This is a genomic window from Mesorhizobium newzealandense, assembly GCF_042682145.1.
GTDB lineage: Bacteria > Pseudomonadota > Alphaproteobacteria > Rhizobiales > Rhizobiaceae > Mesorhizobium > Mesorhizobium newzealandense.
In genome coordinates this window covers 1-56,462 of record NZ_JBHUGZ010000032.1, presented here as the reverse complement: position 1 = coordinate 56,462, position 56,462 = coordinate 1, and the positions used below count along the sequence as shown (strand labels likewise).

The following is a 56,462-nucleotide window of genomic DNA, read 5'->3' as shown; positions in this document are numbered from 1 at the left end:
CGCGCAGCGATCAACAAGAACCGCCGCTCGCGCGTCCGCACCTATATCCGTCAGGTCGAAGAGGCGCTTGCCTCCGGTGACAAGGCTGCCGCTCAGGCTGCCTTCAAGATCGCGGAGCCGGAATTGATGCGCGCAGCAACCAAGGGCGTGATCCACAAGAACACAGCGTCCCGCAAGGTGTCGCGACTGGCCCAGCGGGTTAAGGTACTGTCTGCCTGACATCCCTTTCCTAGACTGACGTTCTTCGAACCCGGCCGATTGTGCCGGGTTTTTTCGTTTGCCGGCAAGTACTTAAAAAGAATACTCGGAAACGAGTGTCCAACGCGGATTTCACGGTTCGAAATGCTTTGCCGGCACAGCCATGCTGGTTGATCGCCGGTATCCCTGAAAAGGGTTCCCTGGAAAAAACTCGACACTCACAAATAATCTTTATTTTTCAGATAGTTACAGACAGTCATCCACAGCTTGTTCACATCGAGCCGGAGCGATGGGGGACAAGTGGCTGTCAAGCGAATTATTTCATAAAATTTCACGCCGTGCCGGCTTTTTCATATTCGCCGGAAAAGAGTTTGAATCACAATGGCTTTGTTAAAATGTGCCGTTGCGGCACGCCACCCGAACCGGCCTCCACTAACCAGATTCCTTAAAAATCAGTTAGTCCCGGCCTTGCCCTATCCACAGCGATTTCGGTAATGTCGATCTATCGAAAGGGACGGGCTCCGGCCCTTAACCCAGCCTGAAACGGCCAGCTTAAATTGGCGGGATTTGCGACGCGGATCAAGTCCGTGGACGGGTTTGGTTTTTCTTTTTCGATACGGTAGGGGACGGGCGTAACTAGACATGGCAGGTAGACGGCGCGCCGGCGCTTTTTTCGCCGGACGGTGTTGTATTGCCCTGACATACCCAACGCGGACTGGCTTCGATGGGCCGGTACCGGTTTCCCCCTAATATTGGCGATGTCATCTGCCGGCGGCGGCAGCAGGCATCGTAGCGAAGACGCAGTTGCCGGAACCGGATGCAGGAGGCGCATCCCCGGTGGAAACAGGTACGGAAGGACAAGGAAAAGATCATGCAGAGCGGCATCGAACGGGAGCTTACGGGCGACCTCCCATTTCCTGGAACTTTGATCGGAGCAAACGACATGGTGGTCTCCAGCGACGCGGAACAGAGATTCGACAGGGTCAAGACCCAGTTGAAGGCGCGCCTGGGAACCGAAGTCTATTCGAGCTGGTTCGGCCGCATGAAGGTCGCGGAGGCTTCCAAGGGCATCATCCGCATCTCGGTGCCCACAGCTTTCCTGCGCTCATGGATCAACGGTCACTATCTCGACCTCATCTCCGAGCTGTGGAAGCAGGAGGATCCCGATCTCCTCAAGATCGAGATCGTCGTGCGCACGGCGACGCGCCAGGGGCGCAGCCAGGCCGAGCCGGAAGTGATCCCTGCGCGAGCCAAGATGACGCGGCAGACGCAGACGGCGCTCGCCGCCGGCACCGTCAGCCCCGGCCGGACAGAGCGTGCCCCGGCTCCGCGTCCGGGCACACCGGTCGAGAGCGAATTCCGGCACAATGTGCTCGGCTCGCCGCTTGATCCGCGCTACACATTCGGCTCCTTCATCGAGGGACCGTCGAACCGAGTGGCCTTCGCCGCCGCCAGGGCAGTGGCGGAATCGCAATCGAGCGCAGTGCGCTTCAATCCGCTTTTCCTTCATGCAACCGTCGGGCTCGGCAAGACACACCTGTTGCAGGCAATCGCCGCGGAATCGCTGAAGCAGAACCCCAAGTCGCGCGTCGTCTATCTCACGGCCGAGTATTTCATGTGGCGCTTTGCCACCGCGATCCGTGACAACAATGCGCTGACGCTCAAGGAACAGTTGCGCGACATCGACCTGCTCATCATCGACGACATGCAGTTCCTGCAGGGCAAGTCGATCCAGCATGAATTCTGCCATCTGATCAACATGTTGCTCGACAGCGCCAAGCAAGTCGTCGTTGCTGCCGACCGGCCGCCTTCGGAACTGGAATCGCTCGAACCACGGGTCCGCTCGCGGCTCAATGGCGGGGTCGCGCTTGAAATGTCGGCGCCCGATTTCGTCATGCGCCTTGGCATGCTCAAACTGCGCCTTGCCACTGCCAGGGTCGATGACGCATCGCTCAACATTTCGGAGGAGATCCTCAATCACGTCGCCCGCACCGTGACCGGCAGCGGACGCGAGCTGGAAGGCGCCTTCAATCAGCTGCTGTTTCGCCAGTCCTTCGAACCGCAGATCACCATCGACCGGATCGACGAGATCCTCGGCCACATCTATCGCACCGGCGAGCCGAAACGGGTCCGCATCGAGGACATCCAGCGCATCGTCGCGCGCCACTACAACGTGTCGAAAACCGAGTTGCTGTCCAACCGGCGCACGCGCACCATCGTCAAGCCGCGGCAGGTCGCCATGTACCTGTCGAAAGTGATGACGCCGCGCTCGCTGCCCGAGATTGGACGCCGTTTCGGCGGCCGCGATCACACCACGGTTCTGCACGCCGTGCGCAAGATCGAGGACCTTTCCGGCAACGACAACACGCTGGCACAGGAACTCGAGCTCTTGAGGCGGTTGATCAACGACCAGGCCTGACCGACCTGGGGAAGACCGAACCGGAACAGCACCGGAATTCAAGGACTTGCCGGCGCGACCCTGGATCTGGAATGGGCTCGTGGCGGCGCCTTGGAGCGATCCGAATTTCGGTTTTACGACACCGGCTCGCGGACTTCATGGCCTTTATCCCCAGAAAGCCCGCGTAGCCGGACCGAACGGGTGGCGCGGGCTTGCGTTTGCTGGTTTTTTCCTGTCAGTTTACGCAGATTCTGAGCCTGTTCAGACCTTTCGCGGGGCGCCGCTTACTGGTGACCCGTCATTCATTCAAGCGAGCCTGTTTCGTCATGCGTGTTATCCTGGAACGGTCAAATCTCCTGAAGTCGCTCAACCACGTCCACCGTGTGGTCGAGCGGCGCAACACCATACCGATCCTGTCCAACGTGCTGCTCAGCGCCGAGGGCGCCAGCCTCGAAATGAAGGCGACCGACCTCGACCTCGAGGTGACGGAAGCAACGCCGGCCAAGGTGGAGCGCGGCGGGGCGACGACGGTTCCCGCACATCTGCTCTACGACATCGTGCGCAAGCTCGCCGATGGCGCCGAGGTGATGCTGAAGACCGACGAGGACGGCAACGCCATGACGGTGACGTCCGGCCGTTCGAGCTTCCGCCTCCAGTGCCTGCCGCAATCCGACTTCCCCGAGCTTTCGGCCGGATCCTTCTCGCATATCTTCCGTCTCGACTCGGTTGCCCTGAAAGGCCTGATCGAGAAGACCCAGTTCGCCATCTCCACCGAAGAGACGCGCTATTATCTGAACGGAATCTACCTGCACACGCATGAGGTCGGCGGCAAGCTGAAGCTGCGCTCGGTGGCGACCGACGGCCACCGTCTGGCGCGCGCCGAGATCGACGCGCCAGCGGGTTCCGAGGGCATGCCCGGCATCATCATTCCGCGCAAGACGGTGAGCGAGCTGCAGAAGCTGGTCGACGATCCGGATGTCGCAGTAACAACAGAACTGTCGGACACCAAGATCCGCTTCACCATCGGCAGCGTCGTTTTGACCTCGAAGCTGATCGACGGCACCTTCCCGGACTATCAGCGGGTCATTCCGACCGGCAACGACAAGCGGCTGATCATCGACCGCCAGAGTTTCGCTGCCGCCGTCGATCGCGTCTCGACCATCTCTTCCGAACGCGGCCGCGCGGTGAAGCTTTCGATCAGCGAGGGTCAGGTGACGCTTGCAGTCAACAATCCGGATTCAGGCAGCGCCACCGAGGAACTGGCCGCCGACTATTCGTCCGATCCGATCGAGATCGGCTTCAACGCCAAGTACCTGCTCGACGTTGCCGCGCAGCTGACCGGCACGGAAGCCAAATTCATGCTCGCCGACGCCGGCTCGCCGACGCTGATCCACGACATGGCCGACGAGACCGCGCTCTACGTTCTGATGCCGATGCGGGTGTAGCCGACGCGCTGCGTCATCAATCCGGCTGCGCGGCAGGATCGGCGGAAGGATGGTTACGGCGACTTCCAGAGCAATTCCAGGAAAGCGTGAAACGGTTTCCGCCCGGAATTGCGTCAAAACAAGGAGATAGAGCGGTTCTGCGTTTCCGTGAAACGACGAGCCGCCCTATAGGCGGGTAGCGGTTGCCGGCACAGACTCACATAAGTAAGCTTACGCTTACTAATTTCCGCAACTACGCGGGGCTGGCGATCGACCTGGCGCCGGGTGCCGTGGTCTTTTCCGGCGACAACGGCGCCGGCAAGACCAATCTCCTCGAAGCGATCTCCTTGCTGACGCCGGGGCGAGGCTTGCGCCGCGCGCCTTATGCGGATGTCGCGCGCGAGGGCGGCGACGGCGGCTTTGCCCTGCACGCGCGGCTCGACGGTCCCGACGGCCAGGTCGAGATCGGTACGGGCATTTCAGGTGGCGACAATGTCGGCGAAGGCGGCAGACGCGTGCGGATCAACGGGGCTTCGGCGCGTTCGGCCGAGGACATGCTGGAATGGCTGCGCGTGGTGTGGCTGACACCGGCGATGGACGCGCTGTTCACCGGGCCGGCGGCGGATCGCCGGCGCTTTCTCGACCGGCTGGTGCTGGCGATCGATCCCGGCCACGGCCAGCGTGCGATCGACTACGAGAAGGCTATGCGTGGCCGTAACCGATTGCTTACTGAAGGCTCCCGGGACGACCGCTGGTTCGACGCGATCGAGACACAAATGGCCGAAACCGGTGTGGCGATTGCCGCCGCACGCGCCGAGATGGTGCGCCTGCTGGCCGCGATGATCGACAAGCTGCCCGATACCGGACCGTTTCCGCAGGCCGATATCGGCCTTTCGGGTGACCTGGAGGCCGAGATCGCCAGCGCGCCGGCAGTCGATGTCGAGGAGCGGTTCCGCCGGACGCTTGCCGACGGCCGTGACCGCGACCGCGCCGCTGGACGCACGCTCGATGGCCCGCACCGTTCGGACCTGGTGGTTCGGCACCGTCCCAAGGCGATGCCGGCCGAGCTCTGTTCGACAGGCGAGCAGAAGGCGCTGCTGGTCGGCATCGTGCTGTCGCACGCCCGGCTGACCGGCGAGATGTCCGGCATGACACCGATCCTGCTGCTTGACGAAATCGCCGCGCATCTCGACGGCGGTAGGCGCGCCGCCCTGTTTTCCATCCTCGAGGACTTGAACTGCCAGGCGTTCATGACCGGAACCGATGCGGCGCTGTTTTCCAGCCTCAAGGGGCGTGCGCAATTCCTGACTGTCGACCACGGCACGGTTGGGCCAACGGACTGATCTTTGTCTATGCATGTCGTTGTCCCAAAACCGCTTCACACTTTGGGCGACATGCATTGGCTCCTGACAAGGTTTTTCAGCCACTATATGGTCCGGCAATGACCGTAGCCGCCCTGACCGCCGACGAGATCGAACGCTATGCCCGCCACATCGTGCTGCCCGAGGTCGGCGGCGCCGGCCAGCAGAGGCTGAAGCAGGCGCGGGTTCTGGTCATCGGCGCCGGCGGGCTGGGTGCGCCGGTGCTCGAATATCTTGCCGCCGCCGGCGTCGGCACGCTCGGCGTGGTCGACGATGACACCGTTTCGCTTTCCAATCTGCAGCGCCAGGTCATTCACGCCACCGACACTGTCGGCATGCTGAAAACCGATAGTGCCAAGGCGGCAATCGCGCGCATCAACCCCAACACCATTGTCGAGACGCATACATTCCGGCTGACCACGGACAACGCTCCTGCCCTCGTCGCCCGTTATGACATCGTCGTCGACGGTTCCGACAATTTCGAAACCCGCTATGCCGTTGCCGACGCCTGCGCGAGCGAAAGGAGACCGCTGGTGCATGCCGCCGTCGGACGCTTCGACGGCTCGGTGACCGTGCTGAAGCCATTCGAAGACGGCAAGGACGGCAGGCCCAATCCGGGCTATCGCGATCTGTTTCCGGAATCGCCGCCGCCTGGCCTGGTGCCATCCTGTGCCGAGGCCGGGGTGCTTGGAGCCCTGACCGGCGTCGTCGGCACGCTGCAGGCGATGGAGGCGATCAAGCTGATCACCGGCATTGGCGAGCCGCTGGTCGGCCGGCTGCTGCTCTATGACGCGCTGGCCGCGCGCTTCGACACCATCCGCTACAAGAGAAACTGACCGTGGACCGGACCGAAGCTGTCTCCATCACGCGGATCCCGGCCGATTTCGACCGCTGGAACGATGTGCTCGCACTGATCATGGATGCCTTCGCCGCCATGGACGGCGTCATCGATCCTCCATCGTCAGCACACCTGCTGACCGCCGACACTCTGCGGGACAAGGCGCGGCGAGAGACCGGCTTCGTGGCGCTCAACGGCGACAGGATCGTCGGCTGCGTTTTTGCCCTTGAGAGGGGGACGGAATTTTATATCGGCAAGCTCGCCGTCGCGCCGGATTGTCAGGGACAAGGCGTTGGCCGGCGCCTGATGCAGGCGGTCGAAGATCTTGCCCGCAGCCGCGGCAAGGCTGCGGTCGAGCTTCAGACGCGGATCGAGCTGACCGGGAACCATGCGGCCTTTGCCCGCTTCGGCTTTCACGAGACCGAACGGACGGCGCATGAGGGCTACCTCCGGCCGACCTCGATCACTCTGCGCAAGGTGCTTGCGTAAGGCGCAAGGTGCTTGCGTAAGCCTGGTGGTTCATTCGAAAAGCCACGAAACGCCGCGCTTCGATCGCGTCAGGTTCTGGAGCCTGTTCCATCCCGATGGAAGCGGGACGGGGCTCTATCTCTTTGTTTGAGCATGATCTCTAGACAAACGGTTTCCGTTTGTCCGAGAAAACCGGTCTGCACTTTTCGGGATCATACTCTAAACGGCAGCACGCGATCCGGCGGGCGGTGGCCGTCGACGAATGCGCGGATGTTGATGATGACCTTTTCGCCCATGTCGATGCGGCCTTCGAGCGTCGCCGAGCCCATATGCGGCAGAAGCACGACCTTGCCCTTGGCGGCGAGCTTCAGCAGCTTGCCGTTCAGTGCCGGCTCGTGCTCGTAGACGTCGAGGCCGGCCCCGGCAAGCTTGCCGTCCTGGATCAACTTGACCAGTGCTTCTTCGTCGATGATGTCGCCGCGTGCGGTGTTGACGACATAGGCCGTGGGCTGCAGCAGCGCCAGCCGCCGCGCCGAAAGCAGATGGAAGGTCGCCGGCGTCGAGGGGCAATTGACCGAAATGATATCCATGCGGGCCAGCATCTGGTCGAGGCTTTCCCAATAGGTCGCCTCCAACCCGTCTTCCACGGCCGGCAGCACGCGATGGCGGTTGTGGTAGTGGATCGACAGGCCGAAGGCCTTGGCCCGCCTGGCGACCGCGGTGCCGATGCGGCCCATCCCGACAATGCCGAGCCGCTTGCCCCAGATGCGCCGGCCAAGCATCCAGGTCGGCGACCAGCCGGCCCATTTCTTGTCACCGGTGAGCACGTTGGCGCCTTCCACCAGCCGCCGCGGCACCGCCAGCATGAGCGCCATGGTCATGTCGGCGGTGTCCTCGGTCAGCACATTGGGCGTGTTGGTGACGGTGATGCCCTTCTTGGCCGCCGCCGAGACATCGATCTTGTCGACGCCATTGCCGAAATTGGCGATCAGTTTGAGATTGTCGCCGGCCTGGGCGATCAGCGCCGCGTCGATCTGGTCGGTCACCGTCGGCACCAGCACGTCGGCTTCCTTGACCGCCGCAACCAGTTCCGGCTGCGTCATCGGCCTGTCTTCGACATTCAGCCGGGCATCGAACAGTTCGCGCATGCGGGTCTCGACCGGGTCGGGCAGCTTTCGTGTGATGACGACGAGAGGCTTCTTTTTGCCTGCCATTGTTTCCTCGTACCCCGATCTCGTTGAGACCTCTTTAACCAAGACCGGCGAAACTGAAAGCCGGTCGCGGTGCCGATTACCCCATGTAACAAGCGGTGCCGCCGAAGACAAAGAAAAAGGGGCGCCACGGCAAGCGCCGAAAGGAATGAAAGTGTCTGGTTTCGCGTCGCTTCGCCTGACCCTCAGCGCAGCATTTCTCGGCGCTCTGCTTTTTTCTCCGCTTGCCGCGGCGCAGAGTGCGGCGGCACCTGCCCAGAGCGTCATCACGCTCGGCCCGAGCGGTCTGCCGCTGCCGCGATTCGTCAGCCTGAAATCCGGCCGCGTCAACTCGCGCGTCGGCCCCGGCGCCAACTACTCGGTCGACTGGATGTATATGAAGGCCGGCCTGCCGATGGAGATCATCCAGGAATTCGATACATGGCGCCGCGTGCGCGATGCCGACGGTTCGGAGGGCTGGATCAACCAGTCGCTGCTTTCCGGTCGGCGCACGGCAATCGTCGCCCCATGGCAGCGCGGCAAGGACGCCCAGGTCAACCTTCTCAACAGCCCTGAGAAGGATGCAAGGGTGGTCGCGATGGTCGAGCCGGGCGTCATGGGCACGATCAAGTCCTGCGACGGCCAGTGGTGCGAAATGACGTTCGACGGCCACACCGGCTGGCTCGCCCAGTCGCTTGTCTGGGGCGCCTATCCCGGCGAACGGGTCAAGGACTGATTTTTAGACCCTTTGACCACGATCGTTCCGGACCAAAGATCGCGGTCGTGGTTCAGCGCCTGGTGTGGCCGAGATGGGTGTCCTGAAAGCCGCATCGAGGGATTTCATCCCTCGCCGGTCATTCGCGGCGTTTTGGGCGCAGCCTCACCACGATATCGACATTGGCGATCTCCATCCCCTCCGGCGGCTCCGGCAGGTTGGCAACCGTCACCGGACCGCTGTCGATGTCGAATATGCGGTTTTCGCCTTCGATGTAGAAATGGTGGTGGTCGGAGGTGTTGGTGTCGAAATAGGTCTTCGCACCCTCGACGGCGAGGATGCGCAACAGGCCCGCCTGGGTGAACTGGTGAAGGGCATTGTAGACGGTGGCCAACGACACCGGCACGCCGGCGGCGACCGCCTCCTCGTGCAGTTCCTCGGCCGACAAATGACGGTCGCCCTTGGCGAAAAGCAGGTCGGCCAGCGCAATACGCTGGCGTGTCGGCCTCAGGCCGGCTTCACGGACCCGCTTGTCCACAGCGACATTTTCCTTCCGACCGTCCAGGTCCATCTTCCCGTCGAACCCCACAGTTCCGCCCCAAGACACGCCCAGAATGGCAAAAAAATGAACGTCTGCCGAAACCGGACCTCTGCTGACATATATTCTGTCGTCCGAAAGCGATCAATAGCGCGCATTGACCCGGACAAACGAGCAGGTTAAGCGCAAACGCCGGTTTCCGGCCTGAAACAGATTGTGTTAGGAAACCAACGACAAGGGCACCCGATAGCCCGGAACGATATGGGGACGAGATTGATGGCGGGTTCGAAATCCAGCTACGACTACGACGAATTGCTGGCCTGCGCCCGCGGCGAACTGTTCGGACCGGGCAACGCCCAGCTTCCCTATCCGCCCATGCTGATGTTCGACCGCATCACCGAGATCAGCGAGACGGGCGGTGCCTTCGACAAGGGCTTCATCCGCGCGGAATTCGACATCAATCCGGACCTGTGGTTCTTTGCCTGCCATTTCATCGGCAATCCGATCATGCCGGGGTGCCTCGGCCTCGACGCCATGTGGCAATTGACGGGCTTCTATCTCGGTTGGCTCGGCGAACCCGGCAAGGGAATGGCGCTGTCGACCGGTGAGGTCAAATTCAAGGGCATGGTGACGCCTTCGGTGAAGAAGGTCGAGTATGGGATCGATTTCAAGCGCGTGATGCGTGGCCGGCTGGTGCTCGGCATCGCCGATGGCTGGCTGAAGGCGGATGGCGAACCCATATACGCGGCTACAGATTTGAAGGTCGGTCTGTCCAAGCAGTCGGCGGTTGGCTGACCGGCATCCCTGCCGGCCCCCTGGAAGGAGTTGCGAATGAGACGTGTCGTAGTCACAGGCCTCGGCATCGTGTCGTCGATCGGCAACAATGCCAACGAGGTGCAGGCCTCGCTGCATGACGCCAGATCCGGCATCAGCTTCTCCGATTCCTTCGCCGAACATGGCTTCCGCTGCCAGGTTTGGGGAGCGCCGACGCTCGATCCATCCGCGATGATCGATCGCCGTGCGATGCGCTTCCTGTCGAAAGGCGCCGCCTGGAACCACGTCGCCATGGATCAGGCGATCGCGGATGCGGGTCTCGACGAGAGCGACGTCACCAATGAGCGCACCGGCATCGTCATGGGATCGGGCGGACCCTCCACCCGCACCATCGTCGAAGCGGCCGAAATCACGCTGAAGAACGGCAGCCCCAAGCGCATCGGTCCGTTCGCGGTGCCGAAGGCGATGTCGTCGACCGCATCGGCAACGCTTGCCACCTGGTTCAAGATCCACGGCGTCAACTACTCGATCTCGTCGGCCTGCTCCACCTCGGCGCATTGCATCGGCAATGGCTACGAACTGATCCAGTGGGGCAAGCAGGACATGGTCTTTGCCGGCGGTCACGAGGATCTCGACTGGACGATGTCAGACCTGTTCGACGCCATGGGCGCCATGTCATCGAAATTCAACGAGCGGGCATCCGCCGCCTCGCGCGCCTATGACGCCGATCGCGATGGCTTCGTCATCGCCGGCGGCGCCGGCGTGCTGGTGCTGGAAGAGCTGGAGCATGCCAAGGCGCGCGGCGCCAAGATCTACGCCGAGATCGTCGGCTACGGCGCGACCTCGGACGGCTTCGACATGGTGGCGCCATCCGGCGAAGGCGCGGTCCGTTGCATGCGCCAAGCAATGGCGACGGTTTCCGCGCCGGTCGACTACATCAACACCCACGGCACGTCGACGCCGGTGGGCGATTCCAAGGAAATGGGCGCTATCCGCGAGGTGTTCGGCGAAAAGATGCCGTACATCACGTCGACGAAATCGCTGACCGGCCATTCACTGGGTGCTGCCGGTGTGCAGGAATCCATCTACTCGATCCTGATGATGCAGGGCGGTTTCATCGGTGAAAGCGCCCACATCGAAACCCTCGACCCCGAATTCGAGGGCATGCCGATCGTGCGAAAGCGCATCGACAACGCCAAGATCGACACTGTTTTGTCAAATTCGTTCGGCTTCGGTGGCACCAACGCAACGCTCGTTTTCCAGCGCTATTCCGCATAAGGCCAGCGTTTTTTTATAAGGATTGGGGGCCATGGACGGATTGATGAAGGGCAAGCGCGGGCTTGTCATGGGTGTCGCCAACGATCATTCGATCGCCTGGGGTATCGCCCGGAAATTGTCCGAACATGGGGCGGAACTCGCCTTCACCTATCAGGGCGACGCCTTCGGGCGCCGGGTCAAACCGCTCGCCGACAAGCTCGGCGCCTCGCTGGTCGTGCCATGCGACGTCGAGGACAGCGCCTCGGTCGCGGCCACGTTCGAGACCCTGGGCAACGCCTGGGGCGGGCTTGATTTCGTCGTCCACGCCATCGGCTTTTCCGACAAGAACGAACTGAAGGGCCTCTACGCCGAGACCAGCCGGGACAATTTCGTCCGCACCATGGTGATCTCCTGTTACTCCTTCACCGAGATCGCCCGCCATGCCGCCGCTTTGATGCAGGACGGCGGATCGATGATCACGCTCACCTATGCGGGTTCGGTCCGTGTCATGCCGAACTACAATGTCATGGGTGTCGCCAAGGCCGGACTGGAGGCCAGTGTGCGCTACCTCGCCAACGACTACGGTCCGCGCGGCATCCGGGTGAACGGCATATCGGCTGGACCGGTGCGTACGCTCGCCGGTGCCGGGATTTCCGATGCGCGCCACATGTTCTCCTACCAGCAGCGCAACTCGCCGCTGCGCCGCACCGTGACCATCGACGAGGTCGGCGGTTCCGCGCTCTATCTGTTGTCCGACCTGTCTTCCGGCGTCACCGGCGAAATCCATTATGTCGATTCCGGCTATCACATTGTTTCCATGCCGACGCTCGATGAATTGAAGCAGACCGATGGCGGGCGAGACTAATGCACGTCGCCCAAAAGTGCGCAGCGGTTTTGGGACCACGACACGCATAAAACAAAAGCTTAAATTGCGTCGACCGAATCCGTTTCAACGCGACGCGCTTTAGTCCGCTCAAGAAATACTTCAGGTCCAATAAAATTGGACGCTTTCGCGGAAACTCATTTTAAGGACATATCCGCTAGAAAGGCCTGTACTCTGGGGACCTTTCAATGCCCGCCGTCAGCAACCCAAAGCGAACACCGGTGTTCCGGCTGCTCACCATAGCAAGCTCGGGTATTGGCAGTTTCGTCCTCGGACTCTGGGGCCTGAAGCACGGTCTCGGCGATGGTTTCGCCGGCATACCGGCCGACATGATGGTCGCGATGATGGCCGCCCTTTGCGCCCTGGCGGCGTCGGTAGCCGCGATGTCCTTCTTCGCCGGCGTCGATGAATCGGCGGATTTCGTCTTCGAGGAAACCCATTTCGACAAGCTGACCGGCCTGCTGGCGCGTCCGGCGATGGTCGGCAAGATTGCCGAGGCGGCCTGCGCGACAAGCCGGACCGGCGAGCCGATGTTCCTCATCGACATCGACATCGATCGTTTCAAGCAGATCAACGATGCCATCGGCTACAGCCAGGGCGACGAATTGATCCGCGCCTTCACCAAGCGATTGAAGACCTGCGTGCCGCAACGCGCGATAATCGGACGCATCGGCGCCGGTGAATTCGCAGTTCTGCTCCCCGACAATCAGGTGCAAGGGTCGCTGGAAAGCGCCGTCGAGAGGCTCATCGACGAGATGATGGAGCCCTATGAGCTCAGCACGCACCTGCAATCGGTCAGCCTGTCGGTGGGCATCGTGGCGATGCCAAAGGACGGCGTCGATCCGGTCCTCATCCTGCGCCGGTCCAATCTGGCGCTGCAGAATGCGCGCGCCAGCGGCGTCGGCAACTGGTCGGTCTTCCATGCCGAAATGGGCAAGGTCGCCGACCACCGCCACTGGGTCGAGTCCGAGCTGCACATTGCCTTCGAGCGCGGCGACTTCGATCTTCACTACCAGCCGCAGCTCGATCTCCCCACCGGCCGCATCATCGGTTATGAAGCGCTGATCCGCTGGCGGCATCCCGAACGCGGCATGATCCCGCCGATGGAGTTCATTCCGATCGCCGAGGAAACCGGCATGATCGGTCCGATCGGCGAATGGGTGCTGCGCAAGGCCTGCAGCGACGCCCGTCACCTGCCCGACGACTGCTTCGTCGCCGTCAACATCTCGCCCGTGCAGTTCATGACCAAGGACTTCGTCGGTATCGTGCGCGACACCATGACGAGCACCGGCATCAAGCCGTCGCGGCTGGAACTGGAAGTCACCGAGACGGCGATGATGCAGGACCGCGACCGCGCCGCCACCATCCTGAAGCAGCTGGCGGACATGGGTATCTCGGTTGCCGTCGATGATTTCGGCACCGGCTATTCCAATCTGAGCTACCTGATCGACTTCTCGTTCGGTAAATTGAAGATCGACCGCTCCTTCGTCAGTCGCCTCGATACCGATTCCAGCTCCGGCGCGGTTGTTTCGACCATCGTCGGGCTTTCGCGCGCGCTCGGGGTCAGCATCATCGCCGAAGGCGTCGAGACCGAAAGCCAGGCGACGCTGCTCAGGGCAGCCGGCTGCGAAGTGGTGCAGGGCTACCTGTTCGGCAGGCCGGCGCCACTCAGGTTCCGGGTTGGCGACGCGTATGCCACCGACGAGGTCCGACGCGTCGCCAATCTGCATTGAACGCGGCGCCGAGTGGTTTAGCGGCGCGCGACAAGCACCTTGAACATGCCGTCGCGGGCCAGTTCGGCATGGCTCGAAAAAGCAGCCGACAGCACCGCCTCGTAGGGAAGCTGACGGTTGGCGACCATGAACAGCCGCCCGCCGGGCTTCAGGGCCTTGGCTGCCGCGCGGATCATGCCGGCGCCGATCTCCGGTTCGGCGGCACGGCTGCGATGAAAGGGCGGGTTCATGGCGATCGCGTCGTAGCGCTTCTCGACCGGTTCCTTCAGCAGATCGATCCAGAAGAAATCCCTGACGATCGACTGGCTAGCCCCTGCCAGATTGAGCTTCGCCGCTTCCAGTGCGTCGAATTCGGCCTCGTAGAGATCGAGCGCCGACAGGCCCGGTGAGCGGGCGGCTATCTCGGCAGCCACATAACCCCAGCCGGCGCAGAGATCGGCAACGCTGCCACGCAGGTCGCCAGGCAAGTTCTCGACCAGCAATTTCGAGCCGGTATCGACCCGGTCGAAGGAAAACATGCCGGGCGCGGTGCGGAACCGGCCCTCGACCAGCAGAGCGGGATTGGCGGCGCGCAGGTCTTGCGCAGCGGCCAGATCGGCAGGCCGGCGAAACCAGAAGGCGATGCCGTGATATTTCGGCAGGTGGCCCTCAAGCGACACAAGTTCGTCAACGCGCTTGCGCAGGCTGGCGATGCCATCGTCCTTGCCGCCGGCAACGACGACCAATCCGCCCGGTGCCACGCGCCCGAGCGTCTCTGCGAGGCGCAATTCGTTCAGGCCGCGATGCCGGCCGGCAAGCACAAGTGCCATGTCGAAGCCACCGCCTTCCGCTTGCGCGGTGACAAGGAAGCCAGACGCCTGCAGCGCTCGAAAATGCGGCCGGAAGCCTTGTACGAGGTGCAGCGCGGCGTCGAAGCCTTCGGGTAGGCGAAAGCCCGGCTCGGCGCCGAGAAACAGGGCGCGATCACCCTTTCCCGGCAAAGCAACAGCCTCAGCCTCAAAGGGATGGAAAAGCGTCTTCAGCGGCTCGGCGGACATTGTTCGATCTCGAAACGAGGCCTGTCTTGGCAATCTGAAAATGAAAATCGGGCCGAAAATAAAAACGGGCGCGACCTAAGCCGCGCCCGCTTCGATTTATGATCCCGGACCGATCAGGCAGCGTTTTCTTCTTCGGTCTTCTTGTCGCGGGCGAGTTCCTTGCCGGTGGCCTGGTCGACGACCTTCATCGACAGGCGGACCTTGCCGCGCTCGTCGAAGCCCATCAGCTTGACCCAGACCTTGTCGCCTTCCTTGACGACGTCCGAGGTCTTGGCGACCCTGTCGTTGGCAAGCTGCGAGATGTGGACGAGGCCGTCACGCGGACCGAAGAAGTTGACGAAAGCGCCGAAGTCGGCGGTCTTGACGACCGTGCCTTCGTAGATCTCGCCGACTTCCGGCTCGGCGACGATGGTGTGAATCCACTTCTTCGCCGCCTCGATCTCCTTGGCGTTGGACGAAGCGATCTTGACCGTGCCGTCGTCCTCGATGTTGATCTTGGCGCCGGTCTTTTCGACGATCTCGCGGATGACCTTGCCGCCCGAGCCGATGACGTCACGGATCTTGTCGGTCGGGATGTGCATGACCTCGATGCGCGGCGCGAACTCACCGAGCTCCGAACGCGCGCCGGAGAGCGCGTGACCCATTTCGCCGAGGATATGCAGACGGCCGTCCTTGGCCTGGCCAAGCGCGATCTGCATGATCTCCTCGGTGATGCCATCGATCTTGATGTCCATCTGCAGCGAGGTGATGCCGTTGGCGGTGCCGGCGACCTTGAAGTCCATGTCGCCGAGGTGATCCTCGTCGCCAAGGATGTCGGAGAGAACGGCGAAGCGCTCGCCTTCCTTGATCAGGCCCATGGCGATACCGGCGACGGGCTTGGCCAGCGGCACGCCGGCATCCATCAGCGCCAGCGAGGTGCCGCAGACGGTCGCCATCGACGACGAGCCGTTGGACTCGGTGATCTCCGAGACGACGCGCAGCGTGTAGGGGAACTGATCAGCGCTCGGCAGCATCGGGCGGATAGCGCGCCAGGCGAGCTTGCCATGGCCGATTTCGCGGCGACCCGGCGAACCCATGCGGCCGGTTTCACCGACGGAGTAGGGAGGGAAGTTGTAGTGAAGAAGGAACTTCTCCTTGTACATGCCGGTCAGCGAATCGACATACTGTTCGTCCTCGCCGGTGCCGAGCGTGGCAACGACCAGCGCCTGGGTCTCGCCACGGGTGAACAGCGCCGAACCGTGCGTGCGCGGCAGGACGCCGACTTCGGAGACGATCTTGCGGACCGTCTTGAGGTCGCGGCCATCGATGCGCGAGCCGGTGTCGAGGATGTTCCAGCGCACGACCTTGGCCTGGAGTTCCTTGAACACTGTGCTGATCTGCTCGGACGTGTACTTGGCCTCTTCACCCTCAGCCGGAGCAAACGCGGCCTTGACCTTCGCCTTGACGGCGTCGACGGCGGCGTAGCGCTTCTGCTTGTCGATGTTCTTGTAGGCATCGCGAAGTTCGCCCTCGACGATCTTCAGCATGTCGGCTTCAAGTGCGGAATAGTCCGGCGCGGTGAAGTCGCGCGGTTCCTTGGCGGCAACTTCGGCCAGCTTGATGATGGCGTCGATGACCGGCTGGAAACCCTTGTGGCCGAACATGACGGCGCCGAGCATCAGCTCTTCGCCAAGTTCCTTGGCTTCGGACTCGACCATCAGAACGGCGTCGGTGGTGCCGGCGACGACGAGGTCAAGCTTGGATTCCTGCATCTCGTCGACATGCGGGTTGAGCACGTATTCGCCGTTGATGTAGCCGACGCGGGCGCCGCCGATCGGGCCCATGAAGGGCACGCCCGACAGGGTCAAAGCGGCCGAGGTGGCGACGATCGACAGGATGTCGGGATCGTTCTCGAGGTCATGCTGGACGACGGTGACGACGATCTGGGTGTCGTTCTTGTAGCCTGCGGCGAACAGCGGGCGGATCGGGCGGTCGATGAGGCGGGAAACCAGCGTTTCCTTTTCGCTCGGACGGCCTTCGCGCTTGAAATAGCCGCCCGGGATCTTGCCGGCGGCGTAGGTCTTTTCCTGGTAGTTGACGGTCAGCGGGAAGAAATCGAGGCCCGGCTTGGGCTCCTTCATCGAAACAACAGTGGCGAGAACCTTGGTCTCGCCGTAGGTCGCGAGCACCGCGCCGTCAGCCTGGCGCGCGATCTTGCCGGTTTCGAGGATGAGCGGACGACCGCCCCATTCGATTTCCACTTTGTGGTGATTGAACATATCTTGTCCTTAATAAGCGGAAAGGGCCGCGCCGTTTCACGGTGCGCGAATGCCCTTTCCCTGGCTTCCTTTCTCGGGCAGCCACGGGCAAGACAACGGGAAGCTCGGGTGGTTTCAGCGCGGTGAGCGCACGAGCGTCCTGCAATCCTGCCCCATGACCGTCCATGGGCGGTTTCGAGTGGCCCTCTGCATGCTCGAAACCGGGTCTAGCCAATCGATGCGACTGGCAGAATGCGCGACCGGCGGGCTCTCCGAAGAAAGCCCGCCGGTCAATTCGTCAACGGCGCAGACCGAGCTTCTCGATCAGCGTCTGGTAGCGCGCGTCGTCCTTGCGCTTGAGATAATCAAGCAGGCTGCGGCGCTGGGAGACGAGAGCGAGCAGACCACGGCGGGAATGGTTATCCTTCTTGTGGTCCTTGAAATGGTCGGTCAGGTTCTTGATGCGCTCGGAAAGGATGGCCACCTGGACTTCCGGAGACCCGGTATCGCCCTTGGCGGTTGCGAATTCACCCATCAATTCCTGTTTGCGCTCGGCAGTAATCGACATCGTGTTTTTCCTTATCTGTTTGAGGAAACGGGTCGCCCTCAGCCGGGATGTCGTCCAGCAGGGGCCGGTGCAAGCAAAGCGTCTCAGCGCTATGCTGCGGCGCGTATAGTGCAATTCCCCGGAAAACACCAGCCCAATTCACAAGCCGGCTTTTCAGGTCCAAATGGCAGGTTTTATCCTTGTTAGAGCCATTTCTTCCATTTGAAGAAGGCGATCAGCCCAAATGCGACAAGTGCCATGAACAGCAGCGATGCCGGATAGCCGTAATAGGCTTTCAGCTCCGGCATGTTCCAGGGTGAAGAGTCTGGATCGAAATTCATGCCCCATATGCCGACCAGGAAGGTGAGCGGCATGAAGATCACCGAGACGATCGTGAGATAGCTAATGACGTCGTTGGTGCGCGCCTGGCTCAGCGACAGATGCATCTCGATCAGGCCGGTCAGCATGTCGCGCTGGGTTTCGACCAATTCGATCAGCCTGAGCGCATGGTCGAGCGTGTCGTTGAGGAATATCTTGGTCTCGGCCTTCACATAGGGCACGTCGTTGCGGATGAGCGTTGCGAGCGCATCGCGCATCGGCCACAGCACCCCTTTCAGCACATTGGCGTCGCGACGCAATTCATGCAGCTGCCGCATCTGATGCTTGTGCGGCGAATGAAGCATTTCGTCCTCGATGCCGTCGACCGTGTCGGCGGCAGCCTCGATCGGCGGGAAATAGCTGTCGACGATGGCGTCGATCAGCGCGTAAGCGAGGTAGTCGGCGCCGCGCGCGCGCAGCCGGTTGGGCGCCGAGCTTTCGATGCGCTTGCGCACGGGATTGAACGGATCGCCTTCACGCTCCTGGAAGGTGACGACGAAGTTCTTGCCGAAGAAGACGGCGATCTGCTCATAGCGGTGCGACGTGACGTCGTCGATCATCCTGACGACGACGAAGGCGTGATCCTCGAAGAAGTCTACCTTCGGCCGTTGGCCGGTGTTGACGACATCCTCCAGCGCCAGCGGATGCAGGCTGAAAATGCGACCGATCTCCTCGATCAGCGGAATGTTGGCGAGGCCGGTGCAATCGAGCCAGATGACCGGCCATTTGTCGCAATGGGTGTTGAGATCGTCGATGCTGGCGTTTTCGATGGTCTTGAACTTTTGCGGCGAGATCAGGGTCAGCCGCAGTTCCGAGCGCCGTGCCGCCGGATCGGCGATCAGCGTGCCGGGCGAGGCGCCGACCGGCGGCCGGCGCGTCTTCACCGGCGCCCGTCTTTTCACCGCCTCGGCCTTTGCCATGTGCCCCTCGAGCGTAAAGTCGACCTGAAGTTAGAAGAGAGCCGTCACCCGGCAAAGACCCGCTTTGGCTTGAACATGCCTTGCTCGATGGCACCGATGGCGACCAGCTTCCCGCGCGCCGTGGCACAGGCTTCTTCGGCTTCCACCGGTGCGTCGCGACCACGAATGATGACTGGATTGCCGAGGCGGATCTTCGTCGCCGCATCGTCGCTGATGGCGATCTGAGGCAGGCAGTCGAGGGCCGCCGACGTATCCACCAAAAGCGCATCGATGGCACCGAAGTCGATTGGCACTTCCACTGCGTCGACGGCGTCCGTCGCGTCAGCTACGTCCGTCGAGTCTGGCTTGTCTTCACCCGGCGTGCCGAAGCGGGCGGCTTCCAATTCGGCGATGGTGACGAAATCCTCCGGCGTGAACGGCTCGACCTCGACCCGGCGCAGTTCGGAAATATGGCCGAAACAGCCGAGGTCGCGGCCCATGTCGCGGGCCAGCGAGCGCACATAGGTGCCCTTGCCGCATTCGACCTCGAAAACAGTATGGTCGGCATTGTGCTCGACAATATCGAGCCGGCCGATCTCGACCTCGCGTGCGGGTATGTCGACCGTCGCGCCGTCGCGGGCCAGATCATAGGCGCGCTCGCCTGCGATCTTGATGGCCGAGAATTGCGGCGGCGTCTGCATGATGACGCCGGTGTATTTCGGCAGCAGCGCAAGCACCTCGGCTTCCGACGGACGCAGGTCAGAGCTGTTCGTCACCGGACCTTCGAGGTCATCGGTCGAACGCTCCTGCCCCCAGGCAACGGTGAAGCGATAGATCTTGGCGCCGTCCTGTACGTAAGGCACGGTCTTGGTGGCTTCGCCAAGCGCGATCGGCAGCATGCCGGAGGCGAGTGGATCGAGCGTGCCGGCATGGCCGGCCTTTTCCGCCTGGAACAGCCATTTGATCTTGGAGACGGCTTCGGTCGAACCCATGCCGACCGGCTTGTCCAGGACCAGCCAGCCCGAGATCGGCCGGCCCTTCTTCTTGCCGCGACGCGCCACTATTCGGTGTCCTTGTTGTCATCTTTTTCCTGGTCCTCGGGACCCAGATCGCGTGCCACTTCGGGCGACTTCAAGAGATCGTTGATCCTGGCGTAATTGTCGAAGGAGGTGTCGAGCTTGAAGCGGAACTCCGGCATGAACTTCATCTGCCGCAGCGCGCCGGAGACCCGGCCGCGCACGAATTTCGCATGCTTGTTCAACGCCTCGACCACCGCATCGGTATCCTTGGCGCCGAGTGGCGAGACGAAAGCGGTGGCGACCTTCAGGTCGGGCGACATGCGCACTTCCGAGACCGAAACCACGGTGTTCTCGATCAGCGGATCGATGATCTCACCACGCTGCAGGGTTTCGGACAGCGCATGGCGGACCTGTTCGGCGACGCGCAGCATGCGCTGGGATGGGCTGGATGTGGTTGGACGGGGCATTTTTCTCAATCCTGAAAGCGTGAGGCACGGGATGGGACCGTGCCGCATGTCTCATATGGGTCACTCTCAATAGACCCGCTCAATAGACTTTGGGGCGGCGGTCTTTCGACCGCCGCCCGGAACGGACAAGTCACTCGAACTCAGAGCGTCCGGGTCACCATCTCGACGCGGAAGCACTCGATGATGTCGCCGACGCGCATGTCCTCGTAGTTCTGGAAGGCCATGCCGCACTCCTGGCCGCCGGGAACTTCCGCAACTTCGTCCTTGAAGCGCTTCAGGGTCTTCAGCGTGCCTTCGTGGATGACGACATTGTCGCGGATCAGGCGCACGCCCGCACCACGCTCGACCTTGCCTTCGGTGACACGGCAGCCGGCGATCTTGCCGACCTTGGTGATGTCGAAGATCTCGAGGATCTGCGCATTGCCGATGAAGGTCTCGCGACGCTCCGGCGACAGCAGGCCCGACAGAGCCGCTTTCACATCATCCACGAGGTTGTAGATGATCGAGTAGTAGCGGATCTCGATGCCCGCGGCAGCGGCGGCGGCACGCGCCTGGACGTTGGCGCGGACGTTGAAGCCGATGATCGCCGCACCCGAAGTCTCCGCCAGCGACACGTCGCTTTCGGTGATGGCGCCGGCGCCGGCATGGACGATGCGCGCCCGCACTTCGTCGGTGCCGAGCTTGTCCAGCGCCGCGTTGATCGCCTCGATCGAGCCCTGCACGTCGCCCTTGATGACCAGCGGGAATTCCTTCAACCCGCTCGTCTGCAACTGCGACATCATCTGCTCGAGCGAACCGCGCTGGCCGGCATGCTTGGCAACCGCCTTCTCGCGCGCCAGACGCTGGCGATATTCGGTGATCTCGCGAGCACGGGCTTCGTTGTTGACCACGGCGAAACGGTCGCCGGCCTGCGGGGTACCCTGCAGGCCAAGCACTTCGACCGGCATCGCCGGTGGCGCTTCCTTGACCTGCCCGCCACGATCGTTGACCAGCGCGCGCACCCGGCCCCATTCGTTGCCGGCAACAAGGATGTCGCCCGGCATCAGCGTGCCGGTCTGCACCAGCACGGTGGCAACGGGGCCACGGCCCTTGTCGAGTTGGGCTTCGATGACGACACCTTCGGCGGTACGATCCGGATTGGCCTTCAGGTCGAGGATTTCGGCCTGCAGCAGGATCGCCTCGAGCAGCTTGTCGAGATTGGTGCCCTTGGTCGCCGACACTTCGACGTCCAGAACTTCACCGCCCATAGATTCGACGAAGACCTCATGGCGCAGCAGTTCGGAGCGTACTTTCTGGGGATCGGCATCATGCTTGTCGATCTTGTTGATCGCCACGATGATCGGAACGCCGGCCGCCTTGGCGTGGCTGATCGATTCGATCGTCTGCGGCATGACGCTGTCGTCGGCCGCAACCACCAGGATGGCAATGTCGGTCGCCTGGGCGCCACGAGCACGCATCGCCGTGAAGGCAGCGTGGCCGGGCGTGTCGATGAAGGTGATCTTGTGACCGTTCTTCTCGACCTGGTAGGCACCGATATGCTGGGTGATGCCACCAGCTTCGCCGGAAACGACATTGGCGTTGCGGATGGCATCGAGCAGCGAGGTCTTGCCGTGATCGACGTGGCCCATGATCGTCACGACTGGCGGACGCGTCACCAGGTCCTCGGCATTGTCGGCGATGTTGAACAGGCCTTCCTCGATGTCGGACTCGGCGACGCGGCGGACCGTGTGGCCGAATTCGGTGGCGACCAGTTCGGCGGTGTCGGCGTCGATGACGTCGCCCGGCTTCAGGATCTGACCCTGCTTCATGAAGAACTTGACGACGTCGACCGCACGCTCGGACATGCGCTGCGCCAGTTCCTGGATGGTGATGGTCTCGGGCAGGATCACTTCGCGCATGACTTTCTCGCGCGGCTCATTATGCATCGCGCGCTTGAATTTTTCCTGGCGGCGACGCATCGACGACAGCGAACGGGCCCGCGCATCCTCGTCGGAAAGCGCGGAATTCAGCGTCAGCTTGCCACGGCGGCGGTCTTCCTCGCCCTTGGTCGGCTTGGCCGGACGCGCCACTTCGGGCGTGACTGGGCGGCGCACCGGCGCACCGGCGCCAGTCCGCTTCGGCTTGACCTCTTCCTCGTCGTCGACCGTCGCCAGTTCGGCAGCCAAAGGCGCACGGCGCCGTGCCTCTTCCTCGGCGCGACGGCGGGACTCGGCCTCGGTCTGCAACCGCGCCTCTTCCTCGGCCTGGCGGCGCGCGGATTCCTCGCGTTCGCGGCGACGGCGCTCTTCGTCCTCGGCGCGGCGCTTGGCGTCCTCGGCGGCGCGCTGACGGTCCTCGACCTCGCGTACCTTCGAGCCTTCGAGCGCCCTGCGGCGCGCTTCCATTTCACTGCGCGACAGTTCGTTCAGCACCATGCCGCTGCGCTCGACCGGAGCCGGCGGTGGTGGCGGCGCCTTCGGCGCTTCCTGCACGACGGGTGCGGCCACGACCGCCGGCTTCGGTGTGAAGACGGGTGCGGCAACCGGCTCCGGCTTGTCGCCGGGCATCGAGAACTTGCGCTTCTTGGTTTCGACGACGACCTGCTTGGTGCGGCCGTGCGAGAAGTTCTGGCGCACAGTGCCCTGTTCCATACCGGGGCGCTTCAGCGTCAAGGTCTTCTTCGGCGTCACACTCAGCGTATTGTCGTCACCCGATTTCGTATCGCTCATTCCATATCCTCTGCGGCATCATCTTCGTCAGCAACAGCCGCAAGCATTGCCAGATCGTCCGGGGAACCGCCCCGATACCGGTCGAGCGCAACCATGCGCTTCTGGACCGCCCTGCCCGCGTCTCCCGCGAGAACGGCAGCATGTATCACATTTGTACCCCCCAATGCCAAGCTCAACTCGGCCTCGGAGAAAAGTTTGTAGGCAAGGATAGCAGGCCCGCCGAGATGGACTGTCGCCCGTCGCGCCTGGCTGATCTTGCGCACGCCGTCGTCGGACGCCTCGGTCGCGTGAAGCACGAAAAGCGCCAATCCGCCGCGCACCGCGCTCTCGACCTTGGTGGCTCCAAGAGAAATCGAGCCTGCCTTGCGAGCAAGCCCAAGCATGCCGAGAGCGGATCTGGTAAGCAGCCCATCGACCATGCCGCCAAGATCGGGCGGCACGACCACCTGTGCCTTGAAGGCGCGGGCAAAAAGGTTCTTCGCCGCAGCCTTGTCGATATGTAGGCGGTCGGCGCTCACCCAGCAACCACGGCCGGGCAGATTTCTCTTGATGTCGGGTACGACGGCCGAATCCGGGCCGACGACGAACCGGATCAATTCATCCGGTTCGGCCTGCCTGCGGGTGACGATGCAGGTGCGATCGTTCATCTCGTCCAAGGGCGGGTTCGGTGCGATGCGGTTTCACCTCACGCACCAACGGCTTCGTCAGCCGGTTCTTCTTCGGCTGCAAGCTCGTCTTCGGTGATCCAGCCAGCCTTGAGGCGGGCGGCCAGAACCATCTGCTCGGCATCGGCGCGTGTCACGCCGTGATTGGCCAGCACGCCGGGGAATACCTTGGTTTCGCCGTCCTTGCGTTCCTTCCAGCCGGTCAGGTCGTCGGCGGCATAGCCGGCGAAGTCCTCGATCGTCTTCACGCCGTCCTCGCCGAGCGTCACCATCATGGCGGTGGTGACGCCGGGGATTTCGCGCAGTTCGTCCGACACGCCGAGCGCCTTGCGCTTGTCGTCGTGCTCGGCCTCGATCTTTTCCAGGTACTCGCGGGCGCGGGTCTGGATTTCCGAGGCGGTATCCTCGTCGAAGCCGTCGATCGATGCGATTTCGCCGGAGTCGACATAGGCGACTTCCTCGACGCTGGTGAAGCCTTCGGAAGCCAGCACCTGGCCGACCATCTCGTCGACGTCGAGGGCTTCCATGAACAGCGACGAACGCTCAACGAATTCCTTCTGGCGGCGCTCGGATTCCTCGGCCTCGGTCAGGATGTCGATATCCCAGCCGGTCAGCTGCGAAGCGAGCCGCACGTTCTGGCCGCGGCGGCCGATGGCCAGCGACAGCTGGTCGTCGGGAACCACGACTTCGATGCGTTCGGCATCCTCGTCGAGCACGACCTTGGCGACTTCCGCCGGCTGCAGCGCGTTGACGATGAAGGACGCGGCCGAAGGCGACCACGGAATGATGTCGATCTTCTCGCCCTGCAATTCGCCGACGACCGCCTGGACGCGGCTGCCGCGCATACCGACGCAGGCGCCGACCGGATCGATCGAACTGTCACGCGAGATGACGGCGATCTTGGCGCGCGAGCCGGGGTCGCGGGCAACCGACTTGATCTCGATGATGCCGTCATAGATTTCCGGCACTTCCATGGTGAAGAGCTTGGCCATGAACTGCGGATGGGTGCGCGACAGGAAGATCTGCGGGCCGCGCTGCTCGCGGCGCACGTCGTAGACGTAAGCGCGGACGCGGTCGCCATATTTGTAGTTTTCGCGCGGGATCAGTTCGTCGCGACGGATGATCGCCTCGCCGCGGCCGAGATCGACGATGACGTTGCCGTATTCGACACGCTTGACGGTGCCGTTGACGATTTCGCCGATGCGGTCCTTGTACTCGTCATACTGGCGGTCGCGTTCGGCCTCTCGCACCTTCTGCACGATGACCTGCTTGGCCGACTGGGCGGCGATGCGGCCGAAATCCATCGGCGGCAGCTGTTCGGCGATGAAGTCGCCAAGCTGGGCGTCGGGATTGCGCTCGCGCGCCGAGGAAATGGCGATCTGCGTGGCGTAGTCATCGACCTTCTCGACCACTTCCATCAGCCGCTGCAGCTTCATCTCGCCGGTGTTCGGGTTGATGTCGGCGCGGATGTTGGTCTCCTGGCCGTAACGCGAGCGCGCCGCCTTCTGGATCGCATCGGCCATGGCGGCGATGACGATCGACTTGTCGATCGACTTTTCACGCGCGACCGCATCGGCGATCTGCAGCAGTTCAAGCCTGTTGGCGCTTACAACCATCGTTTTTCTCCCGAGCCTGTTTGCCGGACCTTTGCGCCCGGCAGCTCAATCATAGTTCCTGTTCGGTTTCGTTTTCCGCGCCGGCTTCCGCACCCTCGGGCGCATCGTCGTCCGGTTCGCCGCGGCGTTTCTTGGCTTCCTTGCGCGCCCTGTTGTCCTTCGACAGGGCATCACGAATAAGATCGTCGGTCAGGATCAGGCGCGTTTCGGAAATCGCGTCATAGGGGACCCGCACCGTGGGTTCCTCGCCATAAGCCGCCTTTTCGCGCTCGATCAGCACGTCGCTATCACCGGCCTCGACGATCTTGCCCTTGAACCGCTTGCGGTCGGCGACGATGATCGATGTCTCCATCTTGACCAGGTGGCCGGTCCAGGTCGCGAAATCCGATTTGCGGACCAGCGGCCGGTCGATGCCGGGCGAAGAGACTTCGAGATGATAGGCCTTTTCGATCGGATCATCGACGTCGAGCGCCGGCGACACCGCGCGGCTGACCTCTTCGCAATCCTCGACGGTCATGGTGCCGTCCTCGCGCTCGGCCATGATCTGCAGCGTCAGCCCGTTCTGGCCCGACAGATGCACCCGCACGAGACGGAAGCCGATGCCGCGCAGAACCGGCTGGACGATCAGCGCGATGCGCGCATCAATGCCGCTTTCGCGGATGATGCGGTCGTCGCCCTCGCTTGCCGTTGCAGTCATTCGATCCCTGTCGTCGCTTCGAAGCTATCGGCAGGTAATAAAAAAGAGCGGGACCGGGTGGACCCACTCTTCGTCATACCGACCAAGAATTTGAGCATGATATAAACGATCATGGCCGGTGTTTCAAGCCCGCCGTACCCGCGCGGACAAAAGCCGTGGCAACGCCAGCGTTGCGCCAGGCGCATGGCCTCCATGCGGTAGCGCCCCTGTGAGCCTCGACGTTGCATCACCATTTATGTTGCGTTGCACAAAGATGACGACACGTCACAGCAGCGAAAGGACATAACCATGACCAACCGCAAGATCTTATCCGCCATAGGCGATCTCTTCACGACATTTGGCAGTGCAGTCGCCGCTTCGCGTGCCGTGGAAGCCGGCCGCAAGCCGCGCGCGGACGACCTGCGCAAGCTCGGCATGGACCCGGCGGTCTTCAACAGGATCGGCCGTTTCTAAAGATTTGGCGGGCGGAAGGCGCTCGCCTTTGCCGAGAGCGAACGCCGGAGGCGGTGTGCGACAGGCTTACGTCCTGACGAAGGTCAGATAAGCCGGCCGCCGGCCCTCGCGAATGGCTTTCGCCTCGTAACGCGTGCCCGGCCAGCCTTCGTAAGGCCGATGCCAGTCCGCCGCCTCCGAAGCCTGCCATGCGAATGCGCGATGCGCCCGGCAATGCAGCAAGGTCCAGTTCACATAGGTGTCGATGTCGGAGGCGAAGCGGAATTTTGAACCCGGCTTCAGCACACGCGCGAAACGGTCGAGATTGACCGGGCTGACGAAACGCCGTTTCCAGTGCTTCTTCTTTGGCCAGGGATCCGGATAGAGAAGATCGATGCCGTCGAGCGAGGCTTGCGGCAGCCAGTCGAGCAGCCGCGTGGCGTCGTCGTCATACACCCTGAGATTTGCGAGCGGCTTCTCTCTCACCGCCATCATCATCTTGGCCATGCCATTGACGAAGGGCTCGACGCCGACAAAGCCGATCGAGGGCGCCTCGGTGGCGCGATGCAGGAGGTGTTCGCCGCCGCCGAAACCAATCTCCAGACGAACCGCCGAAACATCCGCTTCAAACAGAATGCTCAGATCCGCCGGCGGTTCAGCCGTCAGATCGAGCCTGTATCTGCCGAAACCGCTTTCCAGCGCGGCCGCCTGCTGCGGACGCATGGTCTTGCCGCGCCGGCGACCGAAGAAGGCTTCGGTCGCGCGGCTTGGTCTGTCCTTCGGGTCCATGAGCCGGACTTTGCGGCGCCGCTGTCAGGCGGCGACCGCGTCCTTGAGCGCCTTGGCGAGATCGGTCTTTTCCCAGGAGAAAGACCCGTCGCGGCCGGCCTTGCGGCCAAAATGGCCGTAGGACGACGTCTTGGCGTAGATCGGCTTGTTGAGATCGAGATGGCGGCGGATGCCGGATGGCGACAGGTCCATCACGGAACGCAGCGCCTCCTCGAGCTTGGCCTCGTCGACCTTGCCGGTGCCATGCAGGTCGACATAGACCGACAGCGGCTGGGCAACGCCGATGGCGTAGGAGAGCTGGATGGTGCAGCGGTCGGCAAGCTTCGCCGCCACGACGTTCTTGGCCAGATAGCGCGCCGCGTAGGCCGCCGAGCGATCGACCTTGGTGGTGTCCTTGCCCGAGAAGGCGCCGCCGCCATGGGGAGCAGCACCACCATAGGTGTCGACGATGATCTTGCGGCCCGTCAGCCCGGCATCACCGTCCGGCCCGCCGATGACGAACTTGCCGGTCGGGTTGATGTACCACATGCAGTTGTCGGCGATCTTGAGGTCGCCCAGTGCCTCGCGGATATAGGGTTCGACAACCTTGCGGACCTTCTTCGAATCCCAGCTCGCATCGAGATGCTGCGTCGACAACACGATCTGCGTCGCCTCGGCAGCCTTGCCGTCGATGTAGCGGACCGTGACCTGGCTCTTGGCGTCCGGACCGAGTCTGCCGGCGTCACCGCTGCCTTCGTGGCGGGCGGCGGCCAGCAGTTCGAGGATCTTGTGGCTGTAGTAAATCGGCGCCGGCATCAGATCCGGTGTCTCGCGGCAGGCATAACCGAACATGATGCCCTGGTCGCCAGCACCTTCCTCGCCCTGACGGTCGGAGGCGTTGTCGACACCCTGGCCGATATCCGGCGACTGGCCGTGCAGCAGGACCTCGATCTTCGCCGTCTTCCAGTGGAAGCCGGCCTGCTCATAGCCGATTTCACGGATCGCCTTGCGGGCGACCGACTTGAACTTCGCCGGATTGACGACCGGATGGCCAGCGGCATCCTTGAGGATGTTGCCTTCCTTGTCCTTCTTCAGCAAGGTGTCGGGAACACGCACTTCGCCAGCGATGACGACGCGGTTGGTGGTGGCCAGCGTCTCGCAAGCGACACGGACTTTCCACGGGTCCATGCCGGTCTTCTTGGCTTCGCGATAGACCAGATCGACAACCTCGTCGGAGATCCGGTCACAGACTTTGTCGGGATGGCCCTCGGCAACGGATTCCGAGGTAAAGAAGTAATTCTGCCGCGTCACGGGTGTCCCCTCTTGAAAAAACGATCGGCAGGCTGCCGATTTTGGCGCGCCACGTGTTAGCGGGGCGGAGCGCCGCTCGTCAAGCGGTGCTGCCGTTCTGGCATGAATATCGATGCAGTTATCTTGTGCCACCGGCGGCAGGCCGCCGCCGGTGCAAACGGGATCGCGGATCAGTCGGGATCGTCAGTGGTGAGGGACTTGACCAGGTCTATGATCCTGCGGCGCACCTTGGCGTCGGCAATCTTGACAAAGGCCCGGTTGAGCTGAAGACCTTCGGGACTGCCACAGAATTCGACGGCGAAAGCCATCGACGCATCTTCGGCAAAGCCACGGCCGGGTACGGCCTCCTGGCCGGGCGCATCCTCGAAAAAGAAAGCGACAGGCACGCCGAGAATGGACGCGATCGCTTGCAGACGGCTGGCGCCGACGCGGTTGGTGCCCTTTTCATATTTCTGGATCTGTTGAAATGTGATGCCGAGGTTTTCGCCCAGCTTCTCCTGGCTCATTCCCAGCATGTTGCGGCGAAGCCGGATGCGACTGCCGACATGGATATCGATCGGATTCGGTTTCTTCTTGTTGTCTTCTGTCATTTTTTCCTCGCCGAATTTTTTCGGCTTTCTCTATTTTTTTCTTGCCCAAACGAAGCCGGAGGCAACTGCCCCAACAGAACGATCCACCGACTTCGAAGAATTTTCAGGCGCTTACAGTATGAGTTTCTAATGTGTGGGCTGTCAATTCACCCGTAGCCTTTGCCTTACGTTCAACAATGCAGCGGCGATGGCAAACAGCAACATGATCAGCATTCCGTTAATCCGCCGTTGGCCGGAAGATATGACCGCCTGACCGGAAATCGGCACGCGCGCATCAATGGCGCCGCGCGCGTCGATCGCGAGAGCATCGACGATGCGCCCGCGCGGATCAACGACGGCCGAGATGCCGTTGTTGGCAGCACGCAACAATGGCAATCCATTCTCCACCGCACGGATCTGGGCCTGCCTGAAATGCTGATACGGACCCGGCGTGTCGCCAAACCACGCATCATTGGTAACGTTCACAATAAGCTGCGCTGACGTTGCGTCAACTGCCACCAGATCGGGAAAGATCACCTCATAACAGATAAATGGCAGCGCACGGATGCCGTCAGCAAGCGTGATGGCGTGCCGCTCGTTGCCGGCCGCAAACGTCATCGGCCCGGCAACCAGTTGCCCGATGCCGAAACGCTCGAGCAGATCGGCGAAAGGCAGATATTCGCCAAATGGCACCAGATGAACCTTGTCGACAGCGTCAGCGATTTCACCCTTGTCGTCGATCGCCACCACGGAGTTGTAGTAGCGGCTGTCGGCATTCGCGGCCGAGCCGCCTTCCTCGCGGACGACGCCGGCGATCAGCATCTGCCCGGGTCCGAGCATGTCGCCCAGCGCCGTTAACGCGTCCGGACGCTCGGTGAAGAGGAACGGCACCGAGGTTTCGGGCCAGAGGATCAATTGCGGCTTTTCATGACCTGGGTCCGGCGCCTTGGCCGACAGCCCCATCAGGGTCGCGAAGATGCGGTCACGCACCGAGGCGTCCCACTTTTCCGACAGATCCACGGCTGGCTGGACGATGCGGACATCCAGGCTGTGCGTGGCCGTCTTTTCGGGAGCGGCAAGCCTGACATAGCCGAAACCGATATGGGCGGCGGCGAGGACGACAAACAGCGCCGCGCCGAGGCGCAGATGCCGGCGCGCAGCCAGCAGCGCCGGCAATGCGAAGACGAACACCGCGAGCGCGTTCATGCCGATCATGCCGGTCACCGAGACGCTCTGCATCAGCAAGGGCACGGGCATGGCCGCATAGCCGATCGCATTCCAGGGAAAACCGGTGAACAGGAAGCCGCGCAGCCACTCCGCCAGGCCGAAGCCGAAGGCAAGGGCGGTGATGCGGCCGATATCGCTGCTCCACAGCAGACGGGCAACCACTGCCGCAAAGCCGTAGAAAAAGGCGAGCGCGAAGGGAATGCCGACCACCGCGAAGGGGAGCGCCCAGGCGAAGCTGTCGGCCTCGACCAGCAGAGCCGAGCCGATCCACCAGAGGCCGGCAAGGAAATAGCCGAAGCCGAACCACCAGCCGACGGCGAAGGCCGGCCGCAGGCGCCGGAACAGGCTGCCGGAGGCTTCACCGGTGGCGCCGTCGAGCAGCCAGACCAGCAGGGGAAACGAGATGAAACAGGCGGCGAAGAAATCGTAAGGCGCCTGCCCAAGCACCGCCAATGCGCCGGCGAGAAACGCCACGAGCGCGCGCCGCCAACCCCAAAGCAGAATTATCCGGCCGGCCAGGCGCTCCATGCATACTTCCGAGTCGCGCGAATCAGGACGCAAGATTTAACAGGCTGTGGTTCCGCCTCCAAACGCCGGATGGCTGGCTGCAATGCAAGCTCCAGCCAACGCTCTACCTGTGCCAGCCCTCGATCCGCAAGCCGCCCAGCCGTTCAGCCTCTTCACGGGAGACGGAGCGGATGGTCTGCGTGAAAGTCCAGACATGGCCTTCGGGATCGCGTGCCCGATACTGCCGCTCGCCATAGAACTGGTCCGTAGGTTCCTGGACTATTTTCGCTCCGGCCGCCCGCGCTTGCTCGCAATGTGCGTCCAGACCGTCCTTCAGCCTGATATAGACGGACTGCGTGTTCTTGCCCGAGACGGAAGCCGGGCTGGCGACGTAATCGGTCCATTCAGAATCGACGATGATATAGCTGTCGCCGAACCGCATCTCGGAATGGACGAGCTTTCCCTCGGCATCGCTGACCACCATGCTGCGCTCGAAGCCGAAAGCCGCCTCAAGCCAGTCCAGCGCGGCACGAGGGTCCCTGTAGAATACACCGGAGCCCAGGCTTGAGTGCTTGAACGGGTCGTCGAGCGTCATCAGGCGGGCGAAAAGCTCACGCCTGTTCGGCGCGGACCGTGGCGCGCCGGCGGCGCTCGCCCTTCTGGCTCTGCACGATGCGCACGCGCTTGACGCGGCGCGGATCGGCATCGAGGACGTGGAATTCGAAGCCGGGGATGGCCTGCACCACCTCGCCGCGCGCCGGAACGCGGCCAAGTGTGTTGAAGATCATGCCACCGATGGTGTCGACGTACTCGCCATGTTCGCCTGCGGCGAAATCCTCGCCGATCATCTTGGCGACGTCGTCGATCTCGGCCTTGCCGTCGACGATGAACACGCCGTCGCCGCTCTGGGTGATCATCGGCTCATCGTCGTCATGCTCGTCCTCGATGTCGCCGACCACCATCTCGACGATGTCTTCCAGCGAGGCAAGGCCATCGGTGCCGCCATATTCATCGATGACCAGCGCCATCTGCGTGCGCGTCGTCTGCATGCGGCCCATCAAGTCGGAGGCTAGCATCGATGGCGGCACGAACAGCACCGGACGGATCAGGCTGAGGTCGCCAATGGTCCGCGCGAGGTCGACCTGAGTGAGATCGAGAACCGTGGCGGCAGGGGTTTTCCTGGTCGTGCGGCCCTTCTTGACCCGCGCGATCTTGGTGATGTGGGCCAGCACGTCACGGATATGGACCATGCCGCGCGGATCATCGAGCGTCTCGGAATAGACCGGCATGCGCGAATGGCCGGATTGTTCGAAGGTGCCCAGAAGATCGCCGAGCGTCGTCGTGATCTCGACCGCCTGGATGTCGGCGCGCGGCACCATGACGTCCTCGACGCGCACCTCGCGCAAGCGCAGGATGTTGTTGAGCATGGCGCGTTCGCCGGGCGAGAAGGATTCGGCATCGCTCGTCGCCTCGGCGAGCGCGCCGGCGATTTCCTCGCGCAGGCTGGTTCCGTTGCGTTGCCGGAACAGGCCCAGCACGCGGTCGAACAGGGAGGGTCCGGCAGGCGAGGACTCGCTGGCAGCGCTGCCGGTAACGGTACTCGGACTTGATCCCTCTTCCGATGTATCGGAAGCCTTGGTCGCACTGCCGGCGTCGGGGCGGGCGGCAGTCTCTGGTTTGTCGTTCATCGTCGTCCGGTCAATTGATCTTTTGTAGTTACGCGTAGGGATCGGGAATGGCAAGCCTTGCGAGCGCTGCGCGTTCGATGGCCTCCATCGCCTCGGCCTCGGCGTCGGTCTCGTGATCATGGCCCAGCAAATGCAGCAGGCCGTGGATCACGAGATGGGTGATATGGTTCTCGACAGGCTTGTCTTCCAGTGCCGCTTCACGCGCGACCGTCTCGGCGGCAAGCACGATGTCGCCCAGCATCGGCGGCAACGGAGCGCCTTGCACAACCGGAAAAGCCGGGAAAGACAAGACGTTGGTCGGTTTGTCCTTGCCGCGCCAGCCGGCGTTGAGGGTCCGGATATGGGCGTCGTCGGAAAAAACCAGGCTGAGTTCGGAACGGCCCGCCACGCCGGTTTCGGCGAAAGCAGCCGCGACGGCGCGATCAACCAGCCGCGTCAGGCTTGCCTCATCGGGCCAGTTGCCGGCTTCGACTGATATATCGATGTCGACGGGAAGTGCCCCGTCGCCGGCTATTTTGTCCTCAGGCATGAAGCCGCATCGTCACGATCAATTCTCAGCGCCGAGGCCGCGTGCCAGCTTGGCGTCCCGGTCATAGGCCCTGACGATTTCCGCCACCAGCGGATGGCGGACCACGTCGCCATCGTTGAAGCGCACGGTGACCGCGCCTGCCACGCCGTCCAGCACACGCAAGGCTTCGACCAGGCCGGATTTGGTGTTCGAGGGAAGATCGATCTGGGTCGGATCTCCGGTGACGATCATGCGCGAATTCTCGCCGAGACGCGTCAGGAACATCTTCATCTGCATCGGCGTGGTGTTCTGAGCTTCGTCGAGGATGACGGCGGCATGCGCCAGCGTGCGGCCACGCATGAAGGCGAGCGGCGCGATCTCGATCACTTCGGCGGCAATGGCGCGCTCGACCTTGTCGGCGGGCATCATGTCATAGAGCGCATCGTAGAGCGGCCGAAGATAGGGATCGACCTTCTCTTTCATGTCGCCCGGCAGGAAGCCCAGACGCTCGCCGGCCTCGACCGCCGGCCGGGAGAGAATGATGCGCTCAACCATGCCGCGCTCGAGCAGCATCGCCGCATGCGCCACCGCCAGATAGGTCTTGCCGGTGCCGGCCGGGCCGATGCCGAACACCAGTTCCGACCGCTCCAGCGCCCGCATATAGGCGTCCTGGTTGAGCGATCGGGCATAGATCGTCTTCTTGCGGGTGGCGATCTGGGCGGCGGAAACCTTGCCCTTGCGTTCCAGCGTCGGCAAGGTCAGTTGATCGTCGGCGGCTATCGCCATGCGCACGGCGCCGTCGACGTCGGACTGGCCGATATCGACGCCCTTTTGCAGAATGCCGTAGAGATTGTCCAATGCCCGGCGGGCCTGCTCGGCGGCCGACGCCGAACCCTTGATGGTCAACTGGTTACCGCGCGAGCGGATGTCGACGCCGAGCTTCTGCTCGAGCCTGGCCAGGTTCTCGTCGAACTGACCATAAAGGGCGCTGGCAAGCCTATTGTTGTCGAAAGTCAGAACGATGTGCGCCATGTCAGAAGCCCCAGATGCCGGTACCGGGGGCAGGTTCTTCAGCTCTGCTGCGCTCAACCGTCTCTCCTCATCTGCCGAGACCCCTAGGCCAATTCGGCGAACAGGCTGTTGTAGCCCGTCTTCGTGATTCGCACCCGGATAATGTCGCCGATTTCGCCAGCCTTTTCATCAACAATAACCGGCTGCAGCCAAGGCGAGCGTCCGACCTTCTGGCCGGCCTGTCGGCCGGGCTTCTCGATTAGCGTGTCGATGGTGCTGCCGACCAGGCTTGTGCCGAAATCCTGCTGCTGCTTCAGAAGCAAGGCCTGCAGGCGCTGCAGGCGCTCGTCCTTGACCGTTTCCGGCACATGGTCGGCCATCTCGGCGCCCGGGGTGCCGGGACGCGGCGAGTATTTGAACGAGAAGGCCGAGGCGTAGTTGACCTGGCGCACCAGTTGCATGGTCGCCTCGAAATCCGCCTCGGTCTCGCCGGGGAAGCCGACGATGAAGTCGCCGGAAATCGCGATATCCGGCCGGACGGCGCGAATGCGGTCGAGCAGCGCCAGATAGTCCTTGGCTGTATGCCGGCGGTTCATCGCCTTGAGGATGCGGTCGGAGCCTGATTGCACCGGTAGATGCAGGTAAGGCATCAACGCCGGCAGATCACGGTGGGCGGCGATGAGTTCGTCATCCATGTCGCGCGGGTGGCTGGTGGTGTAGCGCAGCCGCGCAAGTCCTGGGATTTCGGCCAGCCTGAACAGCAGCCGGCCAAGGCCCCACTCCTCGCCGTTCTCGCCCTGGCCGTGCCAGGCATTGACGTTTTGGCCAAGCAGCGTCACCTCGCGCACGCCGGCTTCGGCCAGACGCTGCGCCTCGGCAACGATCTGCGCCACCGGCCGCGACACTTCGGAGCCCCTGGTGTAAGGCACGACGCAGAAGGTGCAGAACTTGTCGCAACCTTCCTGCACGGTGAGGAAGGCGGTGACGCCGCGCTTGATGACCTCGGCGCGCTTCGGCTGCGGCAGATGCTCGAACTTGTCCTCGATGGCGTAGTCGGTCTCGACGATCTTCTCGCCGCGGCGCACCCGCGCCAACACGTCGGGCAGGCGGTGATAGGTCTGCGGGCCGATGACCAGATCGACGGCCGGCGAACGACGGATGATCTCGGCCCCTTCGGCCTGCGCCACGCAGCCTGCAACGCCGACCAGCATCTCACGTCCGGCCAAAGCACGTTCGGCTTTCATATCGCGGATACGGCCGAGCTCCGAATAGACCTTTTCGGCCGCTTTCTCCCTGATATGGCAGGTGTTGAGCAGCACCAGATCGGCCTCGCCGATGGCGTCGGTCGCGGTGTAGCCTTCGGCGGCCAGCGCATCGGTCATGCGCTGTGAATCATAGACGTTCATCTGGCAACCATAGGTCTTGATGAAGACCTTCCTGGTTGCAGCAACCGACGCGCCCATTGCTTCGGCCGCAGCGGCGATGTCGTCACGCTCTGTCGTATTCAAGTCCATCGGGCGGCTTCTAACGCCTTTCCGTGACAAAAAACAGACGATTCTCCGCTGCCGCCGTCATGCGAGCCGGCGGACGCGCAGTGCGGCTACCGGCTCGGGCGCGGATCGGCGAGTGCCGCCTGCATCATCGCGCGCACCTGGCCTTCCATCAGCTTCGACGTTTCCTTGCGGTTCGAGCCCTTGGAAAAGGCGATCGGCTCGCCGAAATGCACCTCGACGTCGAGCGCCCCTTCTGCCAGCAGCACCTTGAGATGCGGCATCAGGTCCTCATCGCCGATCCAGGCGGCAAGCGGCCGGTGCCGGCGGCCGAGCGGCACGCCGTGCAGGCGGGTATAGGCGATCGCCACCGGCTGGATGAAGACCTGCTCCGCCGCGCCTTCCGAAATCGCCATCGAGGCCGCGCCGAACAGCGTGCTCTTGAACGGCAGGACGACGTTGCCGTCGCCGGTCGAGCCTTCGGCGAACAGCACCATGGCGTCGCCCTTGGCCATGCGGCTGGCGATCTCGCTGGCCTGGTCGCCCGAGGAACGCTTGCGCTCGCGCTCGATGAAGACGGTGCGCTGCAGCTTCGACAGCATGCCGATCAGCGGCCAACCTTCCATATCGGCTCTGGCGATGAACTTCACATCGACCATCGAGCCGAGCACCATGATGTCGGTCCAGGAGATGTGGTTGGACGCAACCAGCAGCGGACGCTTGTCGGACAGCGCACCCTTGACATGGATGCGCATGCCCAACGCCCGGATGATCAGCCTGTGCCAGATCTTGAGGATGAAGGTTTCCGGCCACCAGCCGGTCTTCATCGACAGGATCTGCAACGGCACGAGGATCAGTGAGCCGGCGACGACGAGGCCCAGCGCCAGGAAAATCCTGATTTTCTTGATCATCGCCTTACCCCGGCCTCTGGCTAGCGAAGATCGCGGCGCATGACAAGCGCACCGGTCGGTCCGTGCTCGGACGACCTGTAGTAGTTGGGGCGTTTGCCAACCTCGCGGAAGCCCAGCCGCCGGTAGAGGGCGATCGCCGCAACATTGGTCTCATCGACCTCGAGGAACAGCGCCTCGGCGCGCTGCGCATGCAGTTCGCGCAACACCGCGTCCATCAACTGCCAGCCCAATCCCTGCCGGCGGTGGGAGCGCGCCACCGCGACGGTCAGGATCTCGCCCTCGCCGGCCGCCAGCCTGGCCAGCACAAAGCCGACCGGCGGCTTGGAGCCCTGCCCGGTTTCGCGAGCGGCATAGCCGAACACGGTGTCCTGTTCGAGCAAGGCGGCGAATTCGCCATCGGTCCACGGGCGGACAAAATCCTCGCGATGCAGCAGTGAGACGGCCGGGCTGTCGGCGATCTTCAGCGGCTCGAGCGCATAGTCCCGGCGGCGTGGTTGGAGAAAAGGTATGCGCATTAGTTTTCGTTTTCTTGTTTGACCATGATCTTTTCCGAAAACCGGCCTCCACTTTTCGGGATCATGGTGTGAGCCTTGATAGTATGAAACCAGCCTGCGGCTTGGCGTCGGCACCACGCAGATAAAGCGGTTTCGGCCTCTCGCTCCCGCCCTTGGCGGCAGCCAGCCGGGCGTAGGTGGCAATGTCGGCGGTGGCAGTCCGGGGGCCGATATCGAAGGTGCGTCCGGCCGATGCGGCGATTTGCGCTGCCGCGGTGCCAGCGAGTACCGAAGCGCTTTCCGTCGCCATGGTCACTGCATTCGCCAGTGTGGTCACAGCCGGACCGTAAGTCAAAACTGACAGTTCATCGTAAGACGCTGCATGGATTTCCTCGCGCCCGGCATCGAGCGCCGCAAGCACGGGGCGGCCGAGAAATGCCGCTGCTGCCTCACTGGCCAGTGCCTCGAGCGTCGTCACTCCGATCGCCGGGACTTTCAGCGCCAGGGCCAGGCCCCGCGCGGTCGAGACGCCGACGCGCAGACCGGTGAAGGAGCCTGGACCAACAGAGACGGCGATGGCGTCAAGACCGGCATAGTCGGTTGCGGTCGTTTTGAGTGCTTCGGCGATGACCGCCATCAGGTGTTCGGCATGGCCCTTGCCGAGATCGAGCACCGAGCGGCCAAGCTCCTGCCTCGCCGCCGCGTCATAGACGCAGGCAGCGCAGAGGTTGGCGGCACAGTCGATGGCAAGCAATTTCATGAAACGACCGGGTTCGAAAACAATTCCCTGTGCCCGCCACAGCCCGCCGCCGCAAGGGGATAGTGCATAATTTGTTAAGCGGCTTCGCTTCGGCCCGGCTGGAAAAGTATCTATGCGGCCTGTTCGATGCGCAGCATGTGGTTGTCCCAGACATAGTCCGGTTCGGTGCGTGTCGCACCGCTGCCCTCGATGATTTCGCCGGCGCCTGTGGTCGCCATGAAGCTCGTGCCATCGGGCGCAAGGCCGCAGACCTCGACCAGCGCGCTGTTCGAGACAATCCGGCCGTTCGCCGCGTCGATCACGACAAGCGAATTGCCTTCCGGTGAAGAGACGGCGACGGTGCCGGCAAGCGGATTGGCGGCGACCGAACCGATATAGTTGCGGAAGCCGGACAGCACGTCCTGCGGCATGTCGAGCAGCTGCAGTTCCTTGCCACGCGCCGCGCGGCCGACCAGCAAAGGACGATCGGCGCCCGGCCCCCTGTACTGACAGCCGAACCAGACCGTGCCGGATCGATCGGTGTCCATGTGGCGGATCGACAGCTGGTGCAGTGCCGCCGGCAGTTCGTGCTTCTCGATGAGGTTGCCGGTGACGCGGTCGATCAGCACATAGGACGGCTTCATCGTGGCGATGTTGAGCTCGGCGCGGCCATAGTCCGGATGGGTCTCGATGCCGCCATTGGCAACCGCAATCGTGCTGCCGTCGCCCAGAAGCAGAAGCTCGTGCGGACCTATGCCATAGGTCGGGAATTCGCCAACGCGGCTGAATTTCGCCCGCGCATCGTAGATACCGACCACCCCGGCGGCATTGTCGAAGTCGTTTTCGGTGGCGTAGAGCAGTGCCCCGTCGGGCGAGAACACGCCGTGGCCGAAGAAATGCCGGCCGGTGATGCTGGCTATGGTCAGCGGGACGTCGCGGCCCGAATGATCGAAAACCACGGCAAAGGTGCCGGGCTGGCGAGCGAAGACCACAGAGCGCTTCGACACCGGATCGAAGGTGACGTCATGGCCGCGGTCGGGCAGGTCGATCGCATGCAGGAGCTTGCCGGCCTCGGACAGGACGGCAGCGCCGTAGCTGCCGTCGCGCTTGACGAAAGCGGTGGCGAAGACGGCGTCGGCCGCAAGCGTCTTGGCCCAGGCCGAAGGCGCCATCGCGGCAGCAAAGCCGATGCCTGCTGCCCTGAGGAAATCGCGACGGTCGATCAGAGGGGTTTTCAAAGGATCAGTCTCTCTTTTTGAGCATGATCGTTCCGAAACCGGCTTGGACTTTTCGGGATCATGTTCAGTCCCCATCCAGCGATGAGAAGCCGGCGGTCAGGCCGAATTCGGCGGTCAGCCTGGTGCCGATCAGGGTCGACAGGCTGGAGGAGATCAATGCGAAATGGTCGAGTTTTTCACGCAGCGCGGGATCGGCAAGCGCCTTGTCGATCGGACCGCTGACTGCCTTGGCGGTGGCAACGCCGTTGACCAGCTGGATATGGATCGATTCCGCCATCCAGCGCGCGTCAGGCGGCAGTGCGTCGCCGAGTTTCGAGGCCTGGAACAAATCGTCTATTCCCGACAGATTGGCGGCCAGCGAGTTGGTGGTGTTCTGCGACCGCCAGTAGATTGCCTGTCTTGGCTTGTCGGCCTCCGGCTTGCCGCCGAAAAAGCCCTTCAGGCGTACGTCGCGCACCATCTCCAGCTCATTGATGAAGACGCCGACCAGTTCGGTCACCGCCTCGTTGCCATCACGGTAAAGCGCGTTCTGCGGCCCCGGATTGGCCCAAAGCGCCGCAAAACCGTCCGGCTTGTTCCAGGCTGCGCTGACCTCGCCGGCCATGGTTTCGATGTTGCTGGCAACCGCCGTGCCATAGGCGCATCGGTAGGGATCGGCTTTGCCCGTCAGCGTCTCGGCGCCATCGCCGTAAAGCACGAATTCCAGTGCGCCCAGCCCCTGCATGGCTACACTCTTGCCGGCCAGCTGTGCCGCATCGGTGGCTGTCGGGTCCTTGTCCGACAGAGCGGCCTGCACCTGTTTCAGGCCGATGCTCTTGCGGTCCGGCCAGAACAGCATGCGTTCCAGCCGGTTGTTCTCCTTGATCGGCCCGAAGCCGATGATCTCGGCTGACGACCAGGCATCGACCGTCGCCGAAAACTGGGCACGCGCCGCATCGAGATCTTCTTGCGAGGGCGCGGTGCAAAGCGTGTGCATCGCCTTGGTCAAACGGCCGGCATGGTCGTGCAAGCTGGCATAGGCCGGGCGGACAAAACCGTCGATCGCCCGCTGGATGATTTCGGAAGCTTTCACAGCCGCCGACGCCGGGAAGACGCCCAGCAGGGCCAGCGGCAGAACGAGAACCAGTGCAGAGCGCTTGAGCATCACAGTGACTCCAGGAATTTGAGCAGCGCATCACGATCAGCCGCGTTGGCGGCGGCAAAACGGTTGCGCGCCTTCTGCGCCTCGCCACCATGCCACAGGATCGCCTCGGTCAGGCTGCGCGCGCGGCCATCATGCAGGAAGAAAGAATTGCCATTGACCGTTTCGGTGAGGCCGATGCCCCACAGTGGCGGGGTGCGCCACTCATTGCCGGTTGCTTCGCCCACGGACTGGCCATCAGCCAGATCAGGTCCCATGTCGTGCAGCAGGAAGTCGGAATACGGCCAGATCAACTGGAAGGCCTGCGCCGTGTTGGGCGTGCCGCGACGGGTGACGAATTTCGGCGTGTGACAGGCAATGCAGCCGATCTCGTAGAAGATCTTCTTGCCGGCAAGTACATCCGGCCGGTCGAGGCCGCGGCGTGCCGGCACCGCCAGGTTCTGCGAATAGAAGGTGACGAGATCCATCACCGGCGGCGGCGCCTCGACCGGGCCGAGGCGCCGCTGCACGCCGTTCGGCATGGCCAGGCATTTTGCCTGCGCGGCGGTGCAGTCGCCCCAATGTTTCGGCTCTTCCGGCGTCGAGATGCCGATGTCGCCGGCAAAGGCATCTGCCGCCTGCTGCCGGATCGACGCGGTCTGTGCCTTCCAGCCAAAGCGGCCAAGCGTCGGCTCTCCGCTCTGGCCGTCGCGGGCGATGTTGGGCTTGCCGGAAATGCCGTCACCATTCCGGTCATCCGGGTCGGCATGGGCAAGGATGTCGGCCGAGGCGATCTGCTCGATCAGGCCAAGGCCGATCATCGGCGGCGTCAGACGCGGCGACAGCGTGGTGCGCGGATCAAGCGGCCCATAGCCGGGATCGACGACCGAATAGCTGGGTTTGCGCAGGGAAATCACGGTACCGTCCGCCAACGTCACCTGCCGTTCCTGATAGTCGACATGCATCCTGCCTTCGCCGCGCAGGCCGGGCACGGCCAGCTCCTGCAATTGGGTGCCGTAGACGGGGTCGGGAAAGTTCAGCACCCGATGGTCGGCGAGCGCTGCTTTCTCTTCCGCGCTGCTGGCGTCGCGGGCCAGCCGCAGGAACATCGACTTGGTGCCGGCATCGCCTTGCGGCGGACGGCCGCGGCCATCCTTCAGATGGCAGTTCTGGCAGGCGCGTTCGTTGAACAGCGGACCGAGCCCGTCCGACGCCTGCGTCGAGGATGGCGACGACACCCAGTTCTTGCGGAACAGCGCGTTGCCGAGCTTGAAGTCGCCCTCTTCCTCGAAGGTGATGTTGGCCGAGGATTGCGAGAAGGAATCGCGGCTGACGTCCTTCCTGGACGTGCCGGCGCCGCCTTGCATCAGTTCGAACTGCTCGGGTTTGAAAAAATCCGTCGTCGGCCTGGTGATGGCCGTAACGCGCGCCTGATCCTTCGGATTGAGGTCGGTGCGCGTGGTGGCGAGGCCGGCGGGCTGAAGGTCGCCGGCAAGCGCCGAAGAAGTGAATGCCACCACGAGGATGACACAGCGCCCGCGCGCCGATCCGACTGGCGTTTTGTGACGAGGCGGCGAGCCACTGGCCCGCCGCAAGCGGCGCACGAATTCTAGCAGGCGCCGCATTCCCGCATGTCCTTAGTCCGCCTCGTCCGCCGATGCGGCGTTGAGCTGGCCGTATTTTTCCTCGCCGATCGAAGCAAGCAGGTCGAGCTGGGTCTCGAGGAAGTCAATGTGACCTTCCTCGTCCGCCAGCAACTCCTCGAACAGCTTCATCGTCACGTAGTCGCCCGCTTCCTCGCAGATCTCGCGCGAACGCTTGTAGTCGGTACGCGCGTCATATTCGCCGGCAAGGTCGGATTCGAGCACTTCCTTGACATTCTGCCCGATGCGCAGAGGCGCCACGGACTGCAGGTTCGGATGGCCTTCAAGGAAGATGATGCGGGCCACGAGCCGGTCGGCATGGTGCATCTCCTCGATCGATTCCGCCCGCTCCTTCTTTGCCAGCTTGGCGTATCCCCAGTCCTCAAGCAGACGGAAATGCACCCAATACTGGTTGACGGCGCCGAGCTCCAGAAAAAGAGCCTCGTTAAGCCGCTCGATGATCTGCTTTTCGCCTTTCATGGGTTCTGCTCCCGTATTGGACGCGCAGGCCTCTGACGCGATCCAGATGTGAAACGATATCCACGCCGCTCGCCTCCGAGCGGGCGTGGTAATTTTCGGTGACCCGAATGATCGTTTCGACCACATTTGGGAAGCAGCCGCAACAACGACCACGCTTTTGCATGGCGTGATAAACCTTTGCCGGCACGATCAGTTGCCAAGGGTCCTGGTCCAGCAGCCCGATGATCGTCTGCTCGATTTCCCGCTCGGTGATGATGTTGCAATGGCAGATCAGCATTACATGGCTCGGATGGCTGACGGCGCCTCCCGCGCCGTGTGGCTTGATTTCTTGCCGGAGCCAATCCGAAGCCGATGTCCGGCTTCGGTCAGGCCCCAGTCTGTCGACGCCTACTTGAACACCTTGTCCGGTGCGTCGAGACTGTCGGACCCCTCGAAGGCGATGGCGTTGAGCTTCAGGGAGCCAACGGCGCGTTCGACCGACTTGGTCTGGTCGATCAGAGCGTCGATTGCCGCCTGCACGGTGGCGTTGCCTTCCGTGTTGCCCTCGGCGATCTGCTGGTCATAGGCCTCGCCGGCCAGTGCCCGCGCCTTGATCGCTTCCATCTTGGCGACCGTGACATCGAGTTTATCAGACAGTTCCTTGTCGATCGCGGGATCGGCCGCCTTGACCATGTCATGCGCCGAAGGGCCAGAAACCACGGTGCCGTCGAGGCGTGTGTAGCTGGCAAGGTAGGCGGCGCGGATGCCGATGGCGTCATAGAGATGCGAATTGTAGGTGTTGTCGGAAAAGCAGTCATGCTCCTCTTCCGGATCATGCAGCAGCAGGCCGAGCTTCATCCGTTCGCCGGCGAGTTCACCGTAGGACAGCGAGCCCATGCCGGTGAAGATCGTCGAGATGGCGGTGTTCGGCTCGCCATCGACGAGGTTTTTGCGCGCCGCGCCGTCTTCCTTCCAGTTGCCGACCATCTCCTGAAGGTCGGAAACCAGTAGGTCGCTGGCCGATTTCAGATATTGGGCGCGGCGGTCGCAATTGCCGCCGGTGCAATTCTTGAGGTCGTAGTCGGTATAGGGGCGCTCGCCGGCGCCCGGACCGGTACCGTGCAGGTCCTGGCCCCAGAGCAGGAACTCGATGGCGTGATAGCCGGTGGCGACATTGGCCTCGACGCCGCCGGCTTCCTGCAGCGTGCCGGAGAGGAATTCCGGCGTCAGGTTGGTGGCATCGACCTTCTTGCCGTTGATCTCGATTTCCTTGTTGGCGATCACATTGGCCGCATAGAGCGAATTCGCATCCGATTCGGTGCCATAGCTCTTGGCGACATAGTCGATCAGCCCTTCGTCGAGCGGCCAGGAGTTCACCTTGCCTTCCCAGTCGTCGACGATCTTGTTGCCGAAACGATAGACTTCGGTTTGCTGGTAGGGGACGCGCGATGCCTTCCAGGCGTCGCGGGCGGCGTTGAGGGTTTCCACCGACGGCTTGGCGAGCAGGGCGTCGACCGCCTTGTCTAGCGCCTGCGCGGTGGTCAGCGAATCCTCGTATTTGGCCAGCGCGATGTCGGCATAGGTCTTGATGACCGCCTTCGCATCGGTTCCCGCCTTGGCCGGCAGCACGAACACCGCCGCCGTCAGCAGGGCCGTGGCGCCGATCGCGGCGAGCCTGCCGCCATACCGTGCCGTTATCATCGCTCTCATGACTGTCGTCTCCTCAGGAATTCACTGAAATAGGGGCGCGGCAACGAGCGGCCTGCACCAAGTCAGGCAGGCAACGCCATCCGGCAAAAAAATGGCCACGACAAGACGTGGTCTGCGGAAGAAAGACACCGAAATGCCTCCAATCGAAAGGGTTCAAGGCCCAGACATCAAAGGGATGCGCTAATGCGCGAGCCTCCATAAAGCTTCGACTCCGCCGGAAGTCAATGGAGATCGGCAAGAAAAAGCAATTGAAACAACAGTTTAGAATTATTCTAAACTACGACTGTCAACTTTATGCATCGGCCTGCACCGGACCTGCCGCTGAACTGTGCGATTGACAGCCGCCATTCCGGGTGCGACCCGCAAAAGCTCTCTTGCGGCGGCGACAGACAATTGCCACTTGGCGAGACGTCCTAGAATCGAGTCGGGATTGGAATGCCATGAAGAACGGTGTGGTCATTGTCGGCGCGGGTCATGCAGGCGTGCAAGCGGCCGCAAGTCTGCGCGAGGAGGGCTATGACGGACCGGTGATCCTCATCAGTGACGAGAACGAGCTGCCCTACCACAAGCCGCCGCTGTCGAAGACGTTCATCAAGGATGCCGCGGCCAAACCGCAACCGCTGCGCGGCGAAGCCTTCTACACGGGCAGCGCCATCGATTACCGGCCAGGCATCAGGATCGAGCGTATCGATGCCCCGCGCCGCAGCCTGGACATCGCCGGCGGCGGTGCGCTTGGCTTCGATCACCTGATCCTGGCGACCGGCTCGCGCCCGCGCACCCTGCCGTTGCCCGGCTCTGAAATGTCCGGCGTGGTGTCGCTGCGCTCGCTGGCCGATGCGCGGCTGATCCGCGAGTTGAGCGCACAGAGCGACGATGTCGTCATCCTCGGCGGCGGCTTCATCGGACTGGAGATCGCCGCCACATTGCGGGCGGGCGGCCGCACGGTGACGGTGGTCGAAGCGCTCGACCGGCTGCTCGGCCGCGCCGTGGCGCCGGTCGTGGCGAGCCATGTCCGCCAAAGGCTGGAAGCGACCGGGGTGCGCATCCTCACCGGCACTTCGATTGCAAGGCTCGAAGGCGAAAACGGCCATGTCGTGGCCACAGTCACATCGTCAGGCGAAATTCTGCCGGCGCGCATGGTCATCGTCGGTATCGGCGCCGTGCCGAATGTCGAACTGGCGCAGGACGCCGGCCTCGCTGTCGCCAACGGCATCCGCGTCGATCACCAGATGCGCAGCTCGGCGCTGGAAATTCTCGCCATTGGCGACGCGGCCTCTTACCGGCACTGGTTCACCGGCGGCGATGTGCGGCTGGAATCGGTGCAGAACGCCACCGACCAGGCCCGGCTTGCCGCACGCACCATTGTCGGCCATGCCGACGCCTATTCGGCGGTGCCATGGTTCTGGTCCGACATCGGCGACATGAAGCTGCAGATGGTCGGCCTGACCGCCGGCGGCGACAGTCATGTCGTGCTGGGCGACCTGCCCGACAACAAGTTCTCCATCTACCACTATGCCGGCGACCGGCTGCTCGGCATCGAATCCGTCAACCGTCCCGGCGACCATATGCTTGGCCGCAAAATGCTCGGCGCCGGTTTTTCGCCGACGCCGCAGACGATCGCGACGGGACCCGACGGCCTGAAAGCGGCGCTGGCCGCTTACCTCGAGAACGTGCCCGCCAGAGCGGCTGGGTAACGTCGCCGATCAGGCGGCGCAGACTTCGCGGATCGAGCTTTCCAGAATGTCGAGCGCCTCGTTCATGACGCCGTCCTGGATGGTGATCGGGGCGAGGAAGCGGATGACGTTGCCGTAGACGCCACAAGTCAAGAGGATCAGGCCCTTGTCGAGCGCCTTCAGCCTGATCGCATTGGCGATCTCAGCCGACGGCAGGCCTTTCTTGACGTCGTTGAACTCGACGGCGTTCATGAAGCCGAGGCCTCTGATATCGACGATCTCAGGCACGTCGTCACGGATCGACTGCAGCCGCTGCTTGAGCCTCGCACCCAGCGTGTTGGCGCGGTCGCAGAGCTTCTCCTCTTCGATCACGTCGAGCACGGCATGGGCGGCGGCAACGCCGATCGGGCTGCCGCCATAGGTGCCGCCGAGCCCGCCGGGGCCGGGCGCATCCATGATTTCGGCACGGCCGGTGACCGCGGCCAGCGGGAAACCGCCGGCCAGGCTCTTGGCCATGGTGGTGATGTCGGCCGCCACCTCATGGTGATCCATGGCAAACATCTTGCCGGTGCGGGCAAAGCCGGTCTGCACTTCGTCGGCAATCAAGAGCATGCCGTGCTGGTCGCAAAGCTTGCGCAGCGCAATCAGGAACTCACGCGGCGCGTCGTAGAAGCCGCCCTCGCCCTGGACCGGCTCGATAATGATGGCGGCAACCCGGGCCGGGTCGACATCGGCCTTGAACAACCGGTCGAGTGCGGCCAGTGAATCGGCTACCGATACGCCGTGCAGTGGCACCGGGAACGGCGCATGGTAGACGTCACCCGGCATGGCGCCGAAGCCGACCTTGTAGGGCACGACCTTGCCGGTCAGCGCCATGCCCATGAAGGTGCGGCCGTGGAAGCCGCCGGCGAAGGCGATGACCGCCGGACGGCCGGTGGCGTTGCGGGCGATCTTGATGGCGTTCTCGACTGCCTCGGCGCCGGTGGTGACGAAGATCGTCTTCTTCTCGAACTTGCCGGGCAGCATGCCGTTCAGCCGTTCGGCCAGCCGCACGTAGCTCTCATAGGGCACCACCTGGTGGCAGGTGTGGGTGAAGCGGTCGAGCTGCGCCTTGACCGCCTCGATCACCTTCGGATGGCGGTGGCCGGTATTGACGACGGCGATGCCCGACGAGAAGTCGATGTAGCGGCGGCCCTCGACATCCCAGATCTCCGAGTTTTCAGCCCGGTCCGCATAGATCTGCGTGGTCATGCCGACGCCACGTGAGATCGACTGGTTCTTGCGCTCGGAAATGGCTGAATTCTTCATGGTATCCCTCATCGGGCCGGCGCCCGTTCTTGTTTGATGTCGCTGACACGTCTTCTGACCTTATTTCACGTTTTCCTCAAGTCGGCACCGTCAACAGGCGATTGGGCCTGCCACCGAGCGCCGCCTTGGCCAGTCGACCGATCCGCGTACGAGAGAGGTTCCCTTTTCCCCGGGATCGACTATCTTTGGACGGCCCACGAGGCTCCGCAGGGGGAGCGTTCCAAGCAGGCAGGGGAAGCCATGAGCAGGAACGCGACATCGTCCGCCTTGCAACCATCGCCCCCCAGCCTTTTGCCGTTTCGAAACACCCCGATCCTTGCCTGTGCGATGGCGAGCCTGCTGCTTGCCGGTTGCCAGAAGCAGGCGGCCGAACACAAGCTGCCGGTGATGGTGCGCACCGAGACAGTAGCGATCGCAGACTATTCGCCAAGGACCTCTCTGACCGGCGCGATCGCGGCGCGCACGCTGAACAATCTGTCGTTCCGGGTCGGTGGCCGCGTCGCCGAGCGGCTGGTCGATGTCGGCCAGCATGTCGATCAAGGTGCCGTGCTCGCCCGCATCGATCCGCAGGAGCAGGAATCCGATTTGCGCTCGGGACAGGCCGATCTTGACGCCGCGCAGGCACAGCTGACCCAGTCAGCCGCCGCCTTCGAGCGGCAGAAGACGCTGCTTGCCCAGGGTTTTACCACCAGGCGCGACTATGACGCCGCCGACCAGGCGCTGAAGGTTGCGCAAGGTAGTGTCGATGCCGCGCAGAGCGCACTAACCAACGCCCAGCAGAACCTGTCCTTCACCGAGCTCAAGGCGGGTGCCGCCGGCGTCATCACCGCCCGCCAGGTCGAGGCCGGACAGGTGGTGCAGGCGGCGCAGACCGTCTTCACCGTCGCCGAGGACGGCGACCGCGACGCGGTGTTCAATGTCCAGGAAACATTGGTCGCCAAAACGGCGCCATCGCCGGCGGTGACGATCACGCTGTTGTCGGACCCGCAGGTGAAGGCCGTGGGCAAGGTGCGCGAAGTCTCGCCAGCGGTGGATCCGGCTTCGGGCTCGATCCGGGTCAAGGTCGCCATTCCCGACACGCCCGCCGGCATGCCACTGGGAGCGGCTGTCATCGGCTCGGTCAGCGCCAGGCCGGCGAAGGCTATCCTGTTGCCCTGGCAGGCGCTGACCTCCACTGCCGGCAAACCGGCTGTCTGGATCGTCGACCCCTCAACCAAAGCGGTTGCGACGGCGCCGGTCGAGGTGCTGGCATTCGAATCGGGCACGGTCGTCATCGCCAGCGGTCTGAACGAAGGCCAAAGCGTCGTTACGGCAGGCGGGCAGTTGCTCAGTCCCGGGCAAACGGTCGAGATATCGGGAGCGGGCCAATGAGAAGGCTGCCGCACCTTATGCTTGGCCTGTTTGCACTTGGCACGCTCGTGTCCTGCTCCAAGTCCGAGGAAAAGCCGCCCGCGATCATCCGGCCGGTGCTGTCGGTGGTCATCGAGCCACGCACCACCCAGACCTTCGGCTTTGCCGGCTCGGTCGAGCCCCAGGTCAGTGCCGACCTCGCCTTCCGCCTGCTTGGCCGGGTTGTGTCGCGCGACGTCAATGTCGGCGACATCGTCAGCAAGGGCACGACGATCGCCGCGCTCGACCCGACCGCACTGGAGCTGGCCGTCCAGGCCGCCAAGGCGGAACTCTCCAATGCCGAGGCGCAATTCGCCAACGCCGCAGCCAGCGAAGAACGCCAGCGCCAGCTGCTTGCCGCCGCCAACACCACGCAGGCGGTCTTCGATGCCGCTCAGCAGGCGAGGAAAGCGGCGGAGGCCGGCGTCGAACGGGCCAAGGCCTCGCTTGCCAAATCGCAGGAGCAGCTTGGCTACGCCCGGCTGTTCTCGGATTTCGACGGCGTCGTCACCGCCACCGGCGCCGAGGTTGGCCAGACGGTCTCGCCTGGCCAGACGGTCGTCACGGTGGCGCGCTCGGACCTGCGCGAGGCGGTGGTCGACATTCCCGACCAGTTGATCGGTGACCTCACGGCCGGCACCCCATTCCAGGTCATCCTGCAATCGCTGCCGACGATCCAGACCGAGGCCAAGCTGCGCGAGATCGCGCCGCAGGCCGAAGGCTCGACCCGCACGCGGCGCGTGCGTCTGACGCTCACCGATCCGCCGCAAGCCTTCCGACTCGGCTCGACAGTGACGGCGACCCGCGTGACCAAGGTTGCGCCGACGATAGAATTGCCCATCTCAGCACTGCTTGAAAAGGACGGCGTCGACAAGGTGTGGATCGTCGATCCGCAGACATCGAGCGTTAACGCCAAAGACATCAAGGTCGCCGCCAAGGGCGCCGCTACCTTCACCGTCACCGGAGGGCTGGAAGCCGGTATGCGCGTCGTCACCGCCGGCGTCCACAGCCTGAGCGAAGGCCAAAAGGTCAAAGTGCCGGAGGGCGGCGTCTGATGAAGGGCTTCAATCTCTCCGACTGGGCGCTCAGCCACCGCTCCATGGTCTGGTACTTCATGCTGGTCTTCGTGGTGGCCGGCATCTTCTCCTACCTCAATCTCGGTCGTGAGGAAGATCCCAACTTCACCATCAAGACGATGATCATCCAGGCAAACTGGCCGGGCGCGTCGGTCAAGGAGACCGGGCAGCAGGTGACCGACCGCATAGAGAAGAAGCTCGAGGAGCTCGACAGCCTCGACTTCACCAGATCCGTCACCACCGCCGGCCAGACCGTCATCTTCGTCAACCTGAAGGACACCACCAAGGCGCGCGATGTCGTGCCGAACTGGATTCAGGTCCGCAACATGGTCAACGACATCCGGGCGCAGTTTCCGCAAGGCGTTCAGGGACCGTTCTTCAACGACCGCTTCGGCGATGTCTTCGGCAACATCTACGCCTTCACGTCGGACGGGCTGACGCCGCGCCAGCTGCGCGACTATGTCGAGGACGTCCGCACCAAGATCCTGACCGTGCCGAATGCCGGCAAGGTCGATCTCGTCGGCGCGCAGGACGAGGCGATCTATCTCGAATTCTCGACCCGCCAGATCGCCGCCCTTGGCCTCAACCAGCAAGCGATCGTTGCCAGCCTGCAAGCGCAGAACGCGATCACGCCGTCCGGTGTCATCGAGTCCGGACCGGAGCGCATCAGCGTGCGCGTCGGTGGCCAGTTCACTTCCGAAGAGAGTCTGCGTGCCATCAATCTGCGCGTCAACGGCCGCTTCTTCCGGCTGAGCGACGTGGCGACGATCACGCGCGGCTATGTCGATCCGCCGACGGCGCTGTTCCGCTTCAATGGCCAGGATGCCATCGCGCTCGCCATCGGCATGAAGCCCAACGCCAATCTGCTGCAGTTCGGCGAGGCGCTGCACACGGAGATGAACAAGGTGCTGGCCGACCTGCCGGTCGGCGTCGGTGTGCATCTGGTCGCGGACCAGCCCGTCATCGTCGAGGAGGCCGTCTCGGGCTTCACGCGCGCGCTGTTCGAGGCGGTCGCCATCGTGCTCGCGGTGTCCTTCATCAGCCTAGGCATGCGCGCCGGCTTCGTCGTGGCGCTGTCGATCCCGCTGGTGCTGGCCATCACCTTCACGGTCATGGCCTATCTCGGCATCTCGCTGCAGCGCATCTCGCTGGGGGCGCTGATCATTGCGCTCGGTCTCCTGGTCGACGACGCGATGATCGCGGTCGAGATGATGGTGGCGCGGCTTGAGGTCGGCGACAATCTGCGCAAAGCAGCGACTTACGTCTACACATCGACTGCCTTCCCAATGCTGACCGGTACGCTGGTGACGGTCGCCGGCTTTATCCCGATCGGCCTCAACAACAGCGCCGCCGGCGAATACACCTTCACACTGTTCGTCGTCATCGCAGTATCGCTTCTGGTATCATGGATCGTGGCAGTGCTGTTTGCGCCGCTACTCGGCGTCACAATTCTTCCGGCGACGATGAAGACAAAGCACCACGACCAGCCGGGCCGCTTCACGTCACTGTTCCGGCGCGCGCTACTCGGCTCTGTGCGGCATCACTGGCTGACCATCATCGCCACCGTGCTGTTGTTTGCCGGCTCGATAGCCGGCTTCGGCCTCGTCCAGCAGCAGTTCTTTCCGCCTTCCGACCGGCCGGAGCTGATCGTCGATTGGAACCTGCCGCAGAACTCGTCGATCACCGAGACGCGGGACCAGATCGAGCGTTTCGAAGGGCGCGCGCTGGCTGGCAATCCCGACATCGACCATTTCAGCTCCTATGTCGGCCAGGGCGCGGTGCGCTTCCTGCTCGCCTTCGACGTGCAACCGGCCAATCCGTATTTCGGCCAGACCGTCATCGTCACCAAGAGCATCGAGGCGCGCAACCGGCTGAAGCCGCAACTGGAGAAGCTGCTGCGCGAGGAGTTCGTCGGTACCGATGCCTTCGTCAAGCCGCTCGAGTTGGGGCCGCCGGTCGGCCGCCCGGTGCAGTACCGCGTCGGCGGTCCCGACATCCAGACGGTGCGCGGCCTGGCGCAGCAATTCGCCGGCCTCATCTCGACCAATCCGAAGCTTGCCGCGCCAACCTTCGATTGGAACGAGCCGCAGCGTGTGCTGAGGGTCGACGTGCTGCAGGACAAGGCGCGCCAGCTCGGCATCACCTCCTCCGATATCGCCAGCGCGCTGAACAGCACGGTCGGCGGCGCCACCATCACACAGGTGCGCGACGCCACCTATCTGATCAACGTCGTGGCGCGCTCACGCGATGCCGAACGCGGCTCGATCAGGACGCTGCAGAACATGCAACTGCCGACCAGCACCGGCGAGGCGATCCCGCTCGCGGCGGTGGCCAACTTCCGCTACGAGCTGGAGCAGCCGACGGTATGGCGGCGTAACCGCATTCCGACGATCACCGTGCGCGCCGGATTGGTCGGCGACACGCTGCCGGCGACCGTGGTCAACCAACTGAAGCCAGCCGTCGATGCCTTCATCGCCAAGCTGCCGCCGGGCTATTCGGTCGAGACCGCAGGCTCGGTCGAGGAAAGCGCTAAAAGCCAAGGACCGATCGCCGCCGTCGTGCCGCTGATGCTGTTCGTCATGGCGACCATCCTGATGGTGCAGTTGCAGAGCTTCCAGCGCCTGTTCCTGGTCGTTGCTGTGGCGCCGCTCGGCCTGATCGGCGTGGTGGCCGCACTGGTGCCGAGCGGCGCGCCGCTCGGCTTCGTCGCAATCCTCGGCGTGCTGGCGCTGATCGGCATCCTGATCCGCAACTCGGTCATCCTGATCGTGCAGATCGAGGATCTCGTCACCGAAGGCAAGGACCGCTGGGCGGCGGTGATCGAGGCGACCGAGCACCGCATGCGGCCGATTGCGCTGACAGCAGCGGCCGCGAGCCTCGCGCTGATCCCGATCGCACGTGAGGTGTTCTGGGGACCGATGGCCTATGCCATGATGGGCGGCATCATTGCCGGCACCGCGATCACACTGCTGTTCCTGCCGGCGCTCTATGTGGCATGGTTCCGCATCAAGGAGCCGAAGCGGGGGCAGGAAAGCGAAGGCGCGCACAGTGAAACGGTGCCGGAAGGTGGGGCAGCCTGAGACGGAAATTTCGGTCGCGCCGCGATAGAAACTACGCCCTCACGAACCCGTCGCTCGCCCTGAGGAGATTGCGCGTATAATCCTTCGTCACGCGGCGCTCGACAAGGTCGCTTGCCGCGAGATTCTCCACCGCCTCGCCGCTTTGCATCACCATCAACCGCTCGCACATGTGGGTGATGATGGCGAGGTCGTGGCTGACCATCAGGAAGGTCAGTTTGCGGCGCCGGCGGACCTCTTCCAGAAGGTTGAGCACTTCCGCCTGCACCGAGGCGTCGAGCGCCGAGGTCGGCTCGTCGAGCAGCAGGATCGACGGTTCGAGGATGAGCGCGCGTGCGATCGCCACGCGCTGGCGCTGGCCGCCCGACAATTGATGCGAGTAGCGGAAGCGAAATCCGGTGCCCAAACCGACCTCGTCGAGCGCCCGCTGGATGCGCTTTTCGCCGTCGGCAAAACCATGGATGGCAAGCGGCTCCTGCAGCAGGCGGTCGACGGTCTGGCGCGGATGCAGCGACCCGTACGGATCCTGGAAGACCATCTGCACTTCGCGGTAAAAGGCCTTGTCGCGGCGCGTGCCGAGCTTCTTGCCATTGACGGTGATGCTGCCCGAGGCGACCGGCGCGAGACCGGCGATGGCTCGCAGCAGCGTCGATTTGCCGGAGCCGGATTCGCCGACCAGGCCGAAGGATTCGCCCGGCTGCACGTCGAGGCTGACGCCCTTCAGCGCGCGAAAGCGATCGAAGATCACCTCCAACCTGTCGACGGAAATCGCTGCTGTCATGCCGCCCACTCCGGCTTGCGGTCGAGCACCGGCAGCGGGTGACGGTCGGCGCCGATCTTGGGCATGCAGTTGAGCAGGCCGCGCGTGTAGGGATGCTGGGCACGGCCGAGTTCGGACGCCTTGAGCTGCTCGACCACCTTGCCGGCATACATGACGATGACGCGGTCGCAGAAGGAGGAGACCAGGCGCAGATCGTGCGAGATGAAGATCAGCCCCATGCCGCGATCGCTGACCAGCCTGTCGAGAATGCCGAGCACGTCGAGCTGCACGGTCACATCGAGCGCCGAGGTCGGCTCGTCGGCAATCATCATCTCCGGCCCGGCGATCAGCATCATGGCGATCATGGCGCGCTGGCCCATGCCGCCGGACACTTCATGCGGGTGCAGGTCGAAGACCCGGGCCGGGTCGCGGATCTGCACCGCCTCCAGCATCGCCAAAGCGCGGTCGCGCGCCTCGGCCTTGCCGACCTTTTCATGCGTGCGCAGCGTCTCGACGATCTGGCGGCCGATGCTCATCACCGGATCGAGCGAATATTTCGGATCCTGCAGGATCATGGCGATACGTTTTCCGCGCAGCGCCCGGCGTTCGCGTGGCGAGACGCTGAGCAGGTCGATGCCGTCGAAGGCAAGCTTGTTGGCCGATATCCGGGCCTGCGGCGGCGTCAGCCCCATGATGGCGCGGCCGGTCTGCGATTTGCCGGAGCCGGACTCGCCGACGATGCCAAGCCGTTCGCGGCCAAGCGAAAAGGAAACCCCGCGAACCGCCTCGACAATACCGGTGCGGGTCGGGAAGGTGACGCTGAGATTCTCGACATCGAGAAGCGTGCTCATTGGTCACCACTGCGGGGATCGAGCGCGTCGCACAGGCCGTCGCCGAGCAGGTTGAAGCCAAGGCTGACGATGAGGATGGCGAAGCCCGGCGCACCGGCCACCCACCACTGGTCGAGCACGAAGCGGCGGCCCGACGCGATCATGGTGCCCCATTCTGGCAGCGGCGGCTGCGCGCCGAGGCCGAGGAAGCCGAGGCCAGCCGCGGTCAGGATGATGCCGGCCATGTCGAGCGTCACCCGGACGATCAGCGAGGAGATGCAGAGCGGCATGATGTGGCGCAGCACGATGCGGAAGGGCGAGGCGCCCATCAATTGCACCGCCTTGATGTAATCGGAATTGCGCACGGTCAGCGTTTCGGCGCGCGCAATGCGCGCATAGGGCGGCCATGAGGTGATGGCGATGGCAAGCACCGCATTCTCGATGCCGGGGCCAAGGGCGGCGACAAAGGCCAGCGCCAGGATCAGCTTGGGGAACGCGAGGAAGATGTCGGTGATGCGCATCAGGATGGCATCGGTCCAGCCGCCGGCATAGCCGGCGACGGTGCCGACGAGCAGGCCGATCGGCGCGGCGATGATGGCGACCAGGATGACCACGTAGAGCGTCCAGCGCGAGCCATAGAGGATGCGCGAAAGGATATCGCGGCCAAGGTCGTCGGTGCCGAACCAGTGCTCGGCGCTCGGCGCGAGCAGGCGCGACCCCTTGAGGTCGCCGAATGTCGGCGAGTAGGGCGCCAACACGCCGGCAAGGGCGGCTACGACCAGCAGGGCAATGATGATGAGCAGGCCGAGAAACGCCAGCCTGTTGGCGGAAAAGCGCCGCCACGCGACATAGGCGCGGCCGAGCCTTGCCTGCATGCGCGACGCCGGCCGCTCGCTGAGCAGCCAGTCGCGGCGGGTCTGGATGGCGCCGGCGCTCATGCGGACTTCGTCCTCGGATCGAGCACCCGGTAGAGCAGGTCGGAGAGAAGGTTGATGGCGATGAACACCGAGCCGATGACGATGGTGCCGCCGAGTACCGCGTTCATGTCGGCGTTCTGCAGCGAGTTGGTGATGTAGAGGCCGATGCCCGGCCAGGAAAACACCGTCTCGGTCAGCACCGAACCTTCGAGCAGCCCGGCATAGGACAGCGCGATCACCGTCACCATCGGCACGGCGGCGTTGCGCAGCGCATGGCCCCAGATGATACGGGTTTCCGACAGGCCCTTGGCGCGCGCCGCGACGATGTATTCCTGCGACAGTTCGTTGAGCATGAACGAGCGCGTCATGCGGCTGATATAGGCGAGCGAGAAATAGCCGAGGAGCGAGGCCGGCAGAATGATGTGCCGAAAGGCATCATAAAAGACGTCCCACTGCCCCTGCATAGCGGAGTCGAGGAGATAAAAACCAGTAATCGGCGTGAAGGTGTATTCATAGACGACGTCGAGCCGGGCCGGGAAAGCGACCCATTCACGCCCTACACAACTCTGGCGTTAGCAACATTCTGCTATAACTATGATTTCTACCTTAGACGCCCTCAGCACCACCGATAGCCCCCAAGCCAGAAGTATCGGTCGACCACACAACTGCCGAATAACACGCCATTACAACCACCAGCAATGAACTCCCTGCACACAACTCCCACACACACTGGCCGTCATAGAGCGTCGCCGCGCCTGAACCGCCGCGCCCCAGCACGCCATCAATGCGGCCACCGTAAGAAGCAGCCGGCACACCGATCACGCGATTACCCCCACAGCGTCGCCAAGTCCTCTCGTTGCGGTAAGCGCCGACGTGCGGAATATCGGTCAATTCGACCGGAATTGCGTTGGTCAGCACCGACACGGTGGCCGAAATTGCCCGTTCTAAGGGGCACAATATTACACATAGATGCTTAGAAACTGCTCGACCAGCACGGCAGCGATCACCAGAGACCCCACTTTACGCGCCGCGCACCGCCTTGCGCCACACACGAGAGAGACGGACATTGGCCGAGCGAACACAGATACATGCCCGCAGCACCGACATCACCACTATGTATAGGATCTCTCCTTAGTTCTTCCTTTTCTACTTTTCTCCCTCCTTCTCCCCTTCCTTTTCAGATTCTTCCACTCTCTTGTTCTTGTTTCTTCTTGTTCTATTTGTTTGTATTGTTGTTCTTTCACGTCCTTTATTCTACTCCTTACTGATTTTATTATTTTTTTTTTCTTCTAGTTTGTTGTTTTTTCTTCCCTTCCTTCTTTTTCTAATTCCACCCAATCTATGTCTCTTTTTTCATTGTTTTTTTCTCTTTATTTCACTATTTTCCTTTTTTTTTCTTTCTTTTTTTCTTTTTTCTTGTTTATTTCTTTTGTCTTCTTATTTTTTTTTTTTGTATTTTATTTTTTTCTCTTATTTTTCTTTTTATTTTTTTTTTTTATCTTTTTTATTTCTGATTTTCTTTTCTCCCCTCCTATCCCATTTTCATCCTTTTTTTTCTTT

Annotated in this window: 52 protein-coding genes and 1 pseudogene (1 of these 53 running past the window's edge); 16 read left to right on the top strand and 37 right to left on the bottom strand. The window is 63.0% G+C overall.

What is annotated here, in order from left to right:
• The 6 genes from rpsT to ACFSOZ_RS38045 form a co-directional block, all read left to right on the top strand.
• On the top strand, positions 1–219 hold the 3' portion of the coding sequence (gene rpsT / locus ACFSOZ_RS38070) for a 30S ribosomal protein S20 (RefSeq protein ID WP_013533694.1). The gene continues 48 nt to the left of window position 1, outside the view; 219 of the gene's 267 nt are visible here — the last part of the coding sequence; its start codon lies beyond the left edge, outside the window; it ends in the stop codon at positions 217–219.
• A gap of 850 nt (positions 220–1,069) precedes the next feature.
• Positions 1,070–2,617, top strand: coding sequence for a chromosomal replication initiator protein DnaA (gene dnaA / locus ACFSOZ_RS38065; protein ID WP_379106958.1), 1,548 nt, complete (start codon positions 1,070–1,072; stop codon positions 2,615–2,617).
• A 305-nt stretch (positions 2,618–2,922) separates the two neighbouring features.
• Positions 2,923–4,041: a DNA polymerase III subunit beta gene (gene dnaN / locus ACFSOZ_RS38060; protein WP_379106955.1), complete on the top strand. Its 1,119-nt coding sequence runs from the start codon at positions 2,923–2,925 to the stop codon at positions 4,039–4,041.
• Between the two features lie 182 nt (positions 4,042–4,223).
• A complete protein-coding gene (gene recF, locus ACFSOZ_RS38055) occupies positions 4,224–5,363 on the top strand; it encodes a DNA replication/repair protein RecF (RefSeq protein WP_379106953.1) in 1,140 nt (379 codons plus the stop codon).
• A gap of 98 nt (positions 5,364–5,461) precedes the next feature.
• Positions 5,462–6,217, top strand: coding sequence for a molybdopterin-synthase adenylyltransferase MoeB (locus ACFSOZ_RS38050; protein WP_379106951.1), 756 nt, complete (start codon positions 5,462–5,464; stop codon positions 6,215–6,217).
• A 2-nt stretch (positions 6,218–6,219) separates the two neighbouring features.
• On the top strand, positions 6,220–6,708 hold the full coding sequence (locus ACFSOZ_RS38045; protein ID WP_379106949.1) for a GNAT family N-acetyltransferase: 489 nt from the start codon (positions 6,220–6,222) through the stop codon (positions 6,706–6,708).
• Between the two features lie 191 nt (positions 6,709–6,899).
• On the opposite strand, the gene ACFSOZ_RS38040 is transcribed toward ACFSOZ_RS38045, so the two are convergent.
• Entirely contained in the window at positions 6,900–7,901 is a 1,002-nt protein-coding gene (locus tag ACFSOZ_RS38040; protein ID WP_379106947.1) for a 2-hydroxyacid dehydrogenase, read from the bottom strand.
• 151 nt (positions 7,902–8,052) lie between these two features.
• Here ACFSOZ_RS38040 and ACFSOZ_RS38035 point away from each other — a divergent pair, with 151 nt between their 5' ends.
• A complete protein-coding gene (locus ACFSOZ_RS38035; RefSeq protein ID WP_379106945.1) occupies positions 8,053–8,613 on the top strand; it encodes an SH3 domain-containing protein in 561 nt (186 codons plus the stop codon).
• 118 nt (positions 8,614–8,731) lie between these two features.
• On the opposite strand, the gene irrA is transcribed toward ACFSOZ_RS38035, so the two are convergent.
• Positions 8,732–9,163 carry an iron response transcriptional regulator IrrA gene (gene irrA / locus ACFSOZ_RS38030; RefSeq protein WP_024503471.1) on the bottom strand — a complete coding sequence of 144 codons (432 nt, stop codon included), beginning with the start codon at positions 9,161–9,163 and terminating at the stop codon, positions 8,732–8,734.
• Between the two features lie 243 nt (positions 9,164–9,406).
• Here irrA and fabA point away from each other — a divergent pair, with 243 nt between their 5' ends.
• The 4 genes from fabA to ACFSOZ_RS38010 all read left to right on the top strand — a co-directional run bounded on the left by fabA (position 9,407) and on the right by ACFSOZ_RS38010 (position 13,777).
• Entirely contained in the window at positions 9,407–9,925 is a 519-nt protein-coding gene (fabA, locus tag ACFSOZ_RS38025) for a 3-hydroxyacyl-[acyl-carrier-protein] dehydratase FabA (protein ID WP_379106943.1), read from the top strand.
• Between the two features lie 36 nt (positions 9,926–9,961).
• On the top strand, positions 9,962–11,182 hold the full coding sequence (gene fabB, locus ACFSOZ_RS38020; protein WP_379106941.1) for a beta-ketoacyl-ACP synthase I: 1,221 nt from the start codon (positions 9,962–9,964) through the stop codon (positions 11,180–11,182).
• 31 nt (positions 11,183–11,213) lie between these two features.
• Positions 11,214–12,026, top strand: coding sequence for an enoyl-ACP reductase FabI (gene fabI, locus ACFSOZ_RS38015; protein ID WP_379106939.1), 813 nt, complete (start codon positions 11,214–11,216; stop codon positions 12,024–12,026).
• A 206-nt stretch (positions 12,027–12,232) separates the two neighbouring features.
• Entirely contained in the window at positions 12,233–13,777 is a 1,545-nt protein-coding gene (locus tag ACFSOZ_RS38010) for a putative bifunctional diguanylate cyclase/phosphodiesterase (protein WP_379106937.1), read from the top strand.
• Between the two features lie 17 nt (positions 13,778–13,794).
• Here the strand turns inward: ACFSOZ_RS38010 and ACFSOZ_RS38005 are convergent, their stop codons facing one another.
• The 11 genes from ACFSOZ_RS38005 to ACFSOZ_RS37955 form a co-directional block, all read right to left on the bottom strand.
• Positions 13,795–14,814: a class I SAM-dependent methyltransferase gene (locus ACFSOZ_RS38005; protein ID WP_379106935.1), complete on the bottom strand. Its 1,020-nt coding sequence runs from the start codon at positions 14,812–14,814 to the stop codon at positions 13,795–13,797.
• A 113-nt stretch (positions 14,815–14,927) separates the two neighbouring features.
• Positions 14,928–17,072, bottom strand: coding sequence for a polyribonucleotide nucleotidyltransferase (gene pnp / locus ACFSOZ_RS38000; RefSeq protein ID WP_379106933.1), 2,145 nt, complete (start codon positions 17,070–17,072; stop codon positions 14,928–14,930).
• A 277-nt stretch (positions 17,073–17,349) separates the two neighbouring features.
• On the bottom strand, positions 17,350–17,712 hold the full coding sequence (gene rpsO, locus ACFSOZ_RS37995) for a 30S ribosomal protein S15 (protein ID WP_379017668.1): 363 nt from the start codon (positions 17,710–17,712) through the stop codon (positions 17,350–17,352).
• Between the two features lie 89 nt (positions 17,713–17,801).
• Positions 17,802–18,896, bottom strand: a complete 1,095-nt coding sequence (gene corA / locus ACFSOZ_RS37990) for a magnesium/cobalt transporter CorA (RefSeq protein WP_379106931.1) — start codon at positions 18,894–18,896, stop codon at positions 17,802–17,804.
• A gap of 44 nt (positions 18,897–18,940) precedes the next feature.
• Positions 18,941–19,936 (bottom strand): tRNA pseudouridine(55) synthase TruB, encoded by a 996-nt coding sequence (gene truB, locus ACFSOZ_RS37985; protein WP_379106929.1) that lies wholly within the window; start codon positions 19,934–19,936, stop codon positions 18,941–18,943.
• Positions 19,936–20,361, bottom strand: a complete 426-nt coding sequence (gene rbfA, locus ACFSOZ_RS37980) for a 30S ribosome-binding factor RbfA (protein ID WP_379106927.1) — start codon at positions 20,359–20,361, stop codon at positions 19,936–19,938. The genes truB and rbfA overlap by 1 nt, the downstream gene beginning before the upstream one ends.
• Positions 20,362–20,501: 140 nt before the next feature.
• On the bottom strand, positions 20,502–23,069 hold the full coding sequence (gene infB, locus ACFSOZ_RS37975) for a translation initiation factor IF-2 (protein ID WP_379106925.1): 2,568 nt from the start codon (positions 23,067–23,069) through the stop codon (positions 20,502–20,504).
• The gene (locus ACFSOZ_RS37970; protein ID WP_379106923.1) at positions 23,066–23,716 is read right to left on the bottom strand and encodes an RNA-binding protein; all 651 of its coding nucleotides are present in this window, start codon (positions 23,714–23,716) and stop codon (positions 23,066–23,068) included. Before ACFSOZ_RS37970 ends, infB begins: the two co-directional genes overlap by 4 nt.
• Positions 23,717–23,754: 38 nt before the next feature.
• A complete protein-coding gene (gene nusA / locus ACFSOZ_RS37965; protein ID WP_379106921.1) occupies positions 23,755–25,350 on the bottom strand; it encodes a transcription termination factor NusA in 1,596 nt (531 codons plus the stop codon).
• A 49-nt stretch (positions 25,351–25,399) separates the two neighbouring features.
• On the bottom strand, positions 25,400–26,047 hold the full coding sequence (gene rimP / locus ACFSOZ_RS37960; RefSeq protein ID WP_379106919.1) for a ribosome maturation factor RimP: 648 nt from the start codon (positions 26,045–26,047) through the stop codon (positions 25,400–25,402).
• Positions 26,044–26,241 (bottom strand): hypothetical protein, encoded by a 198-nt coding sequence (locus ACFSOZ_RS37955; protein ID WP_379106917.1) that lies wholly within the window; start codon positions 26,239–26,241, stop codon positions 26,044–26,046. The genes rimP and ACFSOZ_RS37955 overlap by 4 nt, the downstream gene beginning before the upstream one ends.
• 94 nt (positions 26,242–26,335) lie before the next feature.
• Between ACFSOZ_RS37955 and ACFSOZ_RS37950 the strand changes: the two genes are divergently transcribed.
• Positions 26,336–26,500, top strand: a complete 165-nt coding sequence (locus ACFSOZ_RS37950) for a hypothetical protein (RefSeq protein ID WP_111544688.1) — start codon at positions 26,336–26,338, stop codon at positions 26,498–26,500.
• Between the two features lie 66 nt (positions 26,501–26,566).
• On the opposite strand, the gene trmB is transcribed toward ACFSOZ_RS37950, so the two are convergent.
• The 18 genes from trmB to ACFSOZ_RS37860 form a co-directional block, all read right to left on the bottom strand.
• Positions 26,567–27,268: a tRNA (guanine(46)-N(7))-methyltransferase TrmB gene (trmB, locus tag ACFSOZ_RS37945; protein WP_379106915.1), complete on the bottom strand. Its 702-nt coding sequence runs from the start codon at positions 27,266–27,268 to the stop codon at positions 26,567–26,569.
• A gap of 24 nt (positions 27,269–27,292) precedes the next feature.
• On the bottom strand, positions 27,293–28,558 hold the full coding sequence (gene metK, locus ACFSOZ_RS37940; RefSeq protein WP_379106913.1) for a methionine adenosyltransferase: 1,266 nt from the start codon (positions 28,556–28,558) through the stop codon (positions 27,293–27,295).
• Positions 28,559–28,728: 170 nt separating this feature from the next.
• A complete protein-coding gene (locus ACFSOZ_RS37935) occupies positions 28,729–29,148 on the bottom strand; it encodes a helix-turn-helix domain-containing protein (RefSeq protein ID WP_379106911.1) in 420 nt (139 codons plus the stop codon).
• A 141-nt stretch (positions 29,149–29,289) separates the two neighbouring features.
• Positions 29,290–30,882 (bottom strand): apolipoprotein N-acyltransferase, encoded by a 1,593-nt coding sequence (gene lnt / locus ACFSOZ_RS37930; protein WP_379106909.1) that lies wholly within the window; start codon positions 30,880–30,882, stop codon positions 29,290–29,292.
• 103 nt (positions 30,883–30,985) lie between these two features.
• A complete protein-coding gene (locus tag ACFSOZ_RS37925) occupies positions 30,986–31,456 on the bottom strand; it encodes a VOC family protein (protein WP_379106907.1) in 471 nt (156 codons plus the stop codon).
• 16 nt (positions 31,457–31,472) lie between these two features.
• Positions 31,473–32,549, bottom strand: a complete 1,077-nt coding sequence (locus ACFSOZ_RS37920) for a hemolysin family protein (RefSeq protein ID WP_379106904.1) — start codon at positions 32,547–32,549, stop codon at positions 31,473–31,475.
• Positions 32,550–32,577: 28 nt separating this feature from the next.
• Complete coding sequence (ybeY, locus tag ACFSOZ_RS37915) at positions 32,578–33,078, bottom strand: rRNA maturation RNase YbeY (RefSeq protein ID WP_379106902.1); 501 nt, start codon at positions 33,076–33,078, stop codon at positions 32,578–32,580.
• A gap of 18 nt (positions 33,079–33,096) precedes the next feature.
• Positions 33,097–34,089, bottom strand: coding sequence for a PhoH family protein (locus ACFSOZ_RS37910; protein ID WP_379107183.1), 993 nt, complete (start codon positions 34,087–34,089; stop codon positions 33,097–33,099).
• 83 nt (positions 34,090–34,172) lie between these two features.
• On the bottom strand, positions 34,173–35,531 hold the full coding sequence (miaB, locus tag ACFSOZ_RS37905; RefSeq protein WP_379107181.1) for a tRNA (N6-isopentenyl adenosine(37)-C2)-methylthiotransferase MiaB: 1,359 nt from the start codon (positions 35,529–35,531) through the stop codon (positions 34,173–34,175).
• Between the two features lie 137 nt (positions 35,532–35,668).
• Positions 35,669–36,469 (bottom strand): lyso-ornithine lipid O-acyltransferase, encoded by an 801-nt coding sequence (gene olsA / locus ACFSOZ_RS37900; protein WP_379106900.1) that lies wholly within the window; start codon positions 36,467–36,469, stop codon positions 35,669–35,671.
• Between the two features lie 20 nt (positions 36,470–36,489).
• Positions 36,490–36,984, bottom strand: coding sequence for a ribosomal protein S18-alanine N-acetyltransferase (rimI, locus tag ACFSOZ_RS37895; protein WP_379106898.1), 495 nt, complete (start codon positions 36,982–36,984; stop codon positions 36,490–36,492).
• Between the two features lie 61 nt (positions 36,985–37,045).
• On the bottom strand, positions 37,046–37,723 hold the full coding sequence (gene tsaB / locus ACFSOZ_RS37890) for a tRNA (adenosine(37)-N6)-threonylcarbamoyltransferase complex dimerization subunit type 1 TsaB (RefSeq protein WP_379106896.1): 678 nt from the start codon (positions 37,721–37,723) through the stop codon (positions 37,046–37,048).
• 110 nt (positions 37,724–37,833) lie between these two features.
• Positions 37,834–38,940: a DUF1513 domain-containing protein gene (locus ACFSOZ_RS37885; protein WP_379106893.1), complete on the bottom strand. Its 1,107-nt coding sequence runs from the start codon at positions 38,938–38,940 to the stop codon at positions 37,834–37,836.
• Between the two features lie 64 nt (positions 38,941–39,004).
• Positions 39,005–40,084 carry an imelysin family protein gene (locus ACFSOZ_RS37880; protein WP_379106891.1) on the bottom strand — a complete coding sequence of 360 codons (1,080 nt, stop codon included), beginning with the start codon at positions 40,082–40,084 and terminating at the stop codon, positions 39,005–39,007.
• Positions 40,084–41,685, bottom strand: a complete 1,602-nt coding sequence (locus ACFSOZ_RS37875; protein ID WP_379106889.1) for a di-heme oxidoreductase family protein — start codon at positions 41,683–41,685, stop codon at positions 40,084–40,086. Before ACFSOZ_RS37875 ends, ACFSOZ_RS37880 begins: the two co-directional genes overlap by 1 nt.
• A gap of 12 nt (positions 41,686–41,697) precedes the next feature.
• Positions 41,698–42,183 carry a bacterioferritin gene (bfr, locus tag ACFSOZ_RS37870; protein WP_379106888.1) on the bottom strand — a complete coding sequence of 162 codons (486 nt, stop codon included), beginning with the start codon at positions 42,181–42,183 and terminating at the stop codon, positions 41,698–41,700.
• Positions 42,149–42,460, bottom strand: a complete 312-nt coding sequence (locus ACFSOZ_RS37865; protein WP_111544703.1) for a (2Fe-2S)-binding protein — start codon at positions 42,458–42,460, stop codon at positions 42,149–42,151. Before ACFSOZ_RS37865 ends, bfr begins: the two co-directional genes overlap by 35 nt.
• Positions 42,461–42,570: 110 nt before the next feature.
• Positions 42,571–43,863: an imelysin family protein gene (locus tag ACFSOZ_RS37860; RefSeq protein WP_379107179.1), complete on the bottom strand. Its 1,293-nt coding sequence runs from the start codon at positions 43,861–43,863 to the stop codon at positions 42,571–42,573.
• Between the two features lie 449 nt (positions 43,864–44,312).
• On the opposite strand from ACFSOZ_RS37860, the gene ACFSOZ_RS37855 reads away from it, so the two are divergent.
• A complete protein-coding gene (locus ACFSOZ_RS37855; RefSeq protein WP_379106886.1) occupies positions 44,313–45,566 on the top strand; it encodes an NAD(P)/FAD-dependent oxidoreductase in 1,254 nt (417 codons plus the stop codon).
• 9 nt (positions 45,567–45,575) lie between these two features.
• On the opposite strand, the gene ACFSOZ_RS37850 is transcribed toward ACFSOZ_RS37855, so the two are convergent.
• A complete protein-coding gene (locus tag ACFSOZ_RS37850; RefSeq protein WP_379106884.1) occupies positions 45,576–46,853 on the bottom strand; it encodes a 4-aminobutyrate--2-oxoglutarate transaminase in 1,278 nt (425 codons plus the stop codon).
• Positions 46,854–47,093: 240 nt separating this feature from the next.
• Between ACFSOZ_RS37850 and ACFSOZ_RS37845 the strand changes: the two genes are divergently transcribed.
• From ACFSOZ_RS37845 to ACFSOZ_RS37835, 3 genes are read left to right on the top strand one after another with little or no spacing between them, the layout of a single operon-like run.
• A complete protein-coding gene (locus tag ACFSOZ_RS37845; protein WP_379106882.1) occupies positions 47,094–48,224 on the top strand; it encodes an efflux RND transporter periplasmic adaptor subunit in 1,131 nt (376 codons plus the stop codon).
• Positions 48,221–49,297, top strand: coding sequence for an efflux RND transporter periplasmic adaptor subunit (locus ACFSOZ_RS37840; RefSeq protein WP_379106880.1), 1,077 nt, complete (start codon positions 48,221–48,223; stop codon positions 49,295–49,297). Before ACFSOZ_RS37845 ends, ACFSOZ_RS37840 begins: the two co-directional genes overlap by 4 nt.
• Positions 49,297–52,398 carry an efflux RND transporter permease subunit gene (locus ACFSOZ_RS37835; RefSeq protein ID WP_379106878.1) on the top strand — a complete coding sequence of 1,034 codons (3,102 nt, stop codon included), beginning with the start codon at positions 49,297–49,299 and terminating at the stop codon, positions 52,396–52,398. The genes ACFSOZ_RS37840 and ACFSOZ_RS37835 overlap by 1 nt, the downstream gene beginning before the upstream one ends.
• A 31-nt stretch (positions 52,399–52,429) precedes the next feature.
• Here the strand turns inward: ACFSOZ_RS37835 and ACFSOZ_RS37830 are convergent, their stop codons facing one another.
• The 5 genes and pseudogenes from ACFSOZ_RS37830 to ACFSOZ_RS37810 form a co-directional block, all read right to left on the bottom strand.
• A complete protein-coding gene (locus tag ACFSOZ_RS37830; protein WP_379106876.1) occupies positions 52,430–53,176 on the bottom strand; it encodes an ABC transporter ATP-binding protein in 747 nt (248 codons plus the stop codon).
• Positions 53,173–54,006, bottom strand: a complete 834-nt coding sequence (locus ACFSOZ_RS37825) for an ABC transporter ATP-binding protein (RefSeq protein WP_379106874.1) — start codon at positions 54,004–54,006, stop codon at positions 53,173–53,175. Before ACFSOZ_RS37825 ends, ACFSOZ_RS37830 begins: the two co-directional genes overlap by 4 nt.
• Positions 54,003–54,923, bottom strand: coding sequence for a nickel transporter permease (gene nikC, locus ACFSOZ_RS37820; protein WP_379104883.1), 921 nt, complete (start codon positions 54,921–54,923; stop codon positions 54,003–54,005). The genes ACFSOZ_RS37825 and nikC overlap by 4 nt, the downstream gene beginning before the upstream one ends.
• Positions 54,920–55,453: pseudogene (locus ACFSOZ_RS37815) on the bottom strand (ABC transporter permease); the annotation flags it as partial. The pseudogene ACFSOZ_RS37815 and the gene nikC, both read right to left, overlap by 4 nt.
• A 55-nt stretch (positions 55,454–55,508) precedes the next feature.
• Positions 55,509–55,826 carry a hypothetical protein gene (locus ACFSOZ_RS37810; RefSeq protein WP_379106872.1) on the bottom strand — a complete coding sequence of 106 codons (318 nt, stop codon included), beginning with the start codon at positions 55,824–55,826 and terminating at the stop codon, positions 55,509–55,511.
• Positions 55,827–56,462: the final 636 nt, after the last annotated feature.

What these genes read in the sequence shown, in the direction of transcription:
- ACFSOZ_RS37855 (WP_379106886.1), top strand. Translation starts at nt 44,313, where the DNA reads ATGAAGAACGGTGTGGTCATTGTCGGCGCGGGTCATGCAGGCGTGCAA.
- fabI (WP_379106939.1), top strand. Translation starts at nt 11,214, where the DNA reads ATGGACGGATTGATGAAGGGCAAGCGCGGGCTTGTCATGGGTGTCGCC.
- rimP (WP_379106919.1), bottom strand. Translation starts at nt 26,047, where the DNA reads ATGACTGCAACGGCAAGCGAGGGCGACGACCGCATCATCCGCGAAAGC.
- ACFSOZ_RS37825 (WP_379106874.1), bottom strand. Translation starts at nt 54,006, where the DNA reads ATGAGCACGCTTCTCGATGTCGAGAATCTCAGCGTCACCTTCCCGACC.
- ACFSOZ_RS37850 (WP_379106884.1), bottom strand. Translation starts at nt 46,853, where the DNA reads ATGAAGAATTCAGCCATTTCCGAGCGCAAGAACCAGTCGATCTCACGT.
- olsA (WP_379106900.1), bottom strand. Translation starts at nt 36,469, where the DNA reads ATGATCAAGAAAATCAGGATTTTCCTGGCGCTGGGCCTCGTCGTCGCC.
- ACFSOZ_RS37950 (WP_111544688.1), top strand. Translation starts at nt 26,336, where the DNA reads ATGACCAACCGCAAGATCTTATCCGCCATAGGCGATCTCTTCACGACA.
- fabA (WP_379106943.1), top strand. Translation starts at nt 9,407, where the DNA reads ATGGCGGGTTCGAAATCCAGCTACGACTACGACGAATTGCTGGCCTGC.
- ybeY (WP_379106902.1), bottom strand. Translation starts at nt 33,078, where the DNA reads ATGCCTGAGGACAAAATAGCCGGCGACGGGGCACTTCCCGTCGACATC.
- trmB (WP_379106915.1), bottom strand. Translation starts at nt 27,268, where the DNA reads ATGGACCCGAAGGACAGACCAAGCCGCGCGACCGAAGCCTTCTTCGGT.
- ACFSOZ_RS37835 (WP_379106878.1), top strand. Translation starts at nt 49,297, where the DNA reads ATGAAGGGCTTCAATCTCTCCGACTGGGCGCTCAGCCACCGCTCCATG.
- ACFSOZ_RS38040 (WP_379106947.1), bottom strand. Translation starts at nt 7,901, where the DNA reads ATGGCAGGCAAAAAGAAGCCTCTCGTCGTCATCACACGAAAGCTGCCC.
- ACFSOZ_RS37935 (WP_379106911.1), bottom strand. Translation starts at nt 29,148, where the DNA reads ATGACAGAAGACAACAAGAAGAAACCGAATCCGATCGATATCCATGTC.
- ACFSOZ_RS38005 (WP_379106935.1), bottom strand. Translation starts at nt 14,814, where the DNA reads ATGTCCGCCGAGCCGCTGAAGACGCTTTTCCATCCCTTTGAGGCTGAG.
- ACFSOZ_RS37880 (WP_379106891.1), bottom strand. Translation starts at nt 40,084, where the DNA reads ATGCTCAAGCGCTCTGCACTGGTTCTCGTTCTGCCGCTGGCCCTGCTG.
- ACFSOZ_RS37970 (WP_379106923.1), bottom strand. Translation starts at nt 23,716, where the DNA reads ATGAACGATCGCACCTGCATCGTCACCCGCAGGCAGGCCGAACCGGAT.
- fabB (WP_379106941.1), top strand. Translation starts at nt 9,962, where the DNA reads ATGAGACGTGTCGTAGTCACAGGCCTCGGCATCGTGTCGTCGATCGGC.
- rimI (WP_379106898.1), bottom strand. Translation starts at nt 36,984, where the DNA reads ATGCGCATACCTTTTCTCCAACCACGCCGCCGGGACTATGCGCTCGAG.
- rbfA (WP_379106927.1), bottom strand. Translation starts at nt 20,361, where the DNA reads ATGCCCCGTCCAACCACATCCAGCCCATCCCAGCGCATGCTGCGCGTC.
- irrA (WP_024503471.1), bottom strand. Translation starts at nt 9,163, where the DNA reads ATGGACCTGGACGGTCGGAAGGAAAATGTCGCTGTGGACAAGCGGGTC.
- ACFSOZ_RS37920 (WP_379106904.1), bottom strand. Translation starts at nt 32,549, where the DNA reads ATGAACGACAAACCAGAGACTGCCGCCCGCCCCGACGCCGGCAGTGCG.
- lnt (WP_379106909.1), bottom strand. Translation starts at nt 30,882, where the DNA reads ATGGAGCGCCTGGCCGGCCGGATAATTCTGCTTTGGGGTTGGCGGCGC.
- dnaN (WP_379106955.1), top strand. Translation starts at nt 2,923, where the DNA reads ATGCGTGTTATCCTGGAACGGTCAAATCTCCTGAAGTCGCTCAACCAC.
- ACFSOZ_RS38010 (WP_379106937.1), top strand. Translation starts at nt 12,233, where the DNA reads ATGCCCGCCGTCAGCAACCCAAAGCGAACACCGGTGTTCCGGCTGCTC.
- ACFSOZ_RS37955 (WP_379106917.1), bottom strand. Translation starts at nt 26,241, where the DNA reads ATGGAGGCCATGCGCCTGGCGCAACGCTGGCGTTGCCACGGCTTTTGT.
- tsaB (WP_379106896.1), bottom strand. Translation starts at nt 37,723, where the DNA reads ATGAAATTGCTTGCCATCGACTGTGCCGCCAACCTCTGCGCTGCCTGC.
- ACFSOZ_RS37830 (WP_379106876.1), bottom strand. Translation starts at nt 53,176, where the DNA reads ATGACAGCAGCGATTTCCGTCGACAGGTTGGAGGTGATCTTCGATCGC.
- ACFSOZ_RS37845 (WP_379106882.1), top strand. Translation starts at nt 47,094, where the DNA reads ATGAGCAGGAACGCGACATCGTCCGCCTTGCAACCATCGCCCCCCAGC.
- nikC (WP_379104883.1), bottom strand. Translation starts at nt 54,923, where the DNA reads ATGAGCGCCGGCGCCATCCAGACCCGCCGCGACTGGCTGCTCAGCGAG.
- ACFSOZ_RS37860 (WP_379107179.1), bottom strand. Translation starts at nt 43,863, where the DNA reads ATGATAACGGCACGGTATGGCGGCAGGCTCGCCGCGATCGGCGCCACG.
- nusA (WP_379106921.1), bottom strand. Translation starts at nt 25,350, where the DNA reads ATGGTTGTAAGCGCCAACAGGCTTGAACTGCTGCAGATCGCCGATGCG.
- corA (WP_379106931.1), bottom strand. Translation starts at nt 18,896, where the DNA reads ATGGCAAAGGCCGAGGCGGTGAAAAGACGGGCGCCGGTGAAGACGCGC.
- bfr (WP_379106888.1), bottom strand. Translation starts at nt 42,183, where the DNA reads ATGAAAGGCGAAAAGCAGATCATCGAGCGGCTTAACGAGGCTCTTTTT.
- infB (WP_379106925.1), bottom strand. Translation starts at nt 23,069, where the DNA reads ATGAGCGATACGAAATCGGGTGACGACAATACGCTGAGTGTGACGCCG.
- ACFSOZ_RS37840 (WP_379106880.1), top strand. Translation starts at nt 48,221, where the DNA reads ATGAGAAGGCTGCCGCACCTTATGCTTGGCCTGTTTGCACTTGGCACG.
- ACFSOZ_RS37910 (WP_379107183.1), bottom strand. Translation starts at nt 34,089, where the DNA reads ATGGCGCACATCGTTCTGACTTTCGACAACAATAGGCTTGCCAGCGCC.
- miaB (WP_379107181.1), bottom strand. Translation starts at nt 35,531, where the DNA reads ATGGGCGCGTCGGTTGCTGCAACCAGGAAGGTCTTCATCAAGACCTAT.
- dnaA (WP_379106958.1), top strand. Translation starts at nt 1,070, where the DNA reads ATGCAGAGCGGCATCGAACGGGAGCTTACGGGCGACCTCCCATTTCCT.
- ACFSOZ_RS37875 (WP_379106889.1), bottom strand. Translation starts at nt 41,685, where the DNA reads ATGCGGCGCCTGCTAGAATTCGTGCGCCGCTTGCGGCGGGCCAGTGGC.
- ACFSOZ_RS37865 (WP_111544703.1), bottom strand. Translation starts at nt 42,460, where the DNA reads ATGCTGATCTGCCATTGCAACATCATCACCGAGCGGGAAATCGAGCAG.
- ACFSOZ_RS37925 (WP_379106907.1), bottom strand. Translation starts at nt 31,456, where the DNA reads ATGACGCTCGACGACCCGTTCAAGCACTCAAGCCTGGGCTCCGGTGTA.
- ACFSOZ_RS38050 (WP_379106951.1), top strand. Translation starts at nt 5,462, where the DNA reads ATGACCGTAGCCGCCCTGACCGCCGACGAGATCGAACGCTATGCCCGC.
- pnp (WP_379106933.1), bottom strand. Translation starts at nt 17,072, where the DNA reads ATGTTCAATCACCACAAAGTGGAAATCGAATGGGGCGGTCGTCCGCTC.